55 protein-coding genes, 2 tRNA genes, 1 pseudogene and 1 riboswitch (1 of these 59 only partly in view) are annotated in these 55,756 nt (G+C 71.3%); of the genes and pseudogenes, 40 read left to right on the top strand and 18 right to left on the bottom strand.

The window, feature by feature from the left end; translation table 11 throughout:
• The 9 genes from ACIQFU_RS02445 to ACIQFU_RS02405 all read left to right on the top strand — a co-directional run.
• A protein-coding gene (locus tag ACIQFU_RS02445) for an extracellular solute-binding protein (protein WP_402548388.1) crosses the window boundary here: on the top strand, positions 1-132 show its end. Its footprint begins 1,167 nt before the window's first position; the window shows 132 of its 1,299 coding nt (coding positions 1,168-1,299); its start codon lies off the left edge, out of view; it ends in the stop codon at positions 130-132.
• Positions 129-1,094 (top strand): carbohydrate ABC transporter permease, encoded by a 966-nt coding sequence (locus tag ACIQFU_RS02440; protein WP_402548387.1) that lies wholly within the window; start codon positions 129-131, stop codon positions 1,092-1,094. Before ACIQFU_RS02445 ends, ACIQFU_RS02440 begins: the two co-directional genes overlap by 4 nt.
• The gene (locus ACIQFU_RS02435) at positions 1,091-1,936 is read left to right on the top strand and encodes a carbohydrate ABC transporter permease (protein WP_402548384.1); all 846 of its coding nucleotides are present in this window, start codon (positions 1,091-1,093) and stop codon (positions 1,934-1,936) included. Before ACIQFU_RS02440 ends, ACIQFU_RS02435 begins: the two co-directional genes overlap by 4 nt.
• 1 nt (position 1,937) lies before the next feature.
• Positions 1,938-3,554: a beta-N-acetylhexosaminidase gene (locus ACIQFU_RS02430; RefSeq protein WP_402548382.1), complete on the top strand. Its 1,617-nt coding sequence runs from the start codon at positions 1,938-1,940 to the stop codon at positions 3,552-3,554.
• Between the two features lie 311 nt (positions 3,555-3,865).
• The gene (locus ACIQFU_RS02425) at positions 3,866-4,759 is read left to right on the top strand and encodes an FAD binding domain-containing protein (protein ID WP_402548381.1); all 894 of its coding nucleotides are present in this window, start codon (positions 3,866-3,868) and stop codon (positions 4,757-4,759) included.
• Positions 4,756-7,017 carry a 2Fe-2S iron-sulfur cluster-binding protein gene (locus ACIQFU_RS02420; protein WP_402548380.1) on the top strand — a complete coding sequence of 754 codons (2,262 nt, stop codon included), beginning with the start codon at positions 4,756-4,758 and terminating at the stop codon, positions 7,015-7,017. Before ACIQFU_RS02425 ends, ACIQFU_RS02420 begins: the two co-directional genes overlap by 4 nt.
• Positions 7,014-9,335: a xanthine dehydrogenase family protein molybdopterin-binding subunit gene (locus ACIQFU_RS02415; RefSeq protein WP_402548379.1), complete on the top strand. Its 2,322-nt coding sequence runs from the start codon at positions 7,014-7,016 to the stop codon at positions 9,333-9,335. Before ACIQFU_RS02420 ends, ACIQFU_RS02415 begins: the two co-directional genes overlap by 4 nt.
• 163 nt (positions 9,336-9,498) lie before the next feature.
• Positions 9,499-10,173 carry an SUKH-4 family immunity protein gene (locus tag ACIQFU_RS02410; RefSeq protein ID WP_402548377.1) on the top strand — a complete coding sequence of 225 codons (675 nt, stop codon included), beginning with the start codon at positions 9,499-9,501 and terminating at the stop codon, positions 10,171-10,173.
• Between the two features lie 67 nt (positions 10,174-10,240).
• Positions 10,241-10,675: a hypothetical protein gene (locus ACIQFU_RS02405; RefSeq protein WP_402548376.1), complete on the top strand. Its 435-nt coding sequence runs from the start codon at positions 10,241-10,243 to the stop codon at positions 10,673-10,675.
• Between the two features lie 47 nt (positions 10,676-10,722).
• Here ACIQFU_RS02405 and ACIQFU_RS02400 read toward each other — a convergent pair.
• Positions 10,723-10,794, bottom strand: a tRNA-Cys gene (locus tag ACIQFU_RS02400).
• Positions 10,795-10,967: 173 nt separating this feature from the next.
• Between ACIQFU_RS02400 and ACIQFU_RS02395 the strand changes: the two are divergent.
• The 6 genes and pseudogenes from ACIQFU_RS02395 to ACIQFU_RS02370 all read left to right on the top strand — a co-directional run.
• A pseudogene (locus ACIQFU_RS02395) lies at positions 10,968-11,381 on the top strand (hypothetical protein); the annotation flags it as partial.
• Positions 11,368-12,831 carry an MFS transporter gene (locus tag ACIQFU_RS02390; protein ID WP_402548375.1) on the top strand — a complete coding sequence of 488 codons (1,464 nt, stop codon included), beginning with the start codon at positions 11,368-11,370 and terminating at the stop codon, positions 12,829-12,831. The pseudogene ACIQFU_RS02395 and the gene ACIQFU_RS02390, both read left to right, overlap by 14 nt.
• Positions 12,832-12,985: 154 nt before the next feature.
• Positions 12,986-14,782 carry a DEAD/DEAH box helicase gene (locus ACIQFU_RS02385; RefSeq protein WP_402548373.1) on the top strand — a complete coding sequence of 599 codons (1,797 nt, stop codon included), beginning with the start codon at positions 12,986-12,988 and terminating at the stop codon, positions 14,780-14,782.
• Between the two features lie 289 nt (positions 14,783-15,071).
• Complete coding sequence (locus ACIQFU_RS02380; RefSeq protein WP_402548372.1) at positions 15,072-15,731, top strand: IclR family transcriptional regulator; 660 nt, start codon at positions 15,072-15,074, stop codon at positions 15,729-15,731.
• A complete protein-coding gene (locus ACIQFU_RS02375) occupies positions 15,728-16,267 on the top strand; it encodes a hypothetical protein (RefSeq protein WP_402548371.1) in 540 nt (179 codons plus the stop codon). The genes ACIQFU_RS02380 and ACIQFU_RS02375 overlap by 4 nt, the downstream gene beginning before the upstream one ends.
• Before the next feature lie 9 nt (positions 16,268-16,276).
• Positions 16,277-17,056 carry a PDZ domain-containing protein gene (locus ACIQFU_RS02370; RefSeq protein WP_402548370.1) on the top strand — a complete coding sequence of 260 codons (780 nt, stop codon included), beginning with the start codon at positions 16,277-16,279 and terminating at the stop codon, positions 17,054-17,056.
• Positions 17,057-17,074: 18 nt separating this feature from the next.
• On the opposite strand, the gene ACIQFU_RS02365 is transcribed toward ACIQFU_RS02370, so the two are convergent.
• Genes ACIQFU_RS02365 through ACIQFU_RS02345 form a run of 5 tightly spaced genes read right to left on the bottom strand, consistent with a single transcriptional unit; the run spans position 17,075 to position 21,383 of the window.
• On the bottom strand, positions 17,075-18,043 hold the full coding sequence (locus tag ACIQFU_RS02365) for a glycine betaine ABC transporter substrate-binding protein (protein ID WP_402548486.1): 969 nt from the start codon (positions 18,041-18,043) through the stop codon (positions 17,075-17,077).
• A gap of 38 nt (positions 18,044-18,081) precedes the next feature.
• Positions 18,082-18,954, bottom strand: coding sequence for an ABC transporter permease (locus ACIQFU_RS02360; protein ID WP_402548368.1), 873 nt, complete (start codon positions 18,952-18,954; stop codon positions 18,082-18,084).
• On the bottom strand, positions 18,951-20,222 hold the full coding sequence (locus tag ACIQFU_RS02355) for a betaine/proline/choline family ABC transporter ATP-binding protein (protein WP_402548366.1): 1,272 nt from the start codon (positions 20,220-20,222) through the stop codon (positions 18,951-18,953). The genes ACIQFU_RS02360 and ACIQFU_RS02355 overlap by 4 nt, the downstream gene beginning before the upstream one ends.
• Positions 20,215-20,862: an ABC transporter permease gene (locus tag ACIQFU_RS02350; RefSeq protein WP_402548365.1), complete on the bottom strand. Its 648-nt coding sequence runs from the start codon at positions 20,860-20,862 to the stop codon at positions 20,215-20,217. The genes ACIQFU_RS02355 and ACIQFU_RS02350 overlap by 8 nt, the downstream gene beginning before the upstream one ends.
• A 29-nt stretch (positions 20,863-20,891) precedes the next feature.
• Positions 20,892-21,383, bottom strand: a complete 492-nt coding sequence (locus ACIQFU_RS02345; protein WP_402548363.1) for an Lrp/AsnC family transcriptional regulator — start codon at positions 21,381-21,383, stop codon at positions 20,892-20,894.
• Positions 21,384-21,509: 126 nt separating this feature from the next.
• On the opposite strand from ACIQFU_RS02345, the gene hppD reads away from it, so the two are divergent.
• Positions 21,510-22,655, top strand: a complete 1,146-nt coding sequence (gene hppD / locus ACIQFU_RS02340; protein WP_402548361.1) for a 4-hydroxyphenylpyruvate dioxygenase — start codon at positions 21,510-21,512, stop codon at positions 22,653-22,655.
• 23 nt (positions 22,656-22,678) lie between these two features.
• On the opposite strand, the gene ACIQFU_RS02335 is transcribed toward hppD, so the two are convergent.
• Complete coding sequence (locus tag ACIQFU_RS02335) at positions 22,679-24,112, bottom strand: tetratricopeptide repeat protein (RefSeq protein ID WP_402548359.1); 1,434 nt, start codon at positions 24,110-24,112, stop codon at positions 22,679-22,681.
• Positions 24,113-24,203: 91 nt separating this feature from the next.
• Between ACIQFU_RS02335 and ACIQFU_RS02330 the strand changes: the two genes are divergently transcribed.
• Positions 24,204-25,664 (top strand): FAD-binding oxidoreductase, encoded by a 1,461-nt coding sequence (locus ACIQFU_RS02330; protein WP_402548358.1) that lies wholly within the window; start codon positions 24,204-24,206, stop codon positions 25,662-25,664.
• Between the two features lie 25 nt (positions 25,665-25,689).
• Here the strand turns inward: ACIQFU_RS02330 and ACIQFU_RS02325 are convergent, their stop codons facing one another.
• The gene (locus tag ACIQFU_RS02325; protein ID WP_402548356.1) at positions 25,690-26,127 is read right to left on the bottom strand and encodes an SsgA family sporulation/cell division regulator; all 438 of its coding nucleotides are present in this window, start codon (positions 26,125-26,127) and stop codon (positions 25,690-25,692) included.
• 235 nt (positions 26,128-26,362) lie between these two features.
• On the opposite strand from ACIQFU_RS02325, the gene ACIQFU_RS02320 reads away from it, so the two are divergent.
• Together ACIQFU_RS02320 and ACIQFU_RS02315 are read left to right on the top strand one after the other, a co-directional pair.
• On the top strand, positions 26,363-27,853 hold the full coding sequence (locus tag ACIQFU_RS02320) for an RDD family protein (RefSeq protein WP_402548355.1): 1,491 nt from the start codon (positions 26,363-26,365) through the stop codon (positions 27,851-27,853).
• A 268-nt stretch (positions 27,854-28,121) separates the two neighbouring features.
• Positions 28,122-28,805: an RDD family protein gene (locus ACIQFU_RS02315; RefSeq protein ID WP_402548354.1), complete on the top strand. Its 684-nt coding sequence runs from the start codon at positions 28,122-28,124 to the stop codon at positions 28,803-28,805.
• A 51-nt stretch (positions 28,806-28,856) separates the two neighbouring features.
• Here the strand turns inward: ACIQFU_RS02315 and ACIQFU_RS02310 are convergent, their stop codons facing one another.
• Positions 28,857-29,156, bottom strand: a complete 300-nt coding sequence (locus ACIQFU_RS02310; RefSeq protein WP_402548352.1) for a hypothetical protein — start codon at positions 29,154-29,156, stop codon at positions 28,857-28,859.
• Positions 29,157-29,586: 430 nt separating this feature from the next.
• Between ACIQFU_RS02310 and ACIQFU_RS02305 the strand changes: the two genes are divergently transcribed.
• Complete coding sequence (locus ACIQFU_RS02305; protein WP_402548350.1) at positions 29,587-31,932, top strand: immune inhibitor A domain-containing protein; 2,346 nt, start codon at positions 29,587-29,589, stop codon at positions 31,930-31,932.
• A gap of 146 nt (positions 31,933-32,078) precedes the next feature.
• Positions 32,079-32,423, top strand: a complete 345-nt coding sequence (locus ACIQFU_RS02300) for a hypothetical protein (RefSeq protein WP_402548348.1) — start codon at positions 32,079-32,081, stop codon at positions 32,421-32,423.
• Between the two features lie 31 nt (positions 32,424-32,454).
• Here ACIQFU_RS02300 and ACIQFU_RS02295 read toward each other — a convergent pair whose 3' ends face one another.
• Together ACIQFU_RS02295 and ACIQFU_RS02290 are read right to left on the bottom strand one after the other, a co-directional pair.
• Positions 32,455-33,042 carry a nicotinamidase gene (locus ACIQFU_RS02295; protein ID WP_402548346.1) on the bottom strand — a complete coding sequence of 196 codons (588 nt, stop codon included), beginning with the start codon at positions 33,040-33,042 and terminating at the stop codon, positions 32,455-32,457.
• Positions 33,043-33,158: 116 nt separating this feature from the next.
• The gene (locus ACIQFU_RS02290) at positions 33,159-34,505 is read right to left on the bottom strand and encodes a nicotinate phosphoribosyltransferase (RefSeq protein WP_402548345.1); all 1,347 of its coding nucleotides are present in this window, start codon (positions 34,503-34,505) and stop codon (positions 33,159-33,161) included.
• 109 nt (positions 34,506-34,614) lie between these two features.
• Between ACIQFU_RS02290 and clpS the strand changes: the two genes are divergently transcribed.
• From clpS to ACIQFU_RS02255, 7 genes are all read left to right on the top strand, one after another.
• Positions 34,615-34,932: an ATP-dependent Clp protease adapter ClpS gene (clpS, locus tag ACIQFU_RS02285; protein WP_402548344.1), complete on the top strand. Its 318-nt coding sequence runs from the start codon at positions 34,615-34,617 to the stop codon at positions 34,930-34,932.
• 41 nt (positions 34,933-34,973) lie between these two features.
• Positions 34,974-35,582, top strand: a complete 609-nt coding sequence (locus ACIQFU_RS02280) for a DUF2017 domain-containing protein (RefSeq protein ID WP_402548343.1) — start codon at positions 34,974-34,976, stop codon at positions 35,580-35,582.
• A gap of 360 nt (positions 35,583-35,942) precedes the next feature.
• Complete coding sequence (locus tag ACIQFU_RS02275) at positions 35,943-37,370, top strand: amino acid permease (protein ID WP_402548342.1); 1,428 nt, start codon at positions 35,943-35,945, stop codon at positions 37,368-37,370.
• A 162-nt stretch (positions 37,371-37,532) separates the two neighbouring features.
• The gene (locus tag ACIQFU_RS02270; protein ID WP_256110035.1) at positions 37,533-37,955 is read left to right on the top strand and encodes a Mov34/MPN/PAD-1 family protein; all 423 of its coding nucleotides are present in this window, start codon (positions 37,533-37,535) and stop codon (positions 37,953-37,955) included.
• A gap of 79 nt (positions 37,956-38,034) precedes the next feature.
• Entirely contained in the window at positions 38,035-38,130 is a 96-nt protein-coding gene (locus tag ACIQFU_RS02265) for a putative leader peptide (protein ID WP_309546867.1), read from the top strand.
• 99 nt (positions 38,131-38,229) lie between these two features.
• On the top strand, positions 38,230-38,508 hold the full coding sequence (locus tag ACIQFU_RS02260; protein WP_381568271.1) for a MoaD/ThiS family protein: 279 nt from the start codon (positions 38,230-38,232) through the stop codon (positions 38,506-38,508).
• A 6-nt stretch (positions 38,509-38,514) separates the two neighbouring features.
• A complete protein-coding gene (locus ACIQFU_RS02255) occupies positions 38,515-39,465 on the top strand; it encodes a PLP-dependent cysteine synthase family protein (protein WP_402548340.1) in 951 nt (316 codons plus the stop codon).
• A gap of 56 nt (positions 39,466-39,521) precedes the next feature.
• Here the strand turns inward: ACIQFU_RS02255 and ACIQFU_RS02250 are convergent, their stop codons facing one another.
• On the bottom strand, positions 39,522-39,665 hold the full coding sequence (locus ACIQFU_RS02250) for a hypothetical protein (protein ID WP_402548338.1): 144 nt from the start codon (positions 39,663-39,665) through the stop codon (positions 39,522-39,524).
• Between the two features lie 204 nt (positions 39,666-39,869).
• Here ACIQFU_RS02250 and ACIQFU_RS02245 point away from each other — a divergent pair, with 204 nt between their 5' ends.
• Positions 39,870-40,622, top strand: coding sequence for an MBL fold metallo-hydrolase (locus tag ACIQFU_RS02245; RefSeq protein WP_402548337.1), 753 nt, complete (start codon positions 39,870-39,872; stop codon positions 40,620-40,622).
• A 110-nt stretch (positions 40,623-40,732) separates the two neighbouring features.
• Here ACIQFU_RS02245 and ACIQFU_RS02240 read toward each other — a convergent pair whose 3' ends face one another.
• Complete coding sequence (locus tag ACIQFU_RS02240; protein WP_402548335.1) at positions 40,733-41,983, bottom strand: PTS transporter subunit EIIC; 1,251 nt, start codon at positions 41,981-41,983, stop codon at positions 40,733-40,735.
• 227 nt (positions 41,984-42,210) lie between these two features.
• On the bottom strand, positions 42,211-43,506 hold the full coding sequence (locus tag ACIQFU_RS02235) for a PTS transporter subunit EIIC (RefSeq protein WP_402548334.1): 1,296 nt from the start codon (positions 43,504-43,506) through the stop codon (positions 42,211-42,213).
• Positions 43,507-43,666: 160 nt separating this feature from the next.
• Between ACIQFU_RS02235 and ACIQFU_RS02230 the strand changes: the two genes are divergently transcribed.
• From ACIQFU_RS02230 to rdgB, 4 genes are all read left to right on the top strand, one after another.
• Positions 43,667-43,900 (top strand): glucose PTS transporter subunit EIIB, encoded by a 234-nt coding sequence (locus ACIQFU_RS02230; RefSeq protein ID WP_007388582.1) that lies wholly within the window; start codon positions 43,667-43,669, stop codon positions 43,898-43,900.
• A gap of 76 nt (positions 43,901-43,976) precedes the next feature.
• Positions 43,977-44,717: a ribonuclease PH gene (rph, locus tag ACIQFU_RS02225; protein WP_402548332.1), complete on the top strand. Its 741-nt coding sequence runs from the start codon at positions 43,977-43,979 to the stop codon at positions 44,715-44,717.
• A gap of 158 nt (positions 44,718-44,875) precedes the next feature.
• Complete coding sequence (locus tag ACIQFU_RS02220; protein ID WP_402548331.1) at positions 44,876-45,280, top strand: hypothetical protein; 405 nt, start codon at positions 44,876-44,878, stop codon at positions 45,278-45,280.
• A gap of 46 nt (positions 45,281-45,326) precedes the next feature.
• Positions 45,327-45,929, top strand: coding sequence for an RdgB/HAM1 family non-canonical purine NTP pyrophosphatase (gene rdgB / locus ACIQFU_RS02215; protein ID WP_402548330.1), 603 nt, complete (start codon positions 45,327-45,329; stop codon positions 45,927-45,929).
• A gap of 48 nt (positions 45,930-45,977) precedes the next feature.
• Here the strand turns inward: rdgB and ACIQFU_RS02210 are convergent.
• The 3 genes from ACIQFU_RS02210 to bcp form a co-directional block, all read right to left on the bottom strand.
• Positions 45,978-46,051, bottom strand: a tRNA-Leu gene (locus ACIQFU_RS02210).
• 520 nt (positions 46,052-46,571) lie between these two features.
• Positions 46,572-47,216, bottom strand: coding sequence for an HNH endonuclease signature motif containing protein (locus tag ACIQFU_RS02205; RefSeq protein ID WP_402548329.1), 645 nt, complete (start codon positions 47,214-47,216; stop codon positions 46,572-46,574).
• A gap of 131 nt (positions 47,217-47,347) precedes the next feature.
• Positions 47,348-47,815 (bottom strand): thioredoxin-dependent thiol peroxidase, encoded by a 468-nt coding sequence (gene bcp, locus ACIQFU_RS02200; protein ID WP_402548328.1) that lies wholly within the window; start codon positions 47,813-47,815, stop codon positions 47,348-47,350.
• A 92-nt stretch (positions 47,816-47,907) separates the two neighbouring features.
• Here bcp and ACIQFU_RS02195 point away from each other — a divergent pair, with 92 nt between their 5' ends.
• The 3 genes from ACIQFU_RS02195 to ACIQFU_RS02185 all read left to right on the top strand — a co-directional run bounded on the left by ACIQFU_RS02195 (position 47,908) and on the right by ACIQFU_RS02185 (position 49,100).
• Positions 47,908-48,240: a DUF3618 domain-containing protein gene (locus ACIQFU_RS02195; RefSeq protein WP_402548327.1), complete on the top strand. Its 333-nt coding sequence runs from the start codon at positions 47,908-47,910 to the stop codon at positions 48,238-48,240.
• Positions 48,241-48,263: 23 nt separating this feature from the next.
• Complete coding sequence (locus ACIQFU_RS02190) at positions 48,264-48,620, top strand: GroES family chaperonin (protein ID WP_402548326.1); 357 nt, start codon at positions 48,264-48,266, stop codon at positions 48,618-48,620.
• Between the two features lie 61 nt (positions 48,621-48,681).
• A riboswitch (guanidine-III (ykkC-III) riboswitch) is annotated at positions 48,682-48,749 on the top strand.
• A gap of 30 nt (positions 48,750-48,779) precedes the next feature.
• Complete coding sequence (locus tag ACIQFU_RS02185; RefSeq protein WP_007388588.1) at positions 48,780-49,100, top strand: multidrug efflux SMR transporter; 321 nt, start codon at positions 48,780-48,782, stop codon at positions 49,098-49,100.
• On the opposite strand, the gene ACIQFU_RS02180 is transcribed toward ACIQFU_RS02185, so the two are convergent.
• Positions 49,094-51,508, bottom strand: a complete 2,415-nt coding sequence (locus tag ACIQFU_RS02180; RefSeq protein WP_402548485.1) for a transglycosylase domain-containing protein — start codon at positions 51,506-51,508, stop codon at positions 49,094-49,096. The genes ACIQFU_RS02185 and ACIQFU_RS02180 overlap by 7 nt on opposite strands.
• Before the next feature lie 180 nt (positions 51,509-51,688).
• On the opposite strand from ACIQFU_RS02180, the gene ACIQFU_RS02175 reads away from it, so the two are divergent.
• The 4 genes from ACIQFU_RS02175 to ACIQFU_RS02160 are packed head-to-tail and all read left to right on the top strand — an operon-like array spanning position 51,689 to position 55,252.
• On the top strand, positions 51,689-52,495 hold the full coding sequence (locus ACIQFU_RS02175; RefSeq protein WP_402548325.1) for an ABC transporter permease: 807 nt from the start codon (positions 51,689-51,691) through the stop codon (positions 52,493-52,495).
• A complete protein-coding gene (locus ACIQFU_RS02170; protein WP_402548324.1) occupies positions 52,488-53,330 on the top strand; it encodes an ABC transporter permease in 843 nt (280 codons plus the stop codon). The genes ACIQFU_RS02175 and ACIQFU_RS02170 overlap by 8 nt, the downstream gene beginning before the upstream one ends.
• Positions 53,331-53,344: 14 nt before the next feature.
• Positions 53,345-54,382 (top strand): ATP-binding cassette domain-containing protein, encoded by a 1,038-nt coding sequence (locus tag ACIQFU_RS02165; RefSeq protein ID WP_402548484.1) that lies wholly within the window; start codon positions 53,345-53,347, stop codon positions 54,380-54,382.
• 33 nt (positions 54,383-54,415) lie between these two features.
• On the top strand, positions 54,416-55,252 hold the full coding sequence (locus tag ACIQFU_RS02160; protein WP_402548323.1) for a DUF1707 domain-containing protein: 837 nt from the start codon (positions 54,416-54,418) through the stop codon (positions 55,250-55,252).
• Positions 55,253-55,756 lie beyond the last annotated feature (504 nt).

Raw genomic sequence — 55,756 nt, 5'->3', positions numbered from 1 at the left:
TGGGCGACGATCGACTCCTCGCAGGTGCTGCCGACGATGTTCCAGGAGGTGGTCAGCGGCAAGAAGGACGTGGGCGCTGCCGCGGGGGACGCGGCCAAGAAGATGGACGACGCGTTCGGCTCCGCCGGATGACGGGTTCGCCTATGAGCTCGGGGGGTGCGGTTCGGTGGCGGGTGCGGCGCCGTCGTGGCTTGTCGCGCAGTTCCCCGCGCCCCTTCGGGGGCTCCTCCGCCACTCCTTGGATATATCTCGCGCCCGCTCTGGTCGTCCTCGGCGGGCTGCTCGTCTACCCCGTCTATCAGCTCGGGCTGATCTCCTTTCTGGAGTACACGCAGGCCCAGGTGTCCGGTGGGGAGCCGACGACCTTTCAGGGGTTCGGGAACTATGCCGAGCTGTTCGGGGACGGGGAGTTCTGGCGGGTGCTGCTCGCCACCGTCGTGTTCGCCGCCGCCTGTGTCGTCTCGACGCTGGCCGTAGGGTGTGCGCTCGCCGTGCTTCTCACGCGGGTGCGGGCCGTGCCGCGGCTGGCGCTGATGCTGGCGGGGCTGGGCGCGTGGGCGACACCGGCGGTCACCGGGTCGACGGTGTGGCTGCTGCTGTTCGACCCGGACTTCGGGCCGGTCAACCGGATGCTGGGCCTCGGCGACCACTCGTGGACGTACGGGCGCTACAGCGCCTTCCTGCTCGTACTGCTCGAAGTCGTCTGGTGCTCCTTCCCGTTCGTCATGGTGACCGTCTACGCCGGGATCCGGGCCGTGCCGTCCGAGGTGCTGGAGGCCGCCGCGCTCGACGGGGCGTCCCAGTGGCGGATCTGGCGCTCGGTGCTCGCGCCGATGCTCCGGCCGATCCTGGTGGTCGTCACCATCCAGTCGGTCATCTGGGACTTCAAGGTCTTCACCCAGATCTACGTCATGACCAACGGCGGCGGCATCGCCGGCCAGAACCTCGTCCTCAACGTCTACGCCTATCAGAAGGCCTTCGCGTCCTCGCAGTACAGCCTCGGCTCCGCGATCGGCGTCGTCATGCTGCTGATCCTGCTCGCCGTGACGCTGGTCTACCTGCGGCTGCTGCGCCGCCAGGGGGAGGAGCTGTGAATCTTCCGCGCGCGCGTGTGCGCCGTCCGTGGCGGCTCGCGGCAGAGGCGTCCGCGCTGCTGATCGCCGTGGTGGTCGCCTTCCCGCTCTACTGGATGGTGCTGAGCGCCTTCAAACCGGCCGGGGAGATCGAGTCGAGCGAGCCCCGGCCCTGGACGCTGACCCCCTCGCTGGACTCCTTCCGGCGCGTCTTCGAACAGCAGGAATTCGGCCGCTACTTTCTCAACAGCCTGATCGTCGCGGGATGCGTCGTGATCGCCTCGGCGTTCATCGCGTTCCTCGCGGCGACCGCGGTGACGCGTTTCCGGTTCCGATTCCGGACCACCCTGCTCATCATGTTCCTGGTGGCCCAGATGGTGCCCGTGGAGGCGCTCACCATCCCGCTGTTCTTCCTCATGCGGGACTTCGGCCAGCTGAACACGCTGGGTTCGCTGATCCTGCCGCACATCGCCTTCTCGCTGCCGTTCGCGATATGGATGCTGCGGGGCTTTGTGAAAGCCGTGCCGGAGGCTCTGGAGGAGGCCGCCTACATCGACGGGGCGAGCCGGGCGCGCTTTCTGTGGCAGATCCTCTTCCCGCTGGTTCTCCCGGGGCTGGTGGCCACCAGCGTCTTCTCCTTCATCTCGACCTGGAACGACTTCCTGTTCGCCAAGTCGTTCATCATCAGCGACACTTCCCAGTCGACGCTGCCGATGGCGCTGCTGGTCTTCTACAAGCCGGACGATCCCGACTGGGGCGGCGTCATGGCCGCCTCCACGGTGATGACGATTCCGGTGCTGGTCTTCTTCGTACTCGTACAACGACGACTCGTCTCCGGCCTCGGCGGAGCGGTAAAGGACTGACGTGACCGACGTTCTCCCCCAGCCACAGCAGGTCTCGTCCCAGGAGGACGCCTTCTTCGACCTCGGCCCGGACACCGCTCTGGTGGCCGGCGAGGGCACCGAGCGCACCGAGCGCTGGCTGCGCGCCGCACTGGGCGCCGCCACCGGTCTGCCGCTGGCGCCGGCGGCGGGCGGTGGTGGCGGGGCCGTCCGGCTGGCCCTCGACGCCGGACTGCCCGAGGAGGGCTACCGCCTCGTCGTCGCACCGGAAGGCGTGCACCTTACCGGCGGCGACCCGGCCGGCCTCTTCTGGGGCGCCCAGACCCTGCGCCAGCTGGTCGGCCCGGACGCCTTCCGGCGGGCACCGCTGCCCGACCGCCGATGGCGGCTGCCGCTGCTCCGCGTCGAGGACGCGCCCCGGTTCCGCTGGCGCGGCCTGATGCTGGACGTCGCCAGGCACTTCATGCCCAAGGACGGCGTCCTGCGCTACCTGGACCTGATGGCCGCGCACAAACTCAACGTCCTGCACTTCCACCTGACGGACGACCAGGGCTGGCGGGTCGAGATCAAACGCCACCCGAAGCTCACCGAGACGGGCTCCTGGCGGTCGCGCACGAAATACGGCCACCGCGCCTCACCGCTGTGGGAGGACAAACCCCACGGCGGTTACTACACCCAGGACGACATCCGGGAGATCGTCGCCTACGCCGCCGAACGGCACATCACCGTCGTCCCCGAAATCGACGTACCCGGACACTCGCAGGCCGCCATCGCCGCGTATCCCGAACTCGGCAACACGGACGTGATCGACACCACCGCGCTCTCCGTCTGGGACACCTGGGGCGTCTCCCCGAACGTACTCGCCCCCACGGAGGCCGTGCTGCGCTTCTACGAGGGCGTGTTCGAGGAACTCCTGGAGCTTTTCCCCTCGGAGTTCGTCCACATCGGCGGCGACGAATGCCCGAAGGAGCAGTGGCGCGACTCGGCCACCGCGCAGGCGCGCATCCGGGAACTCGCCCTGGCCGACGAGGACGAACTCCAGGCCTGGATCATCCAGCACTTCGACACCTGGCTCACCGGACGCGGGCGCCGGCTCATCGGCTGGGACGAGATCCTGGAGGGCGGACTGGCCAAGGGCGCGGCCGTGGCCTCCTGGCGCGGTTACGCCGGCGGGGTCGCCGCCGCGCGCGCGGGCCACGACGTCGTGATGTGCCCCGAGCAGCAGGTGTACCTGGACCACCGGCAGGCCCCGGGCGAGGACGAACCCGTACCGATCGGCTTCGTGCGCACCCTGGAGGACGTCTACCGGTTCGAGCCGGTTCCGGCGGAACTGACACCGGACGAATCCGGACACGTGATCGGCACCCAGGCGAACGTGTGGAGCGAGGTGATGGAGAACCAGGGACGCGTGGACTACCAGGTGTTCCCGAGGCTCGCCGCCTTCGCCGAGGTCGCCTGGAGCGCCCTGCCGGCCCCGGCCGACCGGGACTACGCCGCCTTCGAACGGCGGATGACCGCCCACTACCGGCGTCTCGACGCGCTGGGCGTCGGCTACCGGCCGCCCGCCGGCCCGCTGCCCTGGCAGCGGCGGCCCGGTGTGCTCGGCCGGCCGATCGACGGGCCGCCGCCGAACAAGTAGGAAAACGCCGAACGGTTGACGCACGACGAAACGACGCGCAACGAAACGCCGGATAACAAAACACAGAACGCGAAACGCCCCTAAACGTCACCGAAGAGTGGCAACTCGCGCGCACCGCGCGTAGCTCCGATCGTCGGAGATCCCGTGCGAAAACGGACCATCTCACCGACGAGGCGGGCGAATGCCTCCTAGCGGACCCGTGCGTTCGGGCCCTGCGAAGATGTGCCAGAGTTGCCACGTCCGCCCTGTCAGGTCGTACCGTACGGCCACATGGGCGGGACCAGGTGGGACAGCGGGAAGGGGCAGTCGGTTTGACCACGCACGCACCGCAGGGCGCGCAGGCCGTCACGCTGCCCACGACACTGGACGAGGCCGTGGCGGCGCTCGCGGCGATGCCCGCGGCCGTTCCGGTCGCGGGCGGCACCGACCTGATGGCGGCCGTCAACTCCGGCCAGCTCAGGCCCGCCGCGCTGGTGGGCCTCGGCCGGATCAGCGAGATCCGCGGCTGGCAGTACCAGGACGGGCACGCGCTGCTCGGCGCGGGCCTCACCCACGCCCGCATGGGCCGCCCCGACTTCGCCGCGCTCATCCCGGCGCTCGCCGCCGCCGCGCGCGCCGCGGGACCGCCGCAGATCCGCAACGCGGGCACCCTGGGCGGCAACATCGCCTCGGCCGCCCCCACCGGGGACGCGCTGCCGGTGCTGGCCGCGCTGGAGGCGACGCTGATCATCGCGGGCCCGGACGGGGCCCGGCGGGAGGTGCCGGTCTCGCACCTGCTGGCCGGCATGGAGATGCTCCGCGCGGGCGAGCTGATCGGTTACGTGCGCGTGCCGCTGCTGCACGCGCCGCAGGTCTTCCTGAAGGCGACCGGCCGCACCGGCCCCGGCCGCGCGACGGCCTCCGTGGCGCTGGTCCTCGACCCGGCCCGGCGCGGCGTGCGGTGTGCGGTGGGCGCCATCGCGCCGATGCCGCTGCGGCCCCTGGAGGCCGAGCAGTGGGTGGCCTCGCTCATCGACTGGGACAACGGCCGCGCCGTCGTCCCGGAGGCGCTGCAAGGCTTCGGCGAGTACGTCGCCGCGGCCTGCATCCCCGACGAGGCCCCGGCCGAGGACGGCTCCGTGCCGCCGCTGCCGCCCGCCGTACTGCACCTGCGGCGCACCGTCGCCGCGCTGGCCCGACGAGCACTGGGGAGGGCGCTGTCGTGACCGACGACCAGCACGGCGACGAGTACGGCGATCAGTACGACGCCCGGCACGACGACCGGCACGCGGGGGGCACGCCGCCGAGCGGCGGACGCTGGGACCCGCTGCCCCAGGGCGACTACGACGACGGCGCCACCGCCTTCGTGAAGCTCCCCGAGGGCGGCGTGGACGCGCTCCTCGCCTCCTCCGACAGCCCGCTCGCCGCACCCGGGCACGGCTACGTGCCGCCCCAGATCACGGTCACGTCCGCCACCACGGCGGGCACCGACCCGGCCGCCACCGGCTCCTGGGCGGCACCGTCGGCACCGTCCGCGCCCGTGGACGGCGCCCAGTGGCAGGCCCCGGAGGCGGGTCAGGAGCCCGGCGCCCACCAGGGGTACGACGAGTACGCCGCCCACCAGGACCCGTACGGCGGGACGGCGCCCTACGGGACGCAGGCCGGGCAGGGCGTCCCCGGGCAGGACGACCGGTTCGCCTACCAGCCCGGGGCCACCGGGCAGTGGGACTTCTCGCAGACTCCGCAGCATTCGCAGACTCCGCGGAGTCCGCAGGCCCCGCACGCCGAGCGGGGCGCCGAGGCGGGTCCGCCCGCGTCCGGCCAGGACGTGACGGGGCAGTGGTCCATCCCCGTGGCCGACGGCGACCTGCCGGACGAGTCGGGCGAGTTCACCACGTCGTCCCTGGCCGAGCAGTGGGGCACCGGTGCCCCGGCCACCCTCCCCGGCGGCGCTCCCGCGCCCTGGGCCACGCAGCCCGCCGGACAGCCGTGGGGCGACGGCCCCGGCGAGAGCGGGCCGGACTCCGGCGAACGGTCCCGCGAGGAGCGGCGCGCACCGTCGCCCCGTCCCGTCGGCCGGCCGTGGGACGACGCCGCGGCACGGCCCGTACCCGGCGGCGGGGAACACCCCTCCGCGCACCCGCACGCGTCCGGTCCCGCCGAGGGCCTGCACGCCCCCGGTTCTGACGGGGACGGGTACGGCCCGGGTCATGACGGGGGACCGCGTCCGCCCGGCTCCGCCGACGGTCCGTACCCGACCCGTCCCGCCGAGGGCCTGCACGCGCCCGGTTCCGCCGAGCGCCCGCACGCCCCCGGTTCCGACGGGGGGCCGCGCCCGCTGGGCTCCGCCGGCGGCGCTCCCGCGCCCACCCCCGACGAAGTCCCGTACCCCGCCGACCCCGCAGACGGCACGGTCGAGGCGGCCTCCGGGCCCGTCCGTGCGGCCGAGACGGTCACCGGCGAGCCCGTTGGTGCCGAGGAGGCCCCTGAGGGCCCGGCAGAGCGCCCTGCGCGCCCCGGCGAGGAGGCGAGAGGCGGATCCGGCCCGGAGGCCGCCGACGGCCCCGTGACGGGCCCGGCACCGACCGCCGGACCGGAGGGCGGGCCCGAGCCCGCGCGGGAGCCCGGACGCGAGCCCGGGGGAGGCCCCCGGCCCGACGCCCCGGCCGGCCACGGAACCGGCCCCGCGGACGCCGACCCGGACGCGGCCGACCTCGGTACCGGCCCGGACGACACCCGTACCGACCCCGACGACCCCGGGGCCGCCCCCGCCGCCGAGGAGCCGCCGGCCCCCGTCGGCCCGCAGGAGGAGCACCCCCTCGCCTCCTACGTGCTGCGCGTCAACGGCGCCGACCGGCCCGTCACCGACGCCTGGATCGGCGAGTCGCTGCTGTACGTGCTGCGCGAGCGGCTCGGCCTCGCGGGCGCCAAGGACGGCTGCTCGCAGGGCGAGTGCGGCGCCTGCAACGTGCAGGTCGACGGACGGCTCGTCGCCTCCTGCCTGGTCCCGGCCGTGACCGCGGCCGGCAGCGAGGTGCGTACCGTCGAGGGTCTGGCCGCCGACGGACAGCCCTCGGACGTGCAGCGGGCGCTCGCCCGGCGCGGCGCGGTGCAGTGCGGCTTCTGCGTGCCCGGCATGGCGATGACCGTGCACAACCTCCTGGAGGGCAACCCGGCCCCGACCGAGCTGGAGGCCCGCCAGGCGCTGTGCGGCAACCTGTGCCGCTGCTCCGGCTACCGGGGTGTCCTGGAGGCCGTTCAGGAGGTCGTCGCCGAACGCGAGGCGCACGCCGACGAGGCGCAGGCCGGCGCCGACCCCGACGAGCCCCGCATCCCGCACCAGGCCGGACCCGGCGCCGGCGGCGTCAACCCGTCGGCGTTCGGGCCCCAGCCACCGCCGGGAACACGGGACGCCACAGGACCGCACGACCGGCCGCCCTACGGCGACCACGGCACCCACGGCCGGGACGGAGGCCACGCGTGAGCAACGACGCCGCGACTGCGGAGGCCGAGGGAACCGCCGAGGCGGCCACCCCCGTCCCCGAGCCGCTCCCGCACGGCCTCGGCGCCTCCCTGCCGCCCGCCGACGCCCGCGCCAAGACCGAGGGCACCTTCCCGTACGCCGCCGACCTGTGGGCCGAGGGCCTGCTGTGGGCGGCCGTACTGCGCTCACCGCACCCGCACGCGCGCATCGTGTCCATCGACACCACCCACGCGCGCGAGATGCCCGGCGTCCGGGCGGTCGTCACCCATGAGGACGTGCCCGGCACCCCCCTGCACGGCCGCGGCGGCCACGCCGACCGCCCGGTCTTCGCCTCCGAGGTCGTACGCCACCACGGCGAGCCCCTCGCCGCCGTCGCCGCCGACCACCCGGACACCGCGCGGATGGCCGCCGCCGCCGTCATCGTCGAGTACGAGTTGCTCGACCCGGTGACCGACCCGGAGCAGGCCTTCGAGGCGGAGCCGCTGCACCCCGACGGCAACCTGATCCGGCACATCCCGCTGCGCCACGGCGACCCGGAGGCGGCCGGCGAGATCGTCGTCGAGGGCCTGTACCGCATCGGCCGCCAGGACCCGGCGCCCATAGGAGCCGAGGCCGGTCTCGCCGTACCGCGCCCCGACGGCGGCGTGGAGCTGTACCTGGCCTCCACCGACCCGCACGGCGACCGCGACATCGCCGCCGCGTGCTACGGCCTGTCGCCCGAACAGGTGAAGATCGTCGTCACCGGGGTGCCGGGCGCCACCGCGGACCGCGAGGACCAGGGCTTCCAGCTGCCGCTCGGCCTGCTGGCGCTGAAGACCGGCTGCCCGGTGAAACTGACCGCCACGCGCGAGGAGTCCTTCCTCGGGCACACCCACCGCCACCCCACGCTCCTGCGCTACCGCCACCACGCGGACGCCGAGGGCCGGGTCGTCAAGGTCGAGGCGCAGATCCTGCTCGACGCGGGCGCCTACGCGGACACCTCCTCCGACGCCCTGGCCGCCGCGGTGGCCTTCGCCTGCGGTCCCTACGTCGTCCCCAACGCCTTCATCGAGGGCTGGGCGGTGCGTACCAACAACCCGCCCTCCGGCCATGTGCGCGGCGAGGGCGCCATGCAGGTCTGCGCCGCGTACGAGGCGCAGATGGACAAGATCGCCAAGAAGCTGGGCCAGGACCCGGCCGAGGTGCGGCTGCGCAACGTCCTGGCCACCGGCGACGTGCTCCCCACCGGCCAGACGGTCACCTGTCCCGCCCCCGTCGCCGAACTCCTCCAGGCGGTCCGTGACTTCCCCCTCCCCGCCCTGCCCAAGGACACGCCCGAGGACGAGTGGCTGCTGCCCGGTGGCCCCGAGGGCGCGGGCGAACCGGGCGCGGTGCGCCGGGGCGTGGGCTACGGCATCGGCATGGTGCACATGCTGGGTGCCGAGGGCGCCGACGAGGTCTCCACGGCCACCGTGAAGGTCCAGGACGGCGTGGCGACGGTGCTGTGCGCGGCCGTGGAGACCGGCCAGGGCTTCACGACCCTGGCCCGGCAGATCGTCCAGGAGACCCTGGGCGTGGACGAGGTCCACGTGGCCCCCGTCGACACCGACCAGCCCCCGGCCGGACCGGGCTGCCGCGGCCGCCACACCTGGGTGTCGGGCGGCGCGGTGGAACGCGCGGCCAAGATGGTCCGCACCCAGCTCCTCCAGCCGCTGGCCCACCAGTTCGGCATGTCCACGGAGCTGCTCCAGATCGCCGACGGCAAGATCACCTCGTACGACGGCGTGCTGTCGACCACGGTCGCCGAGGCGCTGGACGGCAAGGAACTGTGGGCGACCGCCCAGTGCCGCCCGCACCCGACGGAGCCGCTCGACGAGGCCGGGCAGGGCGACGCGTTCGTCGGCATGGCCTTCTGCGCGATCCGCGCGGTGGTCGACGTCGACATCGAGATCGGCTCGGTCCGGGTCGTGGAGCTGGCCGTCGCCCAGGACGTGGGCCGCGTCCTGAACCCGGCCCAGCTGACCGCCCGCATCGAGGCGGGCGTCACGCAGGGCGTCGGAATCGCGCTGACGGAGAACCTCCGCACCCCCCGCGGCCTGATCCGCCACCCCGACCTGACCGGCTACGCCCTCCCGACGGCACTCGACACCCCCGACATCCGGATCGTGAAGCTCGTCGAGGAACGCGACGTGGTCGCCCCCTTCGGCGCCAAGGCGGTCAGCGCCGTCCCGGTGGTGGCCTCCCCGGCCGCCGTCGCCTCCGCGGTACGCGCGGCCACCGGACGCCCGGTCAACCGCCTCCCGATCCGCCCGCAGGCAGCGGTGGCCACCGGCAACTGATCCGCTGCCCACGCGCGCGAGGCAACGCACGAGGGACCGGGCGCGTCCTACAGACCGAACGGGGTCCGTGCGCAGACGCGTTGTCAGTGGTGGCGCGTAGTCTCCGAAGGAGTGCGAACGACGGCCGTCGGCACACGGACGGCGATACTTTCCCGGGGGGACGATGCACGCGGTCACGGGCGGTACGAGGACGATGCGGGACGCGGCGGCGGACGTCCGGACGCCGGTCCCCTCGCTGCTGACCCGCGTCCGCCTCGCGACGTCGGTCGAGGACCCGCCGTGGACGCGCGGTGCCGCCCGGCGGTCCCCGGCAGGCTGCGAGCGGCCCTCCCTGTGGAACACGTCGGCCCTGATGAGCTGCCTGCTGCTGGCGGTCGGCCACGGCCCGGTGCCCGGCGCCTCCCACGACCTGCCGCCCCGTTTCCTGGACCGGGAGTTCGGCCGTCACGGGGTGACGCGCTTCGAGGACATCGACTTCCCGAGGACCCTCACCCACGAGCCCACCCGCCGCTTCCTGCGCGAGACGGGCCTGCCCGAGGACGCCCACCCCTTCCGCCTCGACACGGACGACCTGCCGTTGCCGACCCTGTCGGAGTACTGCGAGGACCACCCCGAGCACCCGGCCCCGCCCGGTGCGGACCACCTCGCACGCCTGGGCCGGCTCGCGGACGGCGCCCACGTGGTCGTCGACGGCACCACGGGCGCCGTCCTGACCTGGCGGGTCCCCGCCGGCACCCTCCACCCCCTGGTGGCGGACATCTCCGCTCTCGCCCTCACCCTCTGGGCACTGCGCCGTGCGGCACAGCTGGAGACCGTGGCGGGACTGGAACTCACGTAACCCCCGTAACGGGCGTCGCGGGTTTGCCCGGGCCGGGCGGAGTGCGGTCCGCGCCTAGGGTGGCCTGATGGGGGTTCGACTGCGGGAACGCTGGGGCGGGCAGCCGTTGTGGGCGAGATGGGCTCTTGCCGTATACCTGATCGGCTTCCTCGAAGGCTCCTGCGTTCACCTTTCCGACCTGGTGAGGGGCGGAATCCATGCCTACGCGTCGTTCCCGGAGGTTTCCTTCCAGGCGTTCTTCGTCAGCCTGGCGGCCCTCGATCCGCTGGTCGTCGTACTGGTCGTGCTCGTGCGGCGCGAAGGGATCTGGCTGGCGAGCGGCGTGATGGTGCTGGACGTCTCCGCGAACTGGATCGGTAGCCGGCAGTGGCTTCGGGACGATCCGGCGGAGCTGCTGCGTCCTGTCGGACTGCTGCCCATCACTCTCTTCGGCCTGTTCGTCGTCGCGTCCTTGGTTCCCCTGCACCGCACCACCGCGGTGGCGACGGTGCCGCCGGCGTGACTCTCGGCCTCGCCGACCGGACAGCCTGAGGGCGGTCAGGCAGTAAGAGGCCGTGGCGGGATTCGAACCCGCGTAACTCGCTTTGCAGGCGAGCCCCTGGGCCACTCGGGCACACGGCCGGGTCTGTGACTCGGTGACTCGACGGTAGGGCGGGCCGGGGGAGGCGCTCAAGGGATCCGGGCGGGCCGCAACACGACTGCCATACGCCGTTCACCAAGGGGCTTGTGGGTCGGCTCGTCGTGCGACCGAGGTCCCGGTCCCATTGAGGCAGGACCAAACGATCCTTCCGGTGCTGAGCAGGAACGGCCGGCACGACTGCGCGACCCGGGTGATGCAGGCCGCGCCCCGCGACTTCGGGGACCTCACCGAACCCGACGACTGGTGGGTGGCCCACCAGAAACCCGCCCTCGCCCGCCGCGGCGCCGACGACCTCGACCAGGCCCTGCACTTCATCGGCATCGCCTTCGGCCGTCGCGGCGCTCGGCCCGCAGGATGTGGCCGCCCGTATGCAGGCGCTTGCCTCGGAGCAAGGTCTTCCGGTGTCCGCTTCTTGACTCGGGGCGGCCGAGAAAGGGCTGGCGCGCCTTTCGCCAACGGCATCCCGGGCCGGGCGAGACGTACGACCAAGGTCCCGGTCCCGCACCGCCTCTGGACAGGGGTCAACGCGTGCTGTGGCCCTTACTCTGGCGACCATGACCGTCCCTGAGTCCCGCGACACCGATGTCGTGGCCCCCGCCGAGCCCTCCGTCGCCACTGCCGCCGATCCCGCGGAGACCGTGCTGAGCCGCGCCTACCGGGCGCTGAGCATCGGCATCGTCTCCGTCATCGTGCTGATCGCCTTCGAGGCGACGGCGGTCGGTACCGCGATGCCGGTGGCGGCGCGGGAGCTGGACGGGGTGTCGCTGTACGCGTTCGCGTTCTCGGGGTACTTCACGACCAGTCTGTTCGGGATGGTGCTCTCCGGGCAGTGGTCGGACCGGCGCGGGCCGCTGGCGCCGCTGACGACCGGCATCGCCGCCTTCGCGGCCGGGCTGGTGCTGTCCGGGACGGCGGGCGTGATGTGGCTGTTCATCCTCGGGCGGGCCGTGCAGGGGTTCGGCGGCGGGCTCGTGATCGTCGCGCTGTACGTCGTCGTGGGGCGGGCCTACCCGGAGCGGCTGCGGCCCGCGATCATGGCTGCGTTCGCGGCGGGCTGGGTCGTCCCGTCCGTCGTCGGCCCGCTGGCCTCCGGCGCGGTGACCGAGCACCTCGGCTGGCGCTGGGTGTTCGTCGGTATCCCGGTGCTCGTCGTCGTGCCGCTGGCCCTCGCGCTGCCCCAGATACGCAGCCGCGCGGCGGGTCCCGTCGGGGGAGGGGGCGCCCCGGCCTCCTTCGACCGCCGCCGCATCCGCCTCGCCCTCGCCATCTCGCTGGGCGCCGGTCTGCTCCAGTACGCCGCCCAGGACCTGCGCTGGGTGTCGCTGCTGCCCGGCGCGGCGGGCGTCGCGCTGCTCGTGCCCGCCGTGCTCGGGCTGCTGCCGCGCGGCACCTACCGGGCGGCGCGCGGACTGCCGTCCGTGGTGCTGCTGCGCGGGGTCGCCGCGGGGTCCTTCATCGCCGCCGAGTCCTTCGTCCCGCTGATGCTGGTCACCCAGCGGGGGCTCAGCCCGACCCTCGCCGGACTCTCCCTGGCGGCGGGCGGCGCGACCTGGGCCGGGGGCTCGTGGCTCCAGTCCCGGCCGCGCCTGGAGCCGTACCGGGAGCGTCTGATGGCCCTCGGCATGCTCCTGGTGGCGGCGGCCGTCGCGACGGCCCCCAGCGTGCTGATCGACGCCGTGCCCGCCTGGACGGTGGCCGTCGCCTGGGGCTTCGGCTGCTTCGGCATGGGCCTGGTGATCTCCTCCACCAGCGTGCTGCTGCTCAAGCTCTCCGCCCCCGAGGAGGCCGGGTCCAACTCCGCCGCCCTCCAGATCTCCGACGGCCTTTCCAACGTCGTCCTGCTGTCGGCCGGCGGCGCGGCCTTCGCGGCCCTCGGCGGCGGCACGGTCGCCCATACGGCCACCAAGGCCGGTGAGGTCACCGGCTCCCACCCGGCGGCCTTCGCGGCGGTGTTCCTGCCGATGGCGGCCGTGGCGCTGCTGGGAGCGTGGGTGGCGACGCGCCTGCGGGAGAAGTGAACCGGCCGAACGCCCGTGCGACGGATGGGGCGGCTGTGACGTCCGTCCCACCCGGGGGTGACCCGCCCCCGTGCGCGCGTCGATCGCCTCGGCCCGCCGGTAGGGTGGCCCGGTTGTCATACGTGGCCGAGCCGCTCTACCCCCTTCGGAGACCGTGACTACCACCGCCAGCTCCAGCACCTCGCACCACCTGTCCCCGGCCTTCCCCGGCCGTGCCCCCTGGGGCACCGCCGGCAAGCTGCGGGCCTGGCAGCAGGGGGCGATGGAGAAGTACCTCCAGGACCAGCCCCGGGACTTCCTGGCGGTCGCCACCCCCGGCGCCGGGAAGACGACCTTCGCGCTGACGCTGGCGTCCTGGCTGCTGCACCACCACGTCGTGCAGCAGGTGACCGTCGTCGCGCCGACCGAGCACCTGAAGAAGCAGTGGGCCGAGGCCGCGGCGCGCATAGGGATCAAGCTGGACCCGGAGTACAGCGCGGGCCCGCTCAGCCGCGAGTACCAGGGCATCGCCATCACCTACGCGGGCGTCGGCGTGCGCCCCATGCTGCACCGCAACCGCGTCGAGCAGCGCAAGACCCTCGTCATCCTCGACGAGATCCACCACGCCGGTGACTCCAAGTCCTGGGGCGAGGCCTGCCTGGAGGCCTTCGAGCCCGCCACCCGGCGCCTCGCGCTCACCGGCACGCCCTTCCGCTCGGACACCAACCCGATCCCCTTCGTCGCGTACGAGGAGGGCAACGACGGCATCCGCCGCTCCGCCGCCGACTACACCTACGGGTACGGCTCCGCGCTCGGCGACGGCGTCGTGCGCCCCGTCATCTTCATGAGCTACAGCGGCAACATGCGCTGGCGCACCAAGGCGGGCGACGAGATCGCCGCCCGGCTCGGCGAGCCGATGACCAAGGACGCCGTCAGCCAGGCCTGGCGCACCGCGCTCGACCCGCGCGGCGAGTGGATGCCGGCCGTGCTGCGCGCCGCCGACCAGCGGCTGACCGAGGTCAGGAAGGCCATCCCGGACGCCGGGGCCCTCGTCATCGCCGCCGACCAGGACTCCGCCCGTGCCTACGCCAAGCTGATCCGCGAGATCACCGGGAACAAGGCGACCGTCGTGCTGTCCGACGACGCGGGCGCCTCGAAGAACATCGACACGTTCAGCCAGAGCACCGACCGCTGGATGGTCGCCGTCCGCATGGTGTCCGAGGGCGTCGACGTGCCCCGCCTCGCGGTCGGCGTCTACGCCACCACCATCTCCACCCCGCTCTTCTTCGCCCAGGCCGTCGGCCGCTTCGTCCGCTCCCGCCGCCGCGGCGAGACCGCCTCCGTCTTCCTGCCCACCGTCCCGGACCTGCTCACCTTCGCCAACGAGATGGAACGCGAGCGCGACCACGTCCTGGACAAGCCCAAGAAGGAGGGCGAGGAGGACCCGTACGCCGAGTCCGAGAAGGAGATGGACGAGGCGAACCGGGAACAGGACGAGGACACCGGCGAGCAGGAGCAGTTCGCCTTCGAGGCGCTGGAGTCCGAGGCCACCTTCGACCGGGTCATGTACAACGGCGCCGAGTTCGGCATGCAGGCCCACCCCGGCAGCGAGGAGGAGCAGGACTACCTTGGCATCCCGGGCCTGCTGGAGCCCGACCAGGTGCAGCTGCTGCTCCAGAAGCGGCAGGCCAGGCAGATCGCGCACAGCCGCAGGAAGCCCGACGAAGAGGCCGACCTGCTCGAACTGCCCGCCGACCGCCGCCCGGTCGTCTCCCACAAGGAGCTGATGGAGCTGCGCAAGCAGCTCAACACCATGGTCGGCGCCTACGTCCACCAGAGCGGCAAGCCGCACGGCGTCATCCACACCGAGCTGCGCCGCGTCTGCGGCGGCCCGCCCAGCGCCGAGGCGACCGGCGGCCAGCTGCGTCAGCGCATCGCCAAGGTGCAGGAGTGGGCGACGCGCATGAAGTGACGTCGCCCGGGGCGTGTGCCGCACGTATAGGGACAAAAACAGGCAGTCGATAACGGTTGGCGCCCGGATTCTGGACGGAGCCTTCCGCTGAGCGAACCTGGTCGTTACTGTCCCGCTACGCACACGCCCCGTGGCAGCGCCGCCGCGGAGCGCAGCCGTGAAGCGACTGGGCCCGCGACAACGCCGGGCCGTCAGCCGATCGGCGGCCTCTCAAGCGCGTCGCTGACGGGACTCGGTGACGCACATCCGCGAGGAGAGCCGCCGACCTCACCACTAAGGAGTGGGCGTCGTGACCGCGGAGACCTCTCAGACGCTCGACCGGGGACTGCGGGTCCTCAAACTGCTGGCCGATACGGACCACGGGCTGACCGTCACCGAGCTGTCCCACAAGCTGGGCGTCAACCGGACCGTCGTGTACCGGTTGCTCGCCACGCTGGAACAGCACGCACTCGTACGCCGGGACCTGGGCGGCCGCGCCCGCGTCGGCCTCGGCGTGCTCGGCCTGGGCCGCCAGGTGCACCCCCTGGTCCGCGAGGCGGCGATGCCGGCCCTGCGGGCCCTGGCCGAGGACATAGGGGCGACGGCCCACCTGACCCTGGTGGACGGCGCGGAAGCGCTGGCCGTCGCGGTCGTGGAGCCGACCTGGACCGACTACCACGTCGCCTACCGCGCCGGTTTCCGGCACCCCCTGGAACGGGGCGCCGCGGGCAAGGCGATCCTGGCCGCCCGCCGGCCGCCCCAGCCCCCCGACGAGGACGTGGAGGCCCCCGGCTACACCCTCACCCACGGCGAACTGGAGGCCGGCGCCTGCGGCGCGGCGGCGCCCCTGCTCGGCGTCACGGGAGTGGAGGGCAGCGTCGGCGTGGTCATGCTGGCGGACGTGGTCCCGGAACGGGTCGGCGAACGCGTGATGCACGCGGCCCGAGAGGTGGCGGAGGCCCTGCGGTGACGCCGCCCCGTGCGCCGGGTGCGGGGGCCGTCGCCGGGCGGGTCCGGCTGCACGAGGTCATGGGACGGCTGCGCGGGCACAGGCCGGTCTTCCACTCGGAGGCCGACCTCCGGCACGCTTTCGCCCGGGTGCGGTGGGAGACGGCACCGGAGATCGAGTCCCGGCTCGAGGTTCCCCGGCGGAGGCCGGGGAGAGCCGAGTACCTGGATCTGCTGTGCATCGGGCCGGCCGCCCGAACCGCCGTCGAGTTCAAGCACTTCACCCGGGGCTGGACCGGCGCCGCCGGCACACCGGCCGAGGACTACCTCCTGAAGAAGCACGGCGCCACCGACCTCGCCCGGCTGCACTTCGTGCGTGACATCGCCGGACTGGAGCGGTTCTGCGGCCGGTCCGGGCCGAGGGCACGTACGAGCCGAACACCTGCACCCTGGCGGGCACCTGCCCCCTGGCCTGGGAGCCGTACTCCGCACAGGCCGGGACCGGCGGGGAGTTCCGCTGACGTTCCCCGCAGCCGGAGCGCGGCGGGCTCGCGTTAGATTGACTCCGTGCTCTCTCGTCTCACGCGTCCCCAGTTCCTCGCCGTCTGCGGTGTGCCCGTCGTGGCGCTGCTCGTGACCGCCGTGTTCGCGCCGCTGCCGTTCTCCGTGGCGCAGCCGGGGCTGACGGCGGATGTGCTGGGCGAGAACCGGGGGACCGAGGTGATCACGATCAGCGGAGCGCCGACGCACGACACCAGCGGCCAGCTGCGCATGACGACGATCGAGGCGACCGGGCCGGACGCGAGCATCCATCTCGGGGACGTGCTCAGCAGCTGGTTCGACACCGACCGGGCCGTCATGCCGCGCGACGCCGTCTACCCGAGCGGCGACGACGTGAGCGAGATCGAGGAGTACAACCAGGAGCAGATGAGGGAGTCGCAGGACTCGGCCACCACCGCCGCGCTCCGGTATCTCCGGTTGGAGAAGAAGGACATCGACGTCCGGCTCCGGCTGGAGGACGTCGGCGGGCCCAGCGCCGGGCTGCTGTTCTCGCTCGGCATCGTCGACAAGCTCGGCGCCGGTGACCTGACCGGCGGCAAGGTCGTCGCCGGGACCGGGACCATCACCGACGACGGCAAGGTCGGCGCCGTCGGCGGGGTGCCGCTCAAGACGCAGGCCGCGCGGCGGGACGGGGCCACCGTCTTCCTGGTGCCGAAGGCGGAGTGCTCCGACGCCCGGGCCGAGTTGCCGAAGGGGCTCCGGCTGATCCCGGTGACGACCCTCAAGGGCGCGGTCGACTCGCTGAAGGCGCTGGAGAGCGGGAAGGGCGGCGTCCCCGCCTGCTGAGCACCGCGGGCCCGCTCCCTACCCCTCCTTCACGAAGCCCTTCTCCTTCATCCAGTCCAGCGCCACCTGGTGGGGGTCCTCGCCGTCCACGTCGACCTTCGCGTTCAGGGTCTGCGCCACGTCGTTGGTCAGCGCCTTGGTGACCGGGTCGAGCACGGAGGCGATCGCCGGCCACTTCTTCAGGGTGGCCGTGCGCACCATGGGCGCCGCGTTGTAGTTCGGGAAGAACTTCTTGTCGTCCTCCATCACCACCAGGTTCATGGACTTGATCCGCCCGTCGGTGGTGTACACTTCGCCGTACGTGCACGCGCCCTTCGCGGTCTGGGTGTAGATGATGCCGGTGTCCATCTGCGTGATGTTCCCGGCGGGCAGCGACATGCCGTACGCCTTCTCCAGGCCCGGCAGGCCGTCCGCGCGGTTGGCGAACTCGCCCTCCACGCACAGCGTCACCGCCCCGGGGTCGGACTTCGCCAGCTCGGCCACGTCGGAAAGGGTCTTCGTCCTGTACTTCTCGTAGTTGGCCTGGTTCATCGCCAGCGCGTACGTGTTGTTCAGGCGGGCCGGCGGCAGCCACGTCAGCCCCTTCTTCGCGTCGGCCTCCTTCACCGCCTTCCACTGCTGCTCGGGGTCGGGGATCGGCTTGCTGTTGCCCAGGTACGTGATCCACGCCGTGCCCGTGTACTCGTACGTGGCGTCGGCGTCGCCGTTCTCCACCGCGGCGCGGGTGCCGACCGAGCCCTGGATGCCGGTGCGGTCGAGCACCTCCGCGCCCGCCGCCTCGAAGGCGATGCCCATGATCGCGCCGAGGACCAGCTGCTCGGTGAACTCCTTCGAGGTGACCGTGAGATCGGCCCCCTCCAGCGGCTTCCCCTTGCCGATGGAGCCCGGCTCCACGTCGTCGACCATCGGGGAGCCGCTGGTCAGACCGCACCCGGCGGAGGCCGTCAGGAGCGACACGGCCAGCAGCGAGCACGTACGCCGGCTCAGCCGAAGCCGTCCCGTCCGTCCCGGCCGTTCCAGCCGCCTCATGTGCCCACCTCCAGTCCCCGCGGCCGCAGCAGCAGTTCCGCCAGCGACGCCAGCCAGTCCACGAGCAGGGCCAGGGCGACGGTGAGGACCGAGCCCAGCACCAGCACCGGCATCCGCTGGCTGGTGATGCCGGTGGTGATCAGCACGCCCAGGCCGCCGCCCCCGCCGAAGGTCGCCAGCGTCGCCGTACCGACGTTCAGGACGAGCGCCGTGCGCACGCCGGCCAGGATGAGCGGGACGGCCAGCGGGAGTTCCACCCGGGTGAGGACGCCCAGCGGGGACATGCCGATGCCGCGGGCCGCCTCCAGGAGCGTCGGGTCGTTCGCCTTCAGGCCGGCGATGGTGTTGGAGAGCACGGGCAGGACGGCGTAGATGATGATGCCGATCAGGGCGGCCTTGCGGCCGATGCCCAGCCAGATCACCAGCAGCGCCAGCAGACCGATCGCCGGGGTGGCCTGGCCCATGTTGGCGAACGCCATCGCGAAGGGGGTGGCCTTGCGGAACGCCCTGCGGGTGAGCAGGATGCCCAGCGGGATCGCGATGATCAGCACGAAGAAGGTGGAGATCACCGTGAGCTGCACGTGCTGCCACAGGGCCTTGGTGACCTGGCCGTTGCCGAGGGCGTTGCGGCTGAGCGCGTCCAGGTCGGCCTGCCGGTACCACAGCCAGGTCGCCAGCAGTACGGCGATCAGGACGACGGGCAGGAAGGTCAGCTTGCGCCAGCCGACCCGGGGGCCCGCCGCCACCGGGGACGGCGGGGGAGCCTCGGCCTCCTCCTCGTCCCCGCCCTCGTCCCGGAAGGCGAGCCCCTTGACCTCGTGCTCCCCCGCGGGGCGGCGGCCGGGGGAGGGGCGGGAGGAGCCGCTCACGCGCGGCCTCCGACCCCGCCGAAGCCCTCCTGCTCGGTGTGCGTCTGCGTGGCCCGGGACTCCTCCAGGTCGTGCTGGTGCTCCAGCGCGTCGAGCCGGTCGGCCTCCAGCAGCTCCTGCACGGAGTTCATCAGCGTCTCCATGTCGACGACGCCCTCGTAGGCGCCGCGCCGCCCGGTAACCGCGACCCGCCCCGTGTTGTCGGTGAGCACCGCCTCCAGCGCGTCCCGCAGCGTCGCGTCCCGGGTCACCGTGTCGTGGACCAGCGTCCCGGCCCGCGCCAGCGAGCCCTTGGCCCGCATCAGGTCGCCGCGCCGCAGCCACTTGTAGGGGCGCCCGCGCCGGTCCAGGAGCAGGATCTCGTTGGTGCCGGACTCCCGCAGCCGGTCGAAGATGTGCTGCAGCGGGTCCTCCACGGTCACCGTCGGGTAGTCGGTGATGCCGACGTCCCGTACCCGGGTCAGGTTCAGCCGCTTCAGGGCCGCGCCCGCGCCCACGAAACCGGAGACGAAGTCGTCCGCCGGGTTGGTGAGGATCGCCTCCGGGGTGTCGAACTGCGCGATGTGGGAGCGCTCGCGCAGCACGGCGATCCGGTCGCCCAGCTTGATCGCCTCGTCGAAGTCGTGGGTGACGAAGACGATCGTCTTGTGCAGCTCGTGCTGGAGCCGGATCAGCTCGTCCTGGAGGTGGTCCCGGGTGATCGGGTCGACCGCGCCGAACGGCTCGTCCATCAGCAGCACCGGCGGATCGGCCGCCAGCGCCCGCGCCACACCCACCCGCTGCTGCTGGCCGCCGGACAGCTGGCGCGGATAACGGCCGTGGAACTCCCCGGCGTCCAGGCCGACCAGGTCCAGCATCTCCTCCACCCGCGACCTGATCCGCGCCTTCGACCAGCCGATCATCCTCGGCACCAGCGCGATGTTCTGGGCGACGGTCATGTGCGGGAAGAGCCCCGAGGACTGGATCGCGTACCCGACCTTGCGACGCAGCTTCACCGGGTCGATGTCGGTGACGTCCTCGCCGTTGATGCGGATGCGGCCGCCGCTGGGCTCGATCAGCCGGTTGATCATCTTCAGGGTGGTGGACTTCCCGCAGCCCGAGGGGCCGACGAAGATGACCGTCTCCCCGGCCTTGATCTCCATGGACACGTTCTCGACGGCGGGCTGCGGATTGCCCGGGTAGAGCTTGGTGAGGGACTCCAGCTCGATGGTCGCGCCGGTGGTGCCGTCGTGGCCGTTCCCCGCCACGGTCGCCGCTGTCTCAGACACGGATCCCCCTCGGAATGGTCAGCCGTCCCAGCAGCACGTACGCCGCGTCGAACAGCAGGGCCAGGACGATGATGCCGAGCGTGCCCGCGAGGACCTGGTTGAGCGCGTTCTTGCTGCCCAGCGAGGCGATCCCGCGGAAGATCTCGTTGCCGAGGCCCGGCCCGGAGGCGTAGGCGGCGATCGCCGCGATGCCCATCAGCATCTGCGTCGAGACCCGGATGCCGGTCAGGATCGGCGGCCAGGCCAGCGGCAGCTCCACCCGCAGCAGCCGCGCCGGACGCGACATCCCGATGCCCTTGGCCGCGTCCACCAGCGACGGGTCGACCCCGCGCAGGCCCACGATCGAGTTGCGCACGATCGGCAGCAGCCCGTACAGGGTCAGCGCGGTCACCGTCGGCGGCACACCGAGCCCGAGGATCGGGATGAGCAGACCGATCATGGCCAGCGAGGGGATGGTGAGGATGGCCGACGTGGACAGGGTCGCCACGTTGCCCGCCCAGTCGCTGCGGTAGGTGACGACGCCGATCAGCACCCCGAGCAGGGTCGCCACGACCATGCACTGGAAGACCGCGCTGGCGTGCTGGTAGGCGTCGGCGAGCAACTGCTGGTGGCGGCTGCCCAGGAAGTCCCAGAAGTTCACGTCCGCTCACCTCCGGGTTCGGGTCGGCCTCAGTCGTGTCCTTCGCTGTCCGCGGCCGCCTGCTCCACCAACGGGATGATCCGCAGCGGAACGGGGTTCTCCATGACGATCGCCGTGGCGGCCCGGACGATGCCATCAAAACCGACAACCCGGTCGATCACCCGCTGGAGATCGGCGTTCGAGCGGGCCACCAGGCGGCACAGCATGTCCCCGGTACCGGTCGTGGTGTGCAGCTCCAGGACCTCCGGCACCGTCGCCAAGTGCGCCCGTACGTCGGCCCCTTGACCCTGCCGGATCTCCAGCGTGGCGAACGCGGTGACCGGGTAGCCGAGGGCCGCCGGGTCCACTTCGGGACCGAAGCCGCGGATGACTCCGTTCGACTGAAGCCGGTCCAGCCGGGCCTGCGCCGTGCCCCGCGCCACCCCCAGCCGGCGGGACATCTCGAGGACCCCGATCCGCGGTTCCCGCGCCAGCAGACCGATGATCCGCCCGTCCAGCCGGTCGATTCCCGTACCCGCCACAACCCTCACCCTCCCGGCTGGTCATCCTGTACACATCGCCCGCCATGACCGGCGTTCCACTGGTCAGGTTGCCCAGTGAAAACGCAAACTATTGCGCACCTTGCGGACACGGGAGAACCTGCGGCTATGACGCAGACCACACACCACACTCCCGACACCGCCCGGCAGGCCGATCCCTTCCCGGTCAAGGGAATGGACGCGGTCGTCTTCGCCGTGGGCAACGCCAAGCAGGCCGCGCACTACTACTCCACCGCCTTCGGCATGAAGCTGGTCGCGTACTCCGGACCGGAGAACGGCAGCCGGGAGACCGCGAGCTACGTCCTGGAGAGCGGCTCCGCCCGCTTCGTGTTCACCTCGGTGATCAAGCCCTCGACCGACTGGGGCACCTTCCTCGCCCAGCACGTGGCCGAGCACGGCGACGGCGTCGTCGACCTCGCCATCGAGGTCCCGGACGCGCGCGCCGCCCACGCCTACGCCGTCGAGCACGGCGCCCGCTCGCTCGCCGAGCCGCACGAGGTCAAGGACGAGCACGGCACCGTCGTCCTCGCCGCCATCGCCACCTACGGCGAGACCCGGCACACCCTCGTCGAGCGCTCCGGCTACGACGGCCCGTACCTGCCCGGCTACGCCGCCGCCAAGCCGATGGTCGCCCCGCCCGAGCAGCGGGTCTTCCAGGCCGTGGACCACTGCGTCGGCAACGTCGAACTCGGCCGCATGAACGAGTGGGTCGGCTTCTACAACAAGGTCATGGGCTTCACGAACATGAAGGAGTTCGTGGGCGACGACATCGCCACCGAGTACAGCGCGCTGATGTCGAAGGTGGTCGCGGACGGCACCCTCAAGGTCAAGTTCCCGATCAACGAGCCCGCCGTCGCCAAGAAGAAGTCCCAGATCGACGAGTACCTGGAGTTCTACGGCGGCGCCGGCGTCCAGCACATCGCGCTGAACACCAACGACATCGTGTCGACCGTCCGCGCGATGAAGGCGGCCGGCGTCGAGTTCCTGGACACCCCCGACTCGTACTACGACACGCTCGGCGAGTGGGCCGGCGAGACCCGGGTGCCCGTCGACATCCTGCGCGAGCTGAAGATCCTCGTCGACCGCGACGAGGACGGCTACCTGCTGCAGATCTTCACCAAGCCGGTCCAGGACCGGCCGACCGTCTTCTTCGAGATGATCGAGCGCCACGGCTCGATGGGCTTCGGCAAGGGCAACTTCAAGGCCCTGTTCGAGGCGATCGAGCGCGAGCAGGAGAAGCGCGGCAACCTCTGACACCGGCTCCGCGGAGGCGGATCTCAGGCGGGCGGGCCCTCCACCGGGGGCTCGCCCAGCTCCGTCAGCGCCCGCTTCGCCTCCGGCACCCGCAGCGGCGAGAAGTACGGGTTGATCGTCAGCGCCTCCCGCAGATGCCGCCGCGCGGGCCCGGACCGCCCCAGCTCCCGCTCGATCGCGCCCCGGTGGAACACGTACAGCGCGCTGCGCACCCCGCCGCCCTTGTCGCCGTCGGTCGCGATCGTCGCGAACTCCAGCGCCTCCTGGTCCTCGCCGGTGCGGTGCAGCGCCCAGCCCAGCGCGTCGGCGACCGCGATCCCCGGCTGCCGCCCCCACTCCACCCGCAGCAGGCGCACCGCCTCGGCCGGATCGCCGTGGTCCGCCTCCAGCCGCCCCAGCATCAGCGCCTCGTCCGCCCCGGCCTCCTCGGCACCCCGCGCCCGCTCCCGCAGCAGGTCGTACTCCACCCGCGCCGCCTGCCCGAGGCCCAGTGACTCGTACAGCTCGCCCAGCTCCAGCGCGTACTCGGGGCCGGGCCGCTTGGCCAGCGCCGCCTGGTACGCGGACAGTGCCTCCGTCGTCCGGCCCAGCGCCGCCAGCGCCCGGCCCTGACCGGCCTGCGCGGCCCGCTGGTCGGGGTCGGTGCGCAGCGCCTCCTGGAAGAACCGCAGCGCCTCCTCGCGGTCCCCGCGCTCGAACGCCAGCCGCCCGGCCTGTTCCAGGTACGCCGCCCGCTCGGCCGGTGCCCCGGCGGCGGCCGCCGCGTCCGAGATCCGCGCCGCCGCGTCCTCCCGCCAGCCCCGGTCCCGGTAGACGGCCGCGGCCAGCGCGCCCACGGCCGGAGTCCCCGGGCGCAGCTCCATCACCATGTCCAGGGCCCGGCCCACGCCCTTGTCGTCGCCGAGCCCGGTGTACGCGTCGATCAGCACGGCGTGCGCCGTCCACCGCTTCGGCGCCGCCTTCACCGCGCTCTCGCCCCACTTCTTCGCCGCCGGGAAGTCCCGGCGCGCCACCGCCAGCGCCGCGAGCCCCTCCAGGGCCTGCGGGTTGCGCTTCGGCCCCGTCTTCAGCGAGGTGCGCAGCGCCCTCTCGGCCTTCGGCCAGTTCGCGCCGTCCGCCGTACGGCGGCCCTGCTCGACGTAGGCCGTGCCGAGCACCGCCCACGACGCCCCGTCCAGCGGATGCGCCCGCAGATGGGTCTCCCGGTCGCCGATCAGCGCCGCCAGGTCCGGCAGCGCGGCGGGCACTCCCGTGGTGACCGCACCCTGCGCCAGCGCGGCGGGCCCCGGCGCGGGCGGGGGAGCGTCGCGCCCGTCCCAGGGCGCCGGCAGGACCAGGGCCCCGCCGAGCACGGCGGCCCCGGCGACGGAGGCGATCAGCACCCGGCGCCCACGACGCGGCCGCCGTCCGCCTCCGGTGTGTCCCCGCGTGGTGTCCATCGCATGCGTGCCGTTCATGGCGCTCACTGTGCGCCAATACGACGATCACACCTGGCAGGCGACGGGTGCCGCCCACGGGGTTCACACCGATGGCCGTGGATGCGAACCTGTGATCATGAGCCGTATCGAAGCGCCTCGCGACGAAGACGACGCAGCCGCGACGGTCGACCGCACTCCGGGCGACCGGGGCGCCCCCGGCGACCCGAGCACCCTCGCCGACCGGCTGCTGGCCGGTCTGCCCGCCGGGTCCGTCCTCACCGACCCCGACGTGACGGCCTCCTACGCCAACGACATGGCGAGCTTCTGCCCGGCCGGCGCCCCCGCCGTGGTCGTCCTGCCGCGCACCGTGGAGGACGTTCAGCACGTCATGCGCACCGCCACCGAACTGCGCGTCCCGGTGGTCCCGCAGGGCGCCCGCACCGGCCTGTCCGGCGCGGCCAACGCCACCGACGGCTGCGTGGTCCTCTCCCTGACGAAGATGGACCGCATCCTGGAGATCAACCCGGTCGACCGCGTCGCCGTCGTCGAACCGGGCGTCGTCAACGCCACGCTCTCCCGCGCGGTGAACGAACACGGCCTCTACTACCCGCCGGACCCCTCCAGCTGGGAGATGTGCACCATCGGCGGCAACATCGGCACCGCCTCCGGCGGCCTGTGCTGCGTCAAGTACGGAGTGACCGCCGAGTACGTCCTCGGCCTCGACGTCGTCCTCGCCGACGGCCGCCTGATGTCCACCGGCCGGCGCACCGCGAAGGGCGTCGCCGGGTACGACCTCACCCGGCTCTTCGTCGGCTCCGAGGGCTCCCTCGGCATCGTCGTCCGGGCGGTCCTGGCGCTGCGCCCCAAGCCGCCCGAGCAGCTGGTGCTGGCCGCCGAGTTCGCCTCCGCGTCAGCCGCATGCGACGCGATCTGCTCGATCATGGAAGGGGGACACGTCCCCTCCCTCCTCGAACTGATGGACCGTACGACCGTCAAGGCGGTCAACGACCTCGCCCACATGGGTCTGCCGGAGAGCACCGAGGCGCTGCTGCTCGCCGCCTTCGACACCACCGACCCTGCCGCCGACCTCGCCGCCGTCGGCGCGCTGTGCGAGGCCGCGGGCGCCACCCAGGTGGTCCCGGCCGAGGACGCCGCCGAGTCCGAACTCCTCCTCCAGGCCCGGCGCCTGGCCCTCACCGCCCTTGAGGCCGTCAAGGGCACCACGATGATCGACGACGTGTGCGTGCCACGCTCCCGGCTCGGCGACATGCTGGAGGGCATCGAGCGGATCGCCGCGAAGTACGGCCTCACCATCGGCGTCTGCGCCCACGCGGGCGACGGCAACACCCACCCCACCGTCTGCTTCGACGCCTCGGACCCCGACGAGTCCCGGCGGGCCCGCGAGTCCTTCGACGAGATCATGGCCCTCGGCCTGGAACTCGACGGCACCATCACCGGTGAGCACGGAGTGGGCGTCCTGAAGAAGGAGTGGCTGGCGCGGGAGATCGGCCCGGTGGGCCTGGAGATGCAGCGGGCCGTCAAACAGGTCTTCGACCCGCTGGGCATCCTCAACCCGGGCAAGCTCTTCTGATCGGGTAAGCCGGACCGCCCGCCCCTCACCGGGCGAGCAACTCGGCCAGCCCGTCGTCGAGTCCGAGCCGCGCGCCCTCGGTCCCGGGCGGCACCGTCCTCAGGGTCCGCTCCAGCCAGGCCGACACCTGCGGGGTGGGCGCCTCCAGGAGGGCGTCGCCGTCCGGGCTGCTCAGTGCGATCAGTACGACGCTGCGGCCTTCCGTCTTCGACGGCCACACCCGCACGTCCCCGTGTCCGGACGGCCGGAAGACGCCCTCCACCAGCAGGTCGCGGGCGAACGTCCAGTGCACCGGGGTGCCGGAGTCGATGTGGAAGGTGACGTGGACGGCGTAGGGGTCGTCGGTGTGGTATCCGAGCCGGGCCGGCACCGGGACGCCGTGCTCGGGCGACAGGATGAGCCGCAGCTCCAGCTCGCGCTCCACGACGGTGGGTCGGGCGGGGCCGGTGGGGTCGGTGTGCATGGCGGGGTTCCTCTCCCGTGTCTCGTACGGTCCTTGCCCAGGGAGAGCGGCCGGAGGCCGGAGCATTACGCGGGTTCGCGGAACTTTATTCCCGAACCCCGGTCCGGGTGTGAAGGTCCCTGCACGAGGTTGCCCGGAAAGGGGTGGGTACGGCGGGACCGGCCGTGCGGATTGCGCCCGTCTGATAGATGTTGGAGCCCCCTATCAACCCCCGAGCAGATACGGGACGACGGACATGAGCGCCCCAACCCCGGCCCCCGGCGACGACAGGCCCCGCGAAGGGTATTACCCGGACCCGTCCATTCCCGGATACGTCCGGTACTGGAACGGCGCCTCCTGGGTGGCGGGCACGAGCCGGCCCGCCCCCAAGGACGGCGAGCCGCTCGCGCCTCCGCCCGGCGCGCGGCCCTCCGTCGAGGAGACAGGACCGCACTTCTTCGACGAGGACCCGGTCGAGGACCCGCCGCCCGCCGCCGCGTCCCAGCACGGCAGTCGTCCGGAGTCCGCCACGGCCTGGGGCGCCGACCGCTCCGGTCCCGCCGACGCACCGGACCAGCGAGTCGCCTGGCCGGGCACGGCACGGGGCGCGGACCCGAGGGTCCCGCACGCCCGGCAGGCGGCACCGTCCGCCGAGGGTGCCGCGGACGCGGGCGCCCGGGGCGACGCCGGGCCGGCCTCGGCTGCTGTCCCCGGCTCCGCGCCCGCTGCGGCCTCCGGTTCCGCCTCCGCTTCCGGTTCCGCCCCGGCTTCCGGTTCCGGCGACGCGGCGGCAGAGGCGGACGCGCAGGCCGGCAACACCTTCGTCTTCCGCCGCCCCGCGGTCGGCCCGCAGGGCTCACCGGCGCCGGGTGGCACTCCCGCCCGTGCCGAGGACGAGGGCACCATGACCTTCCGCGCGGTCACCCCGCGCACGCAGCAGCCCGGCGGACCGGGTGCCGCTTCCGGTTCCGGATCGGGTCCGGGCTTCGGGGCCGGCAAGGCGGCCGCCGCCAGGGCCGCCGCGGCACAGAATCCCGCGACCCCGACCGCTCCCCCCGCGCCCGCGGTTCCGCACCAGGCGCCCCCGCCGCAGGCGCAGCCCGCCCCCGCCGCACCGGTCGCGGCGGGCGGCCCGGGCGGCGGGCAGTCCTCCTGGGCGCAGCAGGTGCACCGGCTGGCCGGGGCGGGCGGGGACGAACAGCCCGTGGCGCCCTGGAAGCCGCCGGTCGAGGACGTGTTCCAGGCCGCCGCCCGGCGCCAGGCGTCGGCCCGGCCCGGCGGGCTCGGCAAGCGGCTGGCCGCCCGGCTGATCGACACGGTCGTCCTGGCGGGCGTCACCGCCGTGGCCGCCGTACCGCTCGGCGTCAAGGCGATCGACCACGTCAACGACAAGATCGACGAGGCCAAGCTCTCCGGCGAGACGGTCACGGTCTGGCTGCTGGACGGCACGACGTCCACGTATCTGGGCATCGTGCTCGCCGTCCTGCTGCTCTTCGGCGTCGTCTACGAAGCGCTGCCCACCGCCAAGTGGGGCCGCACCCTGGGCAAGAGGCTGCTCGGCCTGGAGGTGCGGGACATCGAGGCCCACGAGCCGCCGTCCTTCGGCGCGGCCCTGCGCCGCTGGCTGGTCTACAGCGTGCCGGGCCTGCTGGCCGTCGGCGTGGTCGGCGTCGTGTGGTGCCTGTTCGACCGCCCCTGGCACCAGTGCTGGCACGACAAGGCCGCCGGCACGTTTGTCGCGGGCTAGCTCGGCCGGGGGCGGGTAGGGGGGTGCCTGTTTCGCGGTCGGGTGCGGGTGGGCCGTGGTTGTTCGCGCAGTTCCCCGCGCCCCTTGTGGGGGGCGTCCACTGCACGTCCTGTAGGGGCGCGGGGAACTGTGCGACCAGCCCCCACGCACCCGCACCCGCCGACGTACCGTCAGCTCCCGCCCCGAGGGCGTCGGACCACGCACCCTTGCTACTCCGGACGGCCGCTCGCCGGATGCGAGGAGAGAGAGTCCGGGTTCGACTCGGGACATGAGCAGCGAACCGCCCCCCGGCTCCGGCGGGCAGCAGCCGCCGGACGACGACCCGCTGAGGAAGAACCCCTACGACAACCCGCCCCCGCCCCCCGGCGGAGGGGGCCCCTACGGCGGCACCCCGCCCCCCGGCGGCGGAGGACCCTACGGCGGCGGGCCTCCTCCGGGCGGCGGTGGTCCCTACGGCGGAGACCCGTACGGCGGTGGCGGTTACCCCGCCGACCCGCTGGCCGGGATGCCCCCGCTCGCCGACAGCGGACGGCGCACGCTGGCGCGGATCATCGACATGATCCTCGTGGGCATCGTGGTCTGGCTGCTCAGCTGGGCGTTCAACGTCCAGGAGTACCAGGTGGACGGTGACGACATCTCCGTCGGCAAGTCCTTCGGGCAGTCCGTGATCGCCGCCCTGCTGTACATCGCGTACGACACCTACATGACCACGAAGACGGGCCAGACCCTCGGCAAGAAGTGGCTGGGGATGCGGGTGGCCAACCTGGACAACGGGGCGACGCCCTCGGTGCAGACGTCGCTCGTCCGGGCCCTGGTGCTGTGGATCCCGTTCGCCTTCTGCTGCGCCTGCGTGTGGACGATCATCGCGGGCGGCTGGAGCTTCTTCGACAAGCCCTACAAGCAGGGCCTGCACGACAAGGCGGCCAAGACGGTCGTGGTCAGAACCCGTTGACGACCGAGGGCCCCGGCGGCACGGGCACCCGGAACGGCGCCGGATCCGGCCTCAGGCGGCCCGCCCGCGCCTCGCCTCGCCCGAGCCGGCGGAGACTCGGTGCGTCGCGGGCACCTGTGCCGGCTCCCGGTCGGTGACGAGCCGGTGGGGCGGCGCGGCGGTCACCGCGCGCGTCCCGGGCAGCGGGACGGTCATGGCGACCAGCAGCCCCAGGGCGAGTGCCGCGACGGCGATGAGAGCGACTCCGGGACCCGAACTCGTCCGCGACAGCAGCAGCATGGCGAGCGTCGAGAAGATCACGGTGCACGAACCGTAGGCGAACTGTGCGGCAGTCGGACGGGGCATGGCCATCGTGTCCTCGGAAGACAATCATGGGAGGGATGGGCTGTCGGCCTGGCTTTCCGCCGGTCTCCGGGCGTTCCGCCAAGCGACTCTAACCCGCTGTGTGCCCGAGTGGAACCAGAAGTAAGCACGACCTAACCGGCACGGCCGATGCACGGGGGGCGCACGGATTCATGACGTCCGGGAAGCGGACGGTCCCGCGCGCCCGCCGGATCCGGCCGGGAGTCCGGCGGACCCGCCGAAGGTCACGATCCGGTGTCCGCAAAGCGAACGGCGGCTCCGCATAGTGCACTTGTTCTGCTCAAGTCAAGGTCTGTCTTTTCCATCGAACCTCTAGTCAAATGTCGTCACTTGACTACACGCGTTGATCACGTGTGCGCGGACTTTGCTCTGTCCTTGTCCCCCCTTCCGCGCGCGTGGACGCGGGGGAGGAACTCAAGTGACCAGAAGATCCTGGAAGTTCAGAACGGCGGCGACCACCGTCGCACTCGCCGCAGCCACCGCGACGCTCTCGGCGGCCGGCGTGGCGCAGGCGGACTCGCCGTCCCGGCCGGATGCCGTCAACCGCCACGACCCGAGCCCGGACAAGACCGCGCGCTCCCACGACCTCAAGGGCCCCCTGAGCGACACTCAGGCCGCCCAGCGTGAGGAGGCCCTGAACCAGGTCATATCCGGCAAGGCCTCGGTGAAGAAGAAGGGCGGCTCCAACGTCGTCCAGCTCAAGAGCAAGAAGGGCGACGCCAAGTACGTCGAGCTGGGCCGGGAGAAGACCGACAAGATCTTCACCATCCTGGTCGAGTTCGGCGACAAGGTCGACAGCCGCTACGGCGGCGACGCCGGCCCGCTGCACAACGAGATCGCCAAGCCGAAGCGCAAGACGGACAACTCCACGGCCTGGCAGGAGGACTACAACCAGGAGCACTACCAGGACCTGTACTTCGGTTCCGGCAAGGGCGTCAACTCGGTCAAGACGTACTACGAGAAGCAGTCCTCGGGCCGCTACTCGGTCGACGGCGAGGTCTCCGACTGGGTCAAGGTGCCCTACAACGAGGCCCGTTACGGCTCCAACAAGTGCGACCCGGACAACTGCGCCTGGTACGCGGTGCAGGACGGCGTCACCGCCTGGGTCGCGGACCAGAAGGCGGCCGGCCGCACCGACGCCCAGATCAAGTCGACGCTGACCCAGTACGACCAGTGGGACCGCTACGACTTCGACGGCGACGGCGACTTCAACGAGCCCGACGGCTACATCGACCACTTCCAGATCGTGCACGCCGGTGAGGACGAGTCCGCGGGCGGCGGCGCGCAGGGCGAGGACGCCATCTGGGCCCACCGCTGGTACGCCTTCGGCACCGACGCCGGCTCCACCGGCCCCGCCGACAACAAGCTCGGCGGCACCCAGATCGGAGACACCGGCGTCTGGGTCGGCGACTACACCATCCAGCCGGAGAACGGCGGACTCGGCGTCTACGCCCACGAGTACGGCCACGACCTCGGCCTGCCCGACCACTACGACACCGCCGGCGGCGACAACTCCACCGGCTTCTGGACGCTGATGTCGTCCGGCTCGTGGCTGGGCACCGGCCGCAACGAGATCGGCGACCTGCCCGGCGACATGAACGCCTGGGACAAGCTCCAGCTGGGCTGGCTGAACTACGACACCGCCAAGGCGGGCGTCAACTCCTGGCACAAGCTGGGCCTGGCCGAGTACAACACCAAGCACAAGCAGGGCCTGGTCGTCGAGCTGCCGAAGAAGGCGGTCACCACCGAGATCGTCGCCCCCGCCGAGGGCGAGACCCAGTGGTGGAGCGGCAGCGGTAACGACCTCAAGAACACCCTGACCCGCAGCGTCGACCTCACCGGCAAGTCGTCCGCCTCCCTCACCCTGGACGGCTGGTACGACATCGAGGCCGACTACGACTTCCTCTACACCGAGGTGTCCACCGACGGCGGCGCCAACTGGACCGCGATCGACGGCACGTTCGACGGCCGGCCGATCCAGCGCGACGGCAGTGACAAGCCCGCCCTGAGCGCCACCGTGGACGCCTACGGCAAGCTGGTCTACCCGCTCGACGCCTACGCCGGCAAGAAGATCGACCTGCGCTTCCGCTACCAGACCGACGGCGGCCTGGCCATGAAGGGCTTCACCGCCGACGAGATCGCGGTGACGGCCGACGGCGAGACCCTCTTCTCCGACAACGCGGAGACCGAGGACGCCGCGTGGACGGCGAACGGCTTCACCCGCAAGGGCGCGTCCTTCACCAAGGACTACGCGCAGTACTACATCGCCGAGAACCGGCAGTACGTGTCGTACGACGAGACGCTGAAGACCGGCCCGTACAACTTCGGCTTCACGGAGCGCCCGAACTGGGTCGAGCACTACGCGTACCAGAACGGCCTGCTGATCTGGAAGTGGGACACCTCCCAGGCGGACAACAACACCAGCCAGCACCCCGGCACCGGCCTGGTCCTGCCGATCGACTCGCACCCGACCGCGCTGAAGTGGAAGGACGGCACGGTCATGCGCAACCGCTTCCAGGCCTACGACTCGCCGTTCAGCCTGTACCGCACGGACGGCATGACGCTGCACAAGGCGGACGTCGCGAAGTACGTCCCGGGCTCCAAGGGCGTCTCGGTCTTCAACGACCGCAAGAACGACTACTACGACCCGGCGAACCCGACCGGCGGCGTCAAGATCACTGACACCAACACGAAGATCAAGATCCTGAAGGAGGCCAAGAACGGCTCGACGATCGAGCTCGAGGTTGGCCCCGCGGGCAGGTAAACAGCATCTGCCCAGGTCAGAGCGTGATCGGCGGTGACCCCCTGGCGGGTCACCGCCGATCCGTGTTTAGGTGCGTCCTGTGGTTCTCTTATTGACACCGGGTCCGGCACCCGGACCGACCCAGGCTGACTCGGGGGTATGACCGCATGGCCGCAGGAGGCTTCTGCAAGCTGCCGAACGGCACGGTGGTGGTGGCACTGAACCTGCCCAGCCCCGCCGGGCCGGAGGCCGGGGGAGTGCGCTTCCTCGTCCACGCCCAGAACCGGGCGCGCGCCCTGACCAGGCTGCGCAACCTGGGGCTGCGCAGCGTCTACCTGCGGGGCAACGCGGCCCCGCCGACCCCGGACGAGGTCACCGCGGTCCTGCACCACCCGGACGGCCTGATATGGCGTACGGCACCGGTGACCGGGGCCGTGGGCGGGCCGGATCTGGTCCAGGAGCTGTGGCACCCGATCCGGGCCCTGCTCAGACGCCCGACCGCCCAGGCGTGACACCGCCCGTTACGCGACGGGCGCACCCGCCCTACTGGACGACCGGCTTCCCCGACAGCTCCACGCCCGCCTCCCGCAGCTCCTCCAGCGCCCGCTCGGTGGTCTCCACGGCCACCCCGGCGGTCAGGTCGAGCAGCACCTGGGTGCGGAAGCCCTCCCGGGCGGCGTCCAGCGCGGTGGCCCGGACGCAGTGGTCGGTGGCGATGCCCACGACGTCGACCTCGTCGATCTCCCGGCCCCGCAGCCACTCGGCGAGCGACGTGCCGTTCTCGTCGGCGCCCTCGAAACCGCTGTAGGCGGCCGAGTACGCCCCCTTGTCGAAGACGGCGTCTATCGCGCCGGAGGCGACGGCGGGCGCGAAGTTCGGGTGGAAGCCGACCCCCTCGGTGCCGGCGACGCAGTGCGCCGGCCAGGAGTGGACGTAGTCCGGGTTGTCGGCGAAGTGGCCGCCCGGCGCGATGTGGTGGTCGCGGGTGGCCACCACGTGGCGGTAGCCGGCGGGCGCCTGCCCGATCAGCTCGGTGATGGCGGCCGCCACGTCGGCACCGCCGGACACCGCGAGGCTGCCTCCCTCGCAGAAGTCGTTCTGCACGTCTACGACGATCAAGGCGCGGCGCATGGTCGGTGTCCTTCGACTGGGTCGACTGCGGGGTCGGTGTGCGGGTTGAGGGGACGGGCGGGGCTGATTCACGCGGGTGGTACGGGGCTCATTCGGCCCTTGCGGGGCCGCACCCCCTAGCTACCCGAGCCCCCGTGCGTGTACTCCGTCGGAATGACTGGTTCCCCTCGGGAGAGCTGGGTGGCGGACAGCGGAAGGTTGGCGCGGGCCGCCGCGTGCCGGTCCCGGACGGCGTCCAGCGGCTCGCGGGCGACGACCTCGCCGCCCTTGACCAGCTCGACCAGGAGCTGCCGGTCGGCCAGCGCGTCGGGCACCGGACCGGTGCCGACCACCTCGGCCTCGGCGTATCCCTCGGCGTCCAGACGGCGTGCCGCCCACTTGCGGCCGCCGATCGAGGTCTTGCCCCCGGTGGACTTCTTGGCCACCGGCACCAGCGGCGCCCCCTCCTCGCCGGACTCGGCGCGGGCGACCAGCTTGTAGACCATCGAGGCCGTCGGGTGCCCGGAGCCGGTCACCAGCTGGGTGCCGACGCCGTAGGCGTCCACGGGCGCCGCCGCCAGCGAGGCGATGGCGTACTCGTCCAGGTCCGAGGTGACGACGATCCTCGTCCCGGTGGCGCCCAGCTCGTCCAGCTGCTGGCGCACCCGGTGGGCGACCAGGAGCAGGTCGCCGGAGTCGATGCGCACGGCGCCGAGCCCGGGCCCGGCGACCTCCACGGCCGTGCGGACGGCCTCGGCGACGTCGTAGGTGTCCACCAGGAGTGTCGTGCCCGCGCCCAGGGAGTCCACCTGGGCGCGGAAGGCGTCGCGCTCGTTGTCGTGCAGCAGGGTGAAGGCGTGGGCGGAGGTGCCGACGGTGGGGATGTTGTAACGGAAGCCGGCGGCCAGGTCGGAGGTGGTCGCGAAGCCGCCGACGTAGGCCGAGCGGGCGGCGGCGACGGCGGCCAGCTCGTGGGTGCGGCGGGCGCCCATCTCGATCAGCGGCCGGTCGCCGGCGGCGGACGACATGCGGGAGGCGGCGGCCGCGATCGCCGAGTCGTGGTTGAGGATGGAGAGGATCACCGTCTCCAGCAGCACGCACTCGGCGAAGCTCCCCTCCACCCGCATGATCGGCGAGCCCGGGAAGTACACCTCGCCCTCGGGGTAGCCCCAGATGTCGCCGCTGAAGCGGTACCGGGCGAGCCAGTCCAGGGTGTCCCCGTCGACGATGTCCTTCTCGCGCAGGAAGCGCAGGACGTCCGCGTCGAAGCGGAAGTTCTCCACCGCGTCCAGCACCCGGCCGGTCCCCGCCACGACGCCGTAGCGTCGGCCGTCCGGCAGCCGCCGGGTGAAGACCTCGAACACGCTCCGCCGCCCGGCCGTACCGGCCTTCAGGGCGGCTTGGAGCATGGTCAGCTCGTACTGGTCCGTGAAGAGCGCCGTCGAGGGGACGTCCACCGGCAGCCCAAGGTCCGCTGTGTTCATATGACGGATCGTACCCCCATTTCGTCACTCTGACGATTTCAAGGTCCGGCCGATGTGCGTGGCGCCCGCCACAGGCCCGTTTGTGCGGGTGCCCCCCTGTGGTGGCAGCATGGGCAGTGTGACGGCAGCCGCACCCATGGAGATCGAGAAGACCGAGCCGGCGGAGGAGGTCTTCGCCGTACCCGAGCCAGACGTGCCCTGGGTGACGATCGTCCACAACGATCCCGTGAACCTCATGAGCTATGTGACGTACGTCTTCCAGACGTACTTCGGCTACTCCAAGGACAAGGCCACCAAGCTCATGATGGACGTCCACCACAAGGGCCGGGCGGTCGTCTCCAGCGGCAGCCGGGAGGAGATGGAACGGGACGTACAGGCCATGCACGGCTACGGCCTGTGGGCCACCCTCCAGCACGACCGGAAATGACCCACGCCCGCCCGCAGGACGGAAGCAGCTGAATCGCCTTCATGCCCGGACAATTCGAACCGCTCCCCGGCGGCGGCGCGGCCGTCGCCCTCGACCACGTCGAGATCTCCATCATCCGCTCCCTGGCCGTGCAGCTCCTGGAGCTGATCGGCCCGGGCCCCGCCGAGGACGCCTCCGAAGACCCGCTCGCCGAACTCTTCGCCGAGGGCCCGAGCGAGCCGCCCTCCGACCCGGTGCTGCGCCGCCTGTTCCCGGACGCCTACGGCGACCCCGAGGGGACCCCGCAGGCGGCGGAGGCGGAGGAGGAGCGGGCGCACTCCGCGGAGTTCCGCCGCTACACCGAGAACGACCTGCGGGCCGGCAAGCGGGACAGCGCGCTCGCGGTCATCCGCGCCCTGGACACCGTGGCCTCGCAGTCCGCGGGCGAGGACGGGGCGGTGCTGAAGCTGTCGGCGGACGAGTCCCGGCAGTGGCTCGGCGCCCTGAACGACCTGCGCCTGGCGATCGGGTCCCGCCTCGAGATCGCCGACGAGGACGACACCGACCTGCTCTACCGGCTCCCGGACGAGGACCCGCGCAAGCCGATGGTGATGGCGTACCTGTGGCTCGGCGGACTCCAGGAGTCGCTCGTCGCGACGCTTATGCCCTGAACGGGACCGGTTCGCCACTCTCCGTGTTCGGATGTACCGCTCAGCGGAGCCTCAAATCCGGATAACGATCCCGTCAAAGCTGCGCCCCTTTTGCCGAAAAGGGGCGCGTTTTGTCCGGTTCTCCCTGTGTGACACGTCACAATCCACCCCTGTGATCGGCGTCGCGGTCGTGGTAAATCTTCACGACCGCCCGGCGAACACCACCCGAATGTTCGGCCGGGTGCGCCACCGAGCCGGCGGACCGCCGGCCAGGCACCGAGCGGGATGTGAGGCCTGCTCAGCTCCATCATCCGGGGGGATCGAGACCCGATCCGAGGCCGACTGAAGGCCCGGATCGGCATGGAGAAAGGCGCACCACACATGACCTCTGCGCAGGTCGACACGGACAAGGCCCCCGAAGAGGGCTACGAGCGCGGGCTCAACAGCCGCCAGGTCCAGATGATCGCGATCGGCGGCGCCATCGGCGTCGGCCTCTTCCTGGGTGCCGGGGCCAACATCGCCAAGGCCGGCCCCAGCATCATCCTCATGTACGCCCTCGCGGGTGTGATCATCTTCTTCATCATGCGGGCGCTCGGCGAGCTGCTCCTCTACCGTCCCGTCTCCGGTTCCTTCGCCGAGTACTCGCGCGAGTTCCTCGGCCCCTTCTTCGGTTACTTCACCGGCTGGACGTACTGGCTGATGTGGGTGGTCACCGGCATGGCGGAACTCACCGCCGCCGCCATCTACATCCACTACTGGTTCCCGGACATCCCGCAATGGGTCTCGGCCCTGGTCTTCCTGGTCCTGCTGTTCGTGGCCAACCTGATCTCGGTGAAGCTGTTCGGCGAGATCGAGTTCTGGTTCTCGATGGTCAAGGTCACCGCCATCATCGGCATGATCGTGATCGGCGTCGGCGTCCTCACCCTCGGCTTCAGCCAGGCCGGCGACACCGCCGCCGTCTCCAACCTGTGGGAGTTCGACGGCTTCTTCCCCAAGGGCATCGGCTCGTCCCTGATGACCCTCCAGGGCGTCATGTTCGCCTACCTCGCCGTCGAGCTGGTCGGCGTCACCGCCGGCGAGTCCGAGAACCCCGAGAAGACCCTCCCCAAGGCGATCAACACCCTGCCCTGGCGCATCGCCCTCTTCTACGTCGGCGCCCTCACCGTCATCCTGGCGGTGGTCAAGTGGACCGAGTTCGCCGAGGGCGTCAGCCCCTTCGTGGAGGCCTTCGCCGTCATCGGCATCCCGGCCGGCGCCGGCATCGTCAACTTCGTCGTGCTCACCGCCGCCCTGTCCTCCTGCAACTCCGGCATGTACTCCACGGGCCGCATGCTGCGCACCCTCGCGGACAACGGCGAGGCACCCAGGGTCTTCAACAAGCTGTCCTCGACGAAGACCCCGGCCATCGGCATCGCCGTCTCGGTCGTCTTCATGGCCATCGGCGTGGTCCTGAACTACCTCGTCCCGGAGAAGGCCTTCGGCTACGTCACCTCCGTCGCCACCGCCGCCGGCATCTGGACCTGGCTGATGATCCTGATCAGCCACGTGCTGTACCGCCGCAAGGTCGTCGCGGGCCGGCTGCCCGCCTCCTCCTTCCCGGCACCGGGCGGGTCGGTGTGCTCCTACATCGCCATCGCCTTCCTGCTCTTCGTCACCTGCCTGATCGCCTACGACGCCGACGCCCGCGTCTGCCTGTACGTGATGGCCGGCTGGGCCGTCGCCCTCGGCATCGGCTGGGCGGTGCTCAGGAGCCGCAACCCGCAGATCACCGAGCGGCCCGGCGAGCCGGAGTTCGAGAAGATCGGCTGACCGGACGGCCGGCCCCGACCAGCGCCTTCGCGCGCACTCCAGGACGTCCGGCCACCGGGGACACTCGTGGCGTCCCCACGGCCATCGCTCAGGATGTCCGGCATGCGGGCCCCTGCGTACCACCCATCGGTACGCAGGGGCCCGTCTGCTTATCCTGGCCGCATGCTGACCATCACACAGGCCCTGTACGACCAGATCGTCGCCCACGCGCGCGCCGACCACCCCGACGAGGCGTGCGGCGTGGTGGCCGGTCCCGTCGGCGAGGGCCGCCCCGAGCGGTTCATCCCCATGCTCAACGCCGCCCGCTCGCCCACCTTCTACGAGTTCGACTCGCAGGATCTCCTCAAGCTCTACCGCGAGATGGACGACCGCGACGAGGAGCCGGTGGTCATCTACCACTCCCACACCGCCACCGAGGCCCACCCCTCCCGCACCGACATCACCTATGCCAACGAGCCCGGCGCCCACTACGTCCTCGTCTCCACCGCGGACACCGACGGCGCCGGCGAGTTCCAGTTCCGCTCGTTCCGCATCGTGGAGGGCGAGGTCACGGAGGAGGAGGTCAAGGTCGTCGAGGCCTACTGATCTCGCTCACCGGACGGAAAGGGTCCATCAGGTGAGATCACACTCCGGAAGCCGGACCGGGAATCGATACGATGAGCCCATGGTTCTTCTCGACGTGAGCGAAAAGGCGCCGGGCACGCTGCTCGTGGCGCGGCTGCACGTCGACCTGTGCAGGCTGAAAAGCGCCATCTGTTGATCTTCGCCGCCGCCGTACGGCCGTGAGCCGCGGCGTGCAGACGTGTGCCGCCGCGCGCCCCACGAACCCACGACAAACTTCCGACAGGAGCACTCAGCCATGGCCATCGAGGTCCGCATCCCGACCATCCTCCGCCAGTACACCGACGGCCAGAAGGCGGTGGAGGGCAACGGGGACACCCTCGCCAAGCTCTTCGCCGACCTCGAGACCCGGCACACGGGCATCCAGGCCCGCATCGTCGAGGGCGAGCAGCTCCGCCGCTTCGTCAACGTCTACCTGAACGACGAGGACGTCCGCTTCCTGGACGGCATCGACACCAAGCTGTCCGACGGCGACAGCATCACGATCCTGCCGGCGGTCGCCGGTGGCATGGCCTGATCGCCGATGCGCTACGACTCCCCGCTGGCCGCGGTGGGCAACACCCCTCTGGTGCGCCTGCCGCGGCTGTCGCCGTCCGACGAGGTCCGCGTCTGGGCCAAGCTGGAGGACCGCAACCCGACCGGCTCGATCAAGGACCGCCCCGCGCTCCACATGATCGAGCAGGCGGAGAAGGACGGCCGCCTCACCAAGGGCTGCACGATCCTGGAGCCGACCAGCGGCAACACCGGCATCTCGCTGGCCATGGCCGCCAGGCTCAAGGGCTACCGGATCGTCTGCGTGATGCCCGAGAACACCTCCCGGGAGCGCCGGGACCTGCTCGCCATGTGGGGCGCGGAGATCATCTCCTCCCCGGCCGCGGGCGGCTCCAACACCGCCGTACGGGTCGCCAAGGAGCTCTCCGCCGAGCACCCGGACTGGGTGATGCTCTACCAGTACGGCAACCCGGACAACGCGGGCGCCCACTACGCCGGCACCGGCCCCGAGATCCTCGCCGACCTGCCGTCCATCACCCACTTCGTGGCCGGCCTCGGTACCACGGGCACCCTGATGGGCGTCGGCCGCTACCTGCGCGAGCACAAGCCGGACGTGAGGATCGTCGCCGCCGAACCGCGCTACGACGACCTCGTGTACGGCCTGCGCAACCTCGACGAGGGCTTCGTCCCCGAGTTGTACGACGCCTCCGTCCTCACCACCCGCTTCTCGGTGGGCTCCGCCGACGCGGTCACCCGCACCCGCGAGCTGCTCCGGCAGGAGGGCATCTTCGCGGGCGTCTCCACCGGCGCCGCCCTGCACGCCGCGATCGGCGTCGGGAAGAAGGCGGTCAAGGCCGGCGAGAGCGCGGACATCGTCTTCGTCGTCGCCGACGGCGGCTGGAAGTACCTGTCGACCGGCGTCTACACCGCCGAGACGACCGAAGCGGCCATCGAAACCCTGCACGGCCAGCTCTGGGCCTGACGGTTCCACGCGGGGAACCGCGCGGACAACCCCGACGCGCCCGCCACGCGGGCCCGTCAGTCCTCGGATCCCCGCCGGCCGCGCCCGCCCCGCCGGCCCCGGCCGCGGGGCCGGCGCCCCCGGCCCCAGCCGTCGACGACCGTGGCGACGAGCGCGAGCAGGACCACCGCCGCGAAGACGAGCCACCAGGACGTGTTCATACGCACGACCGTACCGGCGCACACCGCTGCAGCGCGCCCCTTCCACGGTCCCGCGCGCCCCACTTCCAGCCGAACCGGTGATCCCTCAGGTGAGTTCGCCCACAACGGCCCCTGGCGGAGGAGCGACCACAGGTTTTGCGCCTTACGCTCGACAAACCGCACGACCCCCGTCTCTCCACACGCGCCAGCGGAGGTTTCTGCTTCATGAAGCTCACCGTCGTCGGCTGCTCGGGGTCGTTCCCGTCCGCGGAATCGGCCTGCTCGAGCTACCTCGTCGAGGCCGACGGCTTCCGGCTGCTCCTCGACATGGGCAACGGCGCCCTCGGCGAGCTGCAGCGCCACTGCGGTCTCTACGACCTCGACGCGATCTTCCTCAGCCACCTGCACGCCGACCACTGCATCGACATGTGCGCCTATTTCGTGGCGCGCTACTACCGGTACGACGGCGGCCGCTGCGCCCCGCTCCCGGTCTACGGACCCGAGGGCACCGAGCACCGGCTGACCACCGCCTACGCCGACACCCCCTCCGCCTCCTCCATGAGCGAGGTGTTCGACTTCCACACGGTCAAGCCGTCCACCTTCGAGGTGGGCCCGTTCACCGTGCACACCGAGCGCGTCGCCCACCCCGTGGAGGCCTACGCCATCCGCGTCGAGCACGGCGGCCGCTCACTGACGTACTCCGGCGACACGGGAGCCACCCCCGTGCTGGACGAACTCGCCCGCGACACCGACCTGTTCCTGTGCGAGGCCGCCTTCACGCACGGCAAGGAGGACATCCCCGACCTGCACCTCAACGGACGCGAGGCGGGCGAGAGCGCCGCCCGGGCCGGCGCCCGGCGCCTGGTGCTCACCCACATCCCCCCGTGGACCGACCCCGAGGTCAACCGCGCCGACGCGCGCGGCGTCTACGACGGGCCCGTGGACGTCGCGGCGGCGGGCGCGGTGTACGAGATCTGAGCAGCCCGGGCCCCCGGACGGCCCCGGCACGGGGAAAGGCCCCGGAACCTCCGCGGTTCCGGGGCCTTCCTCATGCCGTACGCCGTGCACGCATGCCGTACGGCGAGGGCTCACGCCTTGGTGAGGTCCTCGACCTCCTCCTCGGGCTCGCGGCCCGGGGTCTTCAGGTTGAACTTGACGATCGCGAAGCGGAACGTCACGTAGTAGATCGCCGCGAACACCAGACCGATCGGGATGATCAGCCATGGCTTGGTCGCGAGGTGCCAGTTCAGGGCGTAGTCGATGGCACCGGCCGAGAAGTTGAACCCGGCGTGCACACCCAGGCCCCACGTGACGGCCATCGAGACGGCGGTCAGCACCGCGTGCAGCACGTACAGGACCGGCGCGATGAACATGAACGAGAACTCGATCGGCTCGGTCACACCGGTGACGAACGAGGTCAGCGCGAGCGAGACCATCATGCCGAGGACGGCCTTGCGGCGCTCCGGACGGGCGGTGTGCGCCATGGCCAGGGCGGCGGCCGGCAGGCCGAACATCATGATCGGGAAGAAGCCCGCCTGGAAGATGCCGGCGGAGGGGTCACCGGCCAGGAAGCGGGTGATGTCGCCGTGCACCACGTCACCGGCGGAGTTGGTGAAGTCACCGAGCTGGAACCAGGCCACCGTGTTCACGAACTGGTGCATGCCGACCGGGATCAGCGCGCGGTTCACGCCGCCGAACAGGGCGGCGCCGCCGGAGCCGAGACCGGTCATCCACTCGCCGAAGTTGGAGATGCCGGTGCCGATGGGCTCCCAGACCAGACCGAAGAACACACCCACCACGATGCCGACGAACGCCATGATGATCGGCACCAGGCGACGGCCGTTGAAGAAGCCGAGCCAGTCCACCAGCTTGGTGCGGTGGAACCGCTGCCACAGCACGGCGGCCAGCAGACCCATGATGATGCCGCCGAGCACACCCGGGTCGTTGTACGTCGCGGCGACGTCCTCGCCCTTCTGGACCACCGCCTCGGTGACGGGGAAGGCCTCGAGCACCTTGCTGTAGACGAGGAAGCCGACCACCGCGGCCAGCGCGGTGGAGCCATCGGCCTTCTTGGCGAAGCCGATGGCCACGCCTATGCAGAACAGGATCGGCAGCGAGCCGGTGAGGGCACCGCCCGCGTTGTTGAAGACGGCGGCGACCTTGTCCCAGCCGAGGCCGTCCTTGCCGAAGATGTCGTCCTGGCCGAGCCGGACCATGATGCCCGCCGCCGGCAGCACGGCGATCGGGAGCTGGAGGCTGCGTCCTACCTTCTGCAGCCCCTGGAAAAGACCAGATCCCCGCTTCTTTGCGGGGGCCGCCTTGTCGGTGGCGGTGCTCATACTTCCTCCATCGGGTGGTGGTCTACACCACTCAGTGGTGTAGACCTGTTGTAGCACGATGAAGGCCACGTAAGGAACCCGTGATTCCGCGACCGGAGCGCTACGCGCAGTGCCCGGCCAAGTCCCCTGCTCACAGGCGCGGGAGGGCGCGGAGAAGGCCCCCGGACCGACGGTCCGGGGGCCTTCGCGAGACCACCCTCAAAGGGTACGTGAGGTGGACGGGAGGTCTACACCTTGGTGACGTCCTCCACCTCGTCCTCCGGCTCCCGACCCGGAGTCTTCAGATCGAACTTCGTGATCGCGAACCGGAAGACCACGTAGTACACCACCGCGAAGCACAACCCGATCGGAATGATCAGCCACGGCTTCGTCGCCAGGTTCCAGTTGATGACGTAGTCGATCAGCCCCGCCGAGAAGCTGAACCCGTCCTTCACCCCGAGCGCCCACGTCACCGCCATCGACACACCCGTCAGCACCGCGTGCGCCGCGTACAGCACCGGAGCGATGAACAGGAACGAGTACTCCAGCGGCTCCGTGATCCCCGTCACGAACGACGTCAGTCCCACCGACAGCATGAGACCGCCGACCTCCTTGCGCCGGTTCGGCTTCGCGCAGTGCGTGATCGCCAGCGCCGCCGCCGGCAACGCGAACATCATGATCGGGAAGAAGCCCGTCGTGAACTGCCCCGCGTCCGGGTCGCCCGCCAGGAACATGTTGATGTCACCGTGCACCACCGTGCCGTCCGGCTTCGTGTACGAACCGAACTGGAACCACATCGGCACGTTCAGGAACTGATGCAGACCGATCACCAGCAACGCCCGGTTCGCCAGGCCGAAGACTCCCGCGCCCCACGCGCCGATCCCGGTCATCCAGTCGCTGAAACTCTCCAGCGCGTCGCCGATCGGCGGCCACACCCACAGACACAGCGCCGCGAACACGATCGCCACGAAGGCCATGATGATCGGCACCAGCCGGCGCCCGTTGAAGAAGCCCAGCCAGTCCACCAGCTTCGTCCGGTGGAACCGCTGCCAGAAGTACGCCGTCAGCAGCCCCATCACGATGCCGCCGAAGACACCCGGGTTCTGGAAGACGAACGCCGTCACCTCGCCGTCGCCGCCGGTCGGCTGGCACCCGACCTGCGGCACCGCCGTCGACCCCTCCGGACAGTCCTCCGGAAACTGCCGCAGCACGTTGAAGTAGACGAGGAACCCCGCCACCGCCGCCAGCGCCGTCGAACCGTCGGCCTTCTTCGCCATGCCGATGGCCACACCCACACAGAACAGCAGCGGCAGCCCCAGCGACCCGTCGAGCAGCGCACCGCCCGCACCCGTCATCACCTTCGAGACGTTCGTCCAGCCCAGACCGTCGTCCCCGAACACGTCCGGCTGCCCGAGCCGGTTGAGAATGCCCGCGGCGGGCAGGACCGCGATGGGCAGCTGAAGACTGCGACCCATCTTCTGCAGCCCCTGGAACGCCTTGTTCCAACGGACACGAGCGGGACTGACCGTGCTGTCGGCACTCATCCGGTCTCCATTCGGTCGCCGGTACACTGGTGTAGACCAGTAGACGGGACGGCTCCGTCCTCGTGACCGCCATCATTCGGTACCCACCGCATGACCGCTCGCGAAGATGGGCCAACTGTGGGTTACTGCGACAAAGCGGCTCGGATCAGGGAGAACGAACATGGCCAGCAAGGCTGAGAAGATCGTCGCCGGCCTCGGCGGCATCGACAACATCGACGAGATCGAAGGCTGCATCACCCGACTCCGCACCGAGGTCAACGACCCGGACCTGGTCAACGAAGCCGCCCTCAAGGCCGCCGGAGCCCACGGCGTCGTCAAGATGGGCACCGCCATCCAGGTCGTCATCGGCACCGACGCCGACCCGATCGCCGCGGAGATCGAAGACATGATGTGAACCACCGGTTCACCGGCAAGGGGCCTTTCCCACTGCGGGACAGGCCCCTTCCCCATGGGCCGCTAGGCTCACCCGCATGTCACGAATCGACGGCCGCACCCCCCAGCAGCTCCGCCCCGTCACCATCGAACGCGGCTGGAGCAAGCACGCCGAAGGCTCCGTCCTCGTCTCCTTCGGCGACACCAAGGTCCTCTGCAACGCCTCCGTCACCGAAGGCGTCCCCCGCTGGCGCAAGGGCAGCGGCGAAGGGTGGGTCACCGCCGAATACGCCATGCTCCCCCGTGCCACCAACACCCGCGGCGACCGCGAGTCCGTCAAGGGCCGCATCGGCGGCCGCACCCACGAGATCAGCCGCCTCATCGGCCGCTCCCTGCGCGCCGTCATCGACTACAAGGCGCTCGGCGAGAACACCGTCGTCCTCGACTGCGACGTCCTCCAGGCCGACGGCGGCACCCGCACCGCCGCCATCACCGGCGCCTACGTCGCCCTGGCCGACGCCATCACCTGGGCCCAGCACACCAAGAGGCTGATCAAGCCCAGCCGCAAGCCGCTCACCGGCACCGTCTCCGCCGTCTCCGTCGGCATCGTCGACGGCACCCCCCTCCTCGACCTGCGCTACGAGGAGGACGTCCGCGCCGACACCGACATGAACGTCGTCTGCACCGGCGACGGCCGCTTCGTCGAGGTCCAGGGCACCGCCGAGGCCGAGCCCTTCGCCCGCGACGAGCTCAACACCCTGCTCGACCTCGCCGCCGCGGGCTGCACCGAGCTCGCCGAACTCCAGCGCAAGGCGCTCGACGCGGCCCTCGAAAGGTAAAGCGGGTAAAGGAAACGCCAAAGGCGGCGCAACTCGGCCGCCCACCGGCGCGTCCCTAGCAGTACAGCACCACGGGCGCACGGCACACCTCGCCGTGCGCCCGACGCCGCACCGCACACGGGCCGCCCGGCCCTGTCCCAAGGGGAGGACCGAGACCCATGGCCGCGAGCCGCCACCGCAGCCTTCGCCGCACCGCAGTCACCGCCGCCACCCTGGCGACCGTCGCCCTGACGGCCGGACTCACCACCGGCTGCGACGCCGTAGACAAGGCACTCGACTGCGTACGCACGGCCGACGCGATAGCCGACAGCGTCACCGAGCTCCAGCAGGCCGTGGAGAACACGGACGACCCCACGCAGTGGGAGGAGTCCCTCGACTCCATCGACAAGAACCTCGACAAGATCGGCGACCAGACCGACAACGCCGACGTCAACCAGGCCGTCGACGACCTCGGCAAGGCCGTCGGCAACGTCCGCACCTCCGTGCGGAACGGCGACGAGACCCCCGACCTCAGCCCCGTCACCGACGCGGCGGGCGAACTGACCAAGGTCTGCACGCCGTAGCGAGGGCTCGGCCGGGCCGGGAGCGGGGTCCGGGATACTGGACCCCATGACCCGCCTGATCCTCGCCACCCGCAACGCCGGAAAGATCACCGAACTGAGGGCCATCCTCGCCGACGCGGGCCTGCCCCACGACCTCGTCGGAGCGGACGCCTACCCGGAGATCCCCGACGTCAGGGAAACCGGCGTCACCTTCGCCGAGAACGCCCTCCTCAAGGCCCACGCCCTCGCCCAGGCCACCGGCCTCCCCGCCGTCGCCGACGACTCCGGCCTCTGCGTCGACGTCCTGAACGGCGCCCCGGGCATCTTCTCCGCCCGCTGGGCCGGCCGCCACGGCGACGACAAGGCCAACCTCGACCTCCTCCTGGCCCAGATCGCCGACATCGCCGACGACCACCGCGCCGCCCACTTCGCCTGCGCGGCGGCCCTGGCCCTGCCCGACGGCACGGAGCGGGTGGTCGAGGGCCAACTCCGCGGCACCCTCCGCCACGAGCCCGCCGGCACGAACGGCTTCGGCTACGACCCGATCCTCCAGCCGGACGGCGAGACCCGCACCTGCGCAGAACTGACGGCACCGGAGAAAAACGCGATCAGCCACCGGGGCAAGGCGTTCAGGGCCCTGGTGCCGGTGGTACGGGAGCTGTTGAGCTGACTCAAGAATGAGGGCCCTGTACCTACGAAGCGTAGGTACAGGGCCCTGTGCGCCCGGTCGGATTCGAACCGACAAACACAACCACCTAAAGATTGCCGCTCGGCCTGTTGGCGTACGGGCGCTCGACCGGGCCTACTTTACTGGGCAGAGTATGCCGCCGTCGGCCGCCGCGGCACCAGGTGGCAGTGGCGGCGTGACAGTTGGGGCACAGTAACCGCAGGTTCTCCTGTCGATCGTCGCTCCAGTCCCCGTTGACGTGGTCCACTTCCAGAGTCAGGGGTTTGCCGAGCCACTCGGGGTCTGTACCGCACTCGTCGCATTTGTTGGGTACGTCAACTGCGCAGAGCGCCCGACGCAGCAATGCGGTCTTCGTTCGGCGTTCACCGGTGTGCTTGACCAAGATGTCCTCAGGCTGTCTGAGCGGGGTGGCCGTGCTGGGCCTGCCTCGTCGATGTGCCTGCCCCAAGAAGTGCGCTGTCGAAAGATGGTCGTCAGCGATCCATCGACGCAAGCGGGCGCGTTGCGCACCGCTGTCGGCACGCCCCAGTCGACGGAGCGCACTCGCGATTGAAACGGATTCGGCGACTGCGGCACGCAGTTCCTCACCAGAAGGCCGGTCACGTGTGTAGTGCGCGCCACTGCTCATCGGCTTGTACGCCCTTTGCCACGTCCCCGGTAAGTGTCCGTGATCGAGTGACAGTTCGGGCACAGGAGTCGGAGGTTCTCGATACGGTTGTTGCGCCAGTCACCGTCGATGTGGTCGACCTCCAAGGGGATCGGGCGTCCGTGCCACATGCCGTCGTTACCGCAGAGGGCGCACCGCTCGGATGCGCCCACGGCCGCCATCGCCCACTTGATGCGATCGCCGGGGATACGCCTCGCTTCGGCGGGCGCCTGCTCGACGAGCAAGCCTTCAGGCGTCCGGGGGCGCCAGGGTTTCCCCTTCCGGGCCGGCATCCGGAAGTGCGAGATGTCGATGTCGTAGGCCTTGATGCGTCGGCTGATGTGCGTGTGGTGTCCGCCGACTACCTCCAGTCCGAGATGTCGGAGTACCTCGCACATGTTCGTCGAAGCTGTGACTGCTTCCTGGAGAAGCTCCCGGGTCCACTTCACTCCCTCACGCTGGAAGTGGGAGGTGTCGACCTCCAGCCTCTTCATCCGCGCCAAGACATACCGCCGAGTCGAACTCTTCGGATCCACCCTCAGCCGCACCAACGCCTCCGACAACGTCCGCGCCCCCCGGGCCGCTTCCTCCAGGCGCTCTCGCGTGTACGCACTCGCCCCCATCGCACCCCTCCGTCCCGGCCACGCGTTCACGGCCTCGTACGGAGTAACGAACCGGTTATCGGACAGTCACGCACGGCATGCGGAAGGGCTCGTACCGGAAAGCTTCGGTACGAGCCCCGCCGAAAGGGAACTCAGATCCCCAAGTCCTTGATGATCTTGGCCACGTGGCCCGTGGCGCGGACGTTGTAGAGGGCGCGTTCGACCTTGCCGTCCTCGTCCACGACGACCGTGGAGCGGATGACGCCCATGTAGGTGCGGCCGTAGTTCTTCTTCTCGCCGAAGGCGCCGTAGGCGTCGAGGGTCTTCTTGTCCGGGTCGGCGAGGAGGGTGACCTTCAGGGACTCGGTCTCGCGGAACCTGGCCAGCTTCTCCGGCTTGTCGGGGGAGATGCCGATGACGTCGTACCCGGCGCCGGCCAGCAGCTCCAGGTTGTCCGTGAAGTCGCACGCCTGCTTCGTGCAGCCGGGGGTAAGCGCCGCAGGGTAGAAGTAGACGATGACCTTGCGGCCCTTGTGGTCGGACAGGGACACCTCGTTGCCGTCGGCGTCCGGGAGGGTGAAGGCCGGGGCCTGGTCCCCGGGCTGGAGTCGCTCGCTCATCGGGTCAGCGTAACGGGGGGTCCTGACAGTGCGAGCGGGCCTGGAGCTGACAGACTGTCCGGGACAGTGTCAGAGGACTTCGGAGGCGTACGGTGGCGGACACGTCGGACATCAGAACCCCGGCGCAGATCGAGGCGGACATCAAGCGCCGCCGCGAGGTGCTGGCCGAGACGCTCGACGAGCTCGGGATGCGGGTGCACCCGAAGACGATCGTCGACGACGCGAAGGCCAAGGTCGCCTCCAGCGTCGATCACACCCTTGGGCGGGCGTACGTCCAGGTCAACCGGGTGGTCAGCGATGTGAGGGCGCAGTTCGTGGACGAGCAGGGCGCCCCGCGGATGGAGCGGGTCGTGCCGGCCGCGCTGGTGGTGGTCGGGGTCGTGGGGCTGCTCGCGTTCGGCGGCACCCGGCGGCGCGGGCGCTGAGCGGGAGCAGGTAGGTTCGGGGCGTGAGCGCCAAGAGAAACGAGTCCGGTACCCAGGACGACAAGCTGCCCATCCGGATGCTGCACGACCGCGTGCTCGTGCGGCAGGACACCGGCGAGGGCGAGCGGCGTTCCGGGGGCGGCATCCTGATCCCCGCGACGGCGGCCGTCGGCAAGCGGCTGGCCTGGGCCGAGGTCGTCGCGATCGGGCAGAACGTACGGACCGTGGAGCCGGGCGACCGGGTGCTGTACGACCCGGAGGACCGTGCCGAGGTCGAGGTGCGGGGCGTGGGCTACGTGCTCATGCGCGAGCGCGATCTGCACGCCGTGGCGGCGGACCGGTTCGAGGGGTCGGAGGACTCCACCGGGCTGTACCTCTGAATCACGGGTCCGGGTCGGACTTCAGGGGCTGGTGATCAAGGTCACCAGCCCCTTTCTCCTGTCTTTGCTACCTTGGGAAGCACCCCGACGAGACGCGCCGTACCGGGATGAAGGAAAAGACGACGCACCCCGTTCAGTTCGTTCACGGAGGTGCCTGTCATGGCGTGGGTTCTGCTCTTCGTCGCCGGTCTGCTCGAGGTCGGCTGGTCGATCGGGATGAAGTACACCGACGGTTTCACCCGGCTGTGGCCGAGTGTGTTCACCGGTGCCGGGATCGTCGCGAGCATGGTGCTGCTGTCGTACGCCGCCCGGACGCTGCCCATCGGTACCGCCTACGGCGTGTGGGTGGGCATCGGCGCGGCCGGGGCGGCGGTGCTCGGCATGGTGGTGCTGGGTGAGCCCGCGACCGCCGCCCGGATCTTCTTCATCTGTCTGCTGCTGGTCGCCGTGGTGGGGCTGAAGGCGACCTCCGGTCACTGACGCCGGGGTGTGACGGGGATGCCGGCGATCGTGCCGGCGGAGGTGTCCGGGTCGCCGCCGCCGGCGCCGGTCGTGTCCCCGCCGCCCGGCCCCGTACCGCCGTTCGAGGAGTCGTCGCCGCCCGAGTCGCCGCCGCCCGTGGGGCCAGGCTCGGTGCTGGGCCCGCCCGTGCCGGGGGTGCCGCCGCCGGTCGACGGGGGGCCGGTGTCGGTGCCGCCGGAGTCGCCGGGCGGGGTGCTGCTGCCGGAGTCGCCCGGGGTGTCGCCGCCGTCCTCGTCGCCGGTCGACCGGTCGTCCGGGTCGCTGCCGCCGCTCTCGTCGCCGTCGCCGGGTTCGTCCGAGGCGTCGCTGCTCGGGGGTGCGGTGACGTCGGCGCCCGCCTGGAGCCGGAGGTCGAAGTCGGTGACCGGTTCGCCCTTGAGGGCGTTGCGGGTGTACTCGCTCCAGATCTCGGCGGGGGCGCCGCCGCCGTTGATGCGGGCGAGGCCCGTGGCACCGTACAGGGACTTGTGGGCGGCGGTCTTCGGGTCCTGGCCCATGACGGCGACGACGGTCGCGAGGTCGGGGGTGTAGCCGGCGAACCAGGCGGCCGTGTCCTCCTCGGCGGTGCCGGTCTTGCCGGCGGCGGGGCGGCCGGCGGCCTGGGCGGCGGTGGCGGTGCCGTTCTCGACGACGCTGCGCAGGACGGACGTGGTGGTGTCGGCGGCCTCGCGGCTGACGGCCTGGTGTTCGCGCCGCTCGGGCAGGTCGACCTCCTGCTTGCCGTCCTTCGTGACCTTCTCGACCAGCGTGTAGGTGCTGTGCCTGCCGTGGTTGGCGATGGTCGCGTAGGCCTCCGCCATGTCGAGGGGGCTGGCGGTGGCGACGCCGAGGGCGATGGAGGGGGAGGGGGTCAGCTCGGGGGTGTTCTTGGAGAGCCCGAGATCGATCGCGGTCTGCTTGACCTTGTCGGAGCCGACGTCGACGGCCATCTGGGCGTACACGGCGTTGATGGACTTGTCGGTGGCCTCGCGGACGGTGACGTGGCCGTAGTCGCGGTGGTCCTCGTTCTCCGGGGCGTAGCGGCCGCCGTCCCAGCCCTGGACGGGGCGTTCGCTGGTGCCGTCGTAGCGGGTGTTCGGGTTGATGGCGTTGCCGTCCTGCGTCTCGGAGTGGTTCTCGACGGCGGACGTGAACACGAAGGGCTTGAAGGTGGAGCCGACCTGGAAGTCGCGGCGGGTGGCGTTGGGTGTGTACTGCTTGACGTAGTCGATGCCGTTGTACATCGCGACGACCTTGCCGGTCTTCGGGTCGACGGAGGCGCCGCCCGCGCGGACGTAGGTGTCGACCTTGCGTTCCTTCTGGTCCAGCTGGGACATCAGCTTGTCGTCGACGGCCTTGACGAAGGCGTCCTGCCTGTCCTTCTGGAGGGTGGTGGTGATGCGGTAGCCGCCGCGGCCGAGTTCCTCCTCGTCGACGATGCCGTTCTCGAACAGGTATTTCTTGACGATGTTGACGACGTAGCCGCGCTGTCCGGACATGTTGGTGGAGACGGTGGACTGCTTGGGCTCGGGGAACTTCGCGGCGGCGCGGTCGGAGGCGCTGATCCAGCCCTTGTCGGCCATGCCGTTCATGACGTAGTTCCAGCGGGCCCGGGCTGCGGGCTTGTTCTCGGGGTGGGCGACGACGTCGTACTGGCTGGGGGCGTTGAGCAGGGAGGCGAGGTAGGCGCCCTGGGCGGCGGTGAGGTCCTTGGCGTCGATGCCGAAGTAGGCCTGGGCGGCGGCCTGGATGCCGTAGGCGCCGCGGCCGAAGAAGCTGGTGTTGAGGTAGCCCTCCAGGATCTCGCTCTTGCTCTTCTCGCGGTCGAGCTTGATCGAGATGAAGAACTCCTTCACCTTGCGGGTGACCGTCTGCTCCTGGCCCAGGTAGTAGTTCTTGACGTACTGCTGGGTGATCGTGGAGCCGGACTGCTTGCCCTTGCCGGTGGCGGTGTTCCAGCCGGCCCGGACCATGGCGCCGGGGTCGATGGCGGACTCGGTGTAGAAGTCGCGGTCCTCGGCGGCGAGCACGGCGTGCTGGGCGTCCTTGGAGATGCGGGCGAGGCCGACGCTCTCGCGGTTGACCTCGCCGTCACGGGCGAGGACGCTGCCGTCGGCGTACAGGTAGACGTTGGACTGCTTGGTGGCGAGCGCGTTGGCCGGCGGGATCTGCACGAGGTGGTAGCCGAGGAAGAAGCCGCCGACGATCAGCAGCAGGCCGACGACGACGGTGCTCAGCACGATGCGCCAGGTGGGGATCAGCCGGCGCCAGCCGGTGCGCCTCGGCCGCTTGGCCTTCTTCGTCTTCCCTGAGGCGTCCGGTGCTCCCGACGCCCAGCCCCGGTTCGGCTGCTGCGGCTGCTGCTGCGGCTGCGGCTCGTCGCTCATCTCGTGCACGGACTCCTGTTTCATTTCGTACGGTTTTCGTACGTCTGAGTTCTTCTGAAGAAGACTCTCGCACCGTGGGTTCCGTTCCCACTCGACGGCACACCCGTGAAATTCCGTGGCAGTGGCCTTGGCGGTCGCACTAGGCTCCTGCGCTTCGGTGCCGATCGGAGGGGGAGGGCTGTGGGTGCGGGCTCGTGGCGGTTGTACGTGGCCGTCGCGGCGGGTGGATTCCGACGGTACGCGACGTATCGGGCGGCCACTGCGGCCGGGGTGTTCACCAACACCGTTTTCGGACTCATCCTGGTTTACACGTATCTGGCGCTGTGGGACGAGAAACCGCAGCTCGGAGGGTACGACCAGGCGCAGGCGGTGACCTTCGTGTGGCTGGGGCAGGCGCTGCTGGCGGCCCTGGCGATCGGCGGCGGGGGGTTCGAGGACGAGCTGATGGAGCGCATCCGTACGGGTGACGTCGCGGTCGATCTGTACCGTCCGGTCGATCTTCAGGTGTGGTGGCTGGCGGCGGACGTGGGCCGGGCGCTGTTCCAGCTGCTGGGCCGCGGGGTGGTGCCGTTCGTGTTCGGATCGTTGTTCTTCCCGGTGGCGCTGCCGCGGGAGGCGTCCGTGTGGGTGGCGTTCCTGGTGACGCTGGTGCTGGCGATGCTGGTGGGGTTCGCGCTGCGCTATCTGGTGGCGCTCTCGGCGTTCTGGCTGCTGGACGGGACCGGGGTGACGCAGATGGCGTGGCTGGCGGGGCTGTTCTGCTCGGGGATGCTGCTGCCGCTGAACGTGTTCCCGGGGGCGCTCGGCGAGGTGGTGCGGGCGCTGCCGTGGTCGTCGCTGCTCCAGGCGCCGGCAGACGTGCTCCTCGGGGAGGCGGATCCGCTGGGGACGTATCTGTTCCAGGCGTCCTGGGCGGTGGCGCTGCTGGCGCTGGGGCGGCTGGTGCAGTCGGCGGCGACGCGACGGGTGGTGGTCCAGGGTGGCTGAGGTGGCCGGCACGGAGGTGCGGCGCGGGCGGGTCGTGGAGGGGGTGCGCGCGTACGGGCTGATCGCCGGGATGTGGATCAGGTCGACGATGGCGTACCGGACGTCCTTCGCGCTGACGACGTTCGGGAACTTCGCGATGACCGCGCTGGACTTCGTGGCGATCCTGCTGATGTTCTCCCGCGTGGACGCGCTGGGCGGCTGGTCGCTGCCCGAGGTGGCGTTCCTGTACGGGCTGTCCGGGGTGTCCTTCGGCCTTGCCGACCTGGCGATCGGCTCGATGGAGCGGCTGGGGCGCCGGGTGCGGGACGGCACGCTGGACACGCTGCTGGTGCGTCCGGTGCCGGTGCTGGCGCAGGTGGCGGCGGACCGGTTCGCGCTGCGCCGGCTGGGCCGGGTGACGCAGGGGCTGCTGGTGCTCGGGTACGCGCTGGTGGTCCTCGACGTCGACTGGACGGCGGGGAGGCTGCTGCTGATGCCGGTGGCGCTGCTCAGCGGGGCGGGGATCTTCTGCGCGGTGTTCGTGGCGGCGGCGGCGTTCCAGTTCGTGGCGCAGGATGCGTCGGAGGTGTCCAACGCGTTCACCTACGGCGGTACGACGATGCTGCAGTATCCGCCGACGGTGTTCGCGCTCGACCTGGTGCGCGGGGCGACGTTCGTGGTGCCGCTGGCGTTCGTGAACTGGCTGCCGGCGAGTTATGTGCTGGGGCGGCCGTATCCGCTGGACCTGCCGGAGTGGGTGGCCTTCACGCCGCCGCTCGCGGCCGCGGCCTGCTGTGCGCTGGCGGGGATCGCCTGGCGCGCGGGCCTGCTTTCGTACCGGAGCACGGGGAGCTGACGGAGATGGCGGACATGGCGGGGACGGCGGAGTCGGAGTCGGAGTCGGGGGAGGAGCCGGGGGCCGTGACGGTGACGGAGGCGGGTGCGGCGGCCTTCATCGAGCTGGACGGTGTGGAGAAGGTCTTCGACGTGCGCAAGAAGACCGGCTTCATGAAGCGGGAGCGGCGGCAGGTGCGGGCCGTGGACGGGCTGTCGTTCACGGTGTCACGCGGCGAGATGGTCGGCTACATCGGCCCGAACGGCGCCGGGAAGTCGACGACGATCAAGATGCTCACCGGCATCCTGACGCCGAGCGGCGGCCGGCTCCGGGTGGCCGGCATCGACCCGTCCCGGGAGCGGACCCGGCTGGCGCACCGCATGGGTGTGGTCTTCGGGCAGCGTACGACGCTGTGGTGGGACCTGCCGCTGATCGACTCGTACCGGCTGATGCACCGCATGTACCGCATCCCCGACGCCCGTTACCGGGAGAACCTGGACCGCTGTGTCGAACTCCTCCAGCTCGGGGAGCTGCTGGACGTGCCGGTGCGGCAACTCTCCCTGGGGCAGCGGATGCGCGGGGACATCGCTGCGGCGCTGCTGCACGATCCTGACGTGCTGTACCTGGACGAGCCGACGATCGGGCTCGACGTGGTCTCGAAGGCCAAGGTGCGCGGTTTTCTGCGGGACTTGAACGCGGAGCGCGGCACGACGGTGCTGCTGACCACGCACGACCTCCAGGACATCGAGCAGCTGTGCTCGCGCGTCATGGTCATCGACCACGGGCGGCTGATGTACGACGGTGCGCTGGAGGGCCTGCACGAGGCGGGGGAGAGCGAACGCACCCTGGTGGTCGACCTGGAACGGGAGTTGCCGCCGATCGAGGCGCCGGAGCCCGCGCGGGTGGTGCGGGTGGAGGGGCCGCGGCAGTGGCTGGCGTTCCCGGCGTCGGCGTCGGCGGCCGGGCTGGTGGCGCGGATCGCGGCCCGGTATCCGCTGGTGGACCTGTCGGTGCGGGAGCCGGACATCGAGTCGGTGATCGCGAAGATGTACGCGGAACGCGCGGGCGCGTAGTGTCCGGCGCGGTGACCTCGTAGGCTGCTGCACATGACCGACGACGCCCCGGAACTCCGCGCATCCGACGCCGACCGTGAACGAGTCGCCGAGGTCCTGCGCGACGCCCTCGCCGAGGGACGCCTGGACATGACCGAGTTCGAGGAGCGGCTGGACGCCACGTACCGGGCGCGGACCTACGGGGAGCTGGCGCCGATCACCCGTGATCTGCCGGTCGGCACGGTGGCCGCGGCACCCCGGGTGTCGATGACCAAGGAGCCCGAGCGGGACGGGGGCTGGGCGGGGCGGATCACCGGCGGGGAGGGCTCCTCGACCTGGGCGGTGGCGGTGATGTCCGGCTTCCAGCGCAAGGGGCGCTGGACGATGCCGAGGCGGTTCAACTGCTTCGCGTTCTGGGGCGGCGGGGAGATCGATCTGCGCGAGGCGGACTTCTCGGCCGGGGAGGTCGTGATCAACTGCGTCGCGATCATGGGCGGGATGCAGGTGATCGTGCCGCCGGGCGTCGAGGTGATCGTGCGCGGCATCGGCATCATGGGCGGCTTCGACCACCGGGAGGAGGGCGTCCCCGGCGACCCGGGCGCCCCGCGCGTCGTCGTGACGGGTTTCGCCTTCTGGGGCGGCGTCGGCGTGGAGCGCAAGGTGACGCGGGCGGAGCGGCAGCGGCTGAGGGAAGAGCGCCGGCAGGAGAAGCTGGATCGCAAGGCCGCCCGCAGGGAGCTGCACTCCGCCGTCCGGGAGGACGCGGAGGGGGCCCACCGCAGGATGCTGGAGGACCACCGCGACATGGTGCGCGAGCACCGCGAGGAACGCCGCGAGCACCGCGAACTGCGCCGCGAGGACCGCGATCGCCGCCACCGGGACGACGACTGACACACGGCCCGGCCCCGAGCACACGGCACCTGCCGGACCACGATCCGTGTACCGGACCGCCCGGGTCCGCCGGGCGCCGTGGGCGGTGACGGAAGGGTTGCGCGCGGCGCGAGGGCCGGACGTCCGCGATCGAGCGGGCGGAGCCAGCCGGACCAGGGGCCGACCGGACGCTGCACCGCCCGGGTTCCCCGGGTCGGGGGACGTGTGCCGGGCCGTTCCTCCAAGGGGTGAGTGGGCGGTTTCTCGGGTGCCGAGGGCTGGCGGTCGGCGCGAGCGGGCGGGGTTCGCGGGGCCGGGGGCCGTGGGTTGTGCCGTCTGGCGTGCCGGGTCGGGGCGTGCCCGCATCGCGCCTCGCCGGGAGCCGGGGGTGGGCCGGTCGGGCCGGGGTCCGTGTGCCGGACTGTCCGAGGTTCCCCGGGTCGGGGGACGTGTGCCGGGCCGTTCCTCCAAGGGGTGAGTGGGCGGTTTCTCGGGTGCCGAGGGCTGGCGGTCGGCGCGAGCGGG

Source organism: Streptomyces sp. NPDC093065 (genome assembly GCF_044754585.1).
Classification (GTDB): domain Bacteria; phylum Actinomycetota; class Actinomycetes; order Streptomycetales; family Streptomycetaceae; genus Streptomyces.
The sequence above is the reverse complement of the archived record's forward strand: the minus strand, read 5'-3'. Positions and strand labels throughout refer to the sequence as shown.

Bases quoted from the DNA above. Each gene is read 5' to 3' on its own strand.
- ACIQFU_RS02250 (WP_402548338.1), bottom strand. From the start codon at position 39,665: ATGAACACGTCCTGGTGGCTCGTCTTCGCGGCGGTGGTCCTGCTCGCG.
- ACIQFU_RS02160 (WP_402548323.1), top strand. From the start codon at position 54,416: ATGACCGACGACGCCCCGGAACTCCGCGCATCCGACGCCGACCGTGAA.
- ACIQFU_RS02265 (WP_309546867.1), top strand. From the start codon at position 38,035: ATGGTTCTTCTCGACGTGAGCGAAAAGGCGCCGGGCACGCTGCTCGTG.
- ACIQFU_RS02440 (WP_402548387.1), top strand. From the start codon at position 129: ATGACGGGTTCGCCTATGAGCTCGGGGGGTGCGGTTCGGTGGCGGGTG.
- rdgB (WP_402548330.1), top strand. From the start codon at position 45,327: ATGACCCGCCTGATCCTCGCCACCCGCAACGCCGGAAAGATCACCGAA.
- ACIQFU_RS02290 (WP_402548345.1), bottom strand. From the start codon at position 34,505: ATGAACACAGCGGACCTTGGGCTGCCGGTGGACGTCCCCTCGACGGCG.
- ACIQFU_RS02255 (WP_402548340.1), top strand. From the start codon at position 38,515: ATGCGCTACGACTCCCCGCTGGCCGCGGTGGGCAACACCCCTCTGGTG.
- ACIQFU_RS02310 (WP_402548352.1), bottom strand. From the start codon at position 29,156: ATGGCCATGCCCCGTCCGACTGCCGCACAGTTCGCCTACGGTTCGTGC.
- bcp (WP_402548328.1), bottom strand. From the start codon at position 47,815: ATGAGCGAGCGACTCCAGCCCGGGGACCAGGCCCCGGCCTTCACCCTC.
- ACIQFU_RS02280 (WP_402548343.1), top strand. From the start codon at position 34,974: ATGCCCGGACAATTCGAACCGCTCCCCGGCGGCGGCGCGGCCGTCGCC.
- ACIQFU_RS02220 (WP_402548331.1), top strand. From the start codon at position 44,876: ATGGCCGCGAGCCGCCACCGCAGCCTTCGCCGCACCGCAGTCACCGCC.
- ACIQFU_RS02180 (WP_402548485.1), bottom strand. From the start codon at position 51,508: ATGAGCGACGAGCCGCAGCCGCAGCAGCAGCCGCAGCAGCCGAACCGG.
- ACIQFU_RS02235 (WP_402548334.1), bottom strand. From the start codon at position 43,506: ATGAGTGCCGACAGCACGGTCAGTCCCGCTCGTGTCCGTTGGAACAAG.
- ACIQFU_RS02185 (WP_007388588.1), top strand. From the start codon at position 48,780: ATGGCGTGGGTTCTGCTCTTCGTCGCCGGTCTGCTCGAGGTCGGCTGG.
- ACIQFU_RS02410 (WP_402548377.1), top strand. From the start codon at position 9,499: ATGCACGCGGTCACGGGCGGTACGAGGACGATGCGGGACGCGGCGGCG.
- rph (WP_402548332.1), top strand. From the start codon at position 43,977: ATGTCACGAATCGACGGCCGCACCCCCCAGCAGCTCCGCCCCGTCACC.
- ACIQFU_RS02240 (WP_402548335.1), bottom strand. From the start codon at position 41,983: ATGAGCACCGCCACCGACAAGGCGGCCCCCGCAAAGAAGCGGGGATCT.
- ACIQFU_RS02275 (WP_402548342.1), top strand. From the start codon at position 35,943: ATGACCTCTGCGCAGGTCGACACGGACAAGGCCCCCGAAGAGGGCTAC.
- ACIQFU_RS02260 (WP_381568271.1), top strand. From the start codon at position 38,230: ATGGCCATCGAGGTCCGCATCCCGACCATCCTCCGCCAGTACACCGAC.
- ACIQFU_RS02295 (WP_402548346.1), bottom strand. From the start codon at position 33,042: ATGCGCCGCGCCTTGATCGTCGTAGACGTGCAGAACGACTTCTGCGAG.
- ACIQFU_RS02320 (WP_402548355.1), top strand. From the start codon at position 26,363: ATGAGCGCCCCAACCCCGGCCCCCGGCGACGACAGGCCCCGCGAAGGG.
- ACIQFU_RS02205 (WP_402548329.1), bottom strand. From the start codon at position 47,216: ATGGGGGCGAGTGCGTACACGCGAGAGCGCCTGGAGGAAGCGGCCCGG.
- ACIQFU_RS02165 (WP_402548484.1), top strand. From the start codon at position 53,345: ATGGCGGGGACGGCGGAGTCGGAGTCGGAGTCGGGGGAGGAGCCGGGG.
- ACIQFU_RS02325 (WP_402548356.1), bottom strand. From the start codon at position 26,127: ATGCACACCGACCCCACCGGCCCCGCCCGACCCACCGTCGTGGAGCGC.
- ACIQFU_RS02245 (WP_402548337.1), top strand. From the start codon at position 39,870: ATGAAGCTCACCGTCGTCGGCTGCTCGGGGTCGTTCCCGTCCGCGGAA.
- ACIQFU_RS02300 (WP_402548348.1), top strand. From the start codon at position 32,079: ATGGCCGCAGGAGGCTTCTGCAAGCTGCCGAACGGCACGGTGGTGGTG.
- hppD (WP_402548361.1), top strand. From the start codon at position 21,510: ATGACGCAGACCACACACCACACTCCCGACACCGCCCGGCAGGCCGAT.
- ACIQFU_RS02335 (WP_402548359.1), bottom strand. From the start codon at position 24,112: ATGAACGGCACGCATGCGATGGACACCACGCGGGGACACACCGGAGGC.
- clpS (WP_402548344.1), top strand. From the start codon at position 34,615: ATGGGCAGTGTGACGGCAGCCGCACCCATGGAGATCGAGAAGACCGAG.
- ACIQFU_RS02405 (WP_402548376.1), top strand. From the start codon at position 10,241: ATGGGGGTTCGACTGCGGGAACGCTGGGGCGGGCAGCCGTTGTGGGCG.
- ACIQFU_RS02390 (WP_402548375.1), top strand. From the start codon at position 11,368: ATGACCGTCCCTGAGTCCCGCGACACCGATGTCGTGGCCCCCGCCGAG.
- ACIQFU_RS02230 (WP_007388582.1), top strand. From the start codon at position 43,667: ATGGCCAGCAAGGCTGAGAAGATCGTCGCCGGCCTCGGCGGCATCGAC.
- ACIQFU_RS02270 (WP_256110035.1), top strand. From the start codon at position 37,533: ATGCTGACCATCACACAGGCCCTGTACGACCAGATCGTCGCCCACGCG.
- ACIQFU_RS02315 (WP_402548354.1), top strand. From the start codon at position 28,122: ATGAGCAGCGAACCGCCCCCCGGCTCCGGCGGGCAGCAGCCGCCGGAC.